Below are 57,671 nucleotides of genomic sequence, written 5' to 3'. Positions count from 1 at the left end.
CGCCGATCTCCTCGGCGATGGCGACCGCGGTCTCGAACCGCGTCGCACCCTCGAGGCGCTCCACCTGGTAATCCAGGGCACGGACCTGTTGCTCGACCTCCGTCGACAACGCGGCCTCGCCGCCCAGGAGGTACACGGTCTTGGAGGCCTCGTCCCCGAGCGCCCGCTCGATCTCGGCGGCCACCGGTTCGGCGAGCCCCTGGGGGGAGGTGATGAGCATCGGTGCCGCGCGGTCAACCGCGAGCGGCGTGCCCGCGAGCGCGTCGGCGAACACGTCGGCCCGCGCGAGCACGACCGCGCCGGCGGAGCCGTCCGCAGGGTACGAGTCCCGGGCGACCTCGATCGCCGTCTCAAGGCGGTCGCCCCCCGCCAGTCGTTCAGCCGCCGCAGGAGCCACCAGCCCGACCGCGATGGCCAGCGCCACGACGCTCGCAATGGCCCATCGGACCAGCATCGAGCCCGCGATCCTGCCCGTTCCCGCGGCCACCTCGCCCGCCGTTGCCGGAGGCATCGGCCCCCCTTCCGCTCGACGGCGGCCGAGTCCCGCAGGCGTGCGTGCCGCGCTGCCCGACCGTTGGCGTGTGCGAACAGCATAGAGGGCGGGGGACATCGACCGCGTCCCCACACGCCGCGCCGAATTAAGTAAAGGGTCTTTGACCTCTCGTAAACCGTGTTTTACATTACCCACGATGACTAGATCCTCGCCCGAAGCGCAGCAGAATGACGTGCGGCGCACCCGGCGCGCCCTCGAGCTCACCCAAGCAGTGCTCGCCGAGCAGGTCGGGGTGAGTCGCCAGACGATCATCGCGATCGAGAACGGGGGCTACGCGCCGTCGGTGTACCTCGCGCTCGCGCTGGCCGACGCGCTCGGCACGAGCGTCGAGGCGCTGTTCCGACCCGCCCGGCCCGCCACGCCCGAGCCGCCGCACGCAGGGAGCTTCCAGCCATGACCGATCACTCGCCCGATCCCGCCAACCCCACGGACCGGTTCGAGCGGTTCGCCGCCACCGTGGGCGACCTCGACAGCGACTTCTACGCCGAGGAGCGCCAACGCGACGTGTGGAACGAGGCCAGCGCGGTCGGGTTCCAGGTGCTGCTGTGGGGCGTCCCTCTCGTGGCCACGGTGCTGCTGTGGACCGTCCGCGCCTCGGCACTCGTGCCGGTGGCCGCCCTGCTGGTGCCGTGGGCGGTGGCCGTCGTGACGACGCTCACCTACGCCCGGCGGCGCGGCGTCGATCCTCGGCACGTCGAGTCGACCAGTGCCCAGCCCCTGCGGTTGAGCCTCTTCGCGCTCGTGGTCGCCGCCGCCGCGAGCGGGGTGACGGTCGCTGCGGCCCAGTTCGACGCACCCTCGACGATCGAGAGCTTTCTGCGAGGCGCCGCGCAGGGCGGCGCGTTCGGCCTCGGGGTCATCGCACTCGGCGCTCTCGTGATCGCCTTCCGCGAGCGGCGGCGCCGGACACGTGCAGCAGCGAGCCCGGAGCCCCCGGACGAGGACGCCCGAGACTGAGGGTCGGAGCTTACACAGCGTGATTCACGGTCGACGGGACGAGTGCAGCGAAAAGGGCAAACCCGTCGCGAGGCGGGGACGCAAAGCCACGGGACCCACGCGGTCAGCCGGGTTGCCGAAGGCAAGGACTGCAGATGAAGGCTCCCCGAGCCGCGACCGCCGAATCCTTCAGCCGCCTGCTCAAGGGCGTGCTCGGCCTTGGTCAACACCGACCCGGCGACCTCGTGGGCGTCGTCCGCACCCTGTTCTTCCGTTTCGCGGTGCTCAACATGGCCTTCGTCGTCACCATGCTGCTCGGCAGCGAGGCTCCCACCGCGCTCCGCCTGGCCGGGCTCGCGAGCATGCTCGTCGTCCTCGGCTGGTGGGTTCGAGGCCGACGGCGCGGCCGGATGCCGGTGTCGGGGCTCGCGATCGAAGCGCCGGCGCTCGCGGTGGTCGCCATCGGCACCGGCGACCCGGCGATGACCCTCGGCCTCATGTACGTCGCGCTGAACTTCCGGGCCATGTACGGGAGCACGCGCGCGGCAGCCGCGCTCGGGGTCAGCTATCTGCTCTCCCATCTCGTCGCGGTCGCCGTCGCCGAGGCCGCCGGCACGGCCGGGCCCGCCACGACGCTGCTCTCCCCGGTCGTGCTCACACAGGTCCCCGGCTTCGCCCTCACCGTCGTGGTGATGCGCGTCCTCGTCGCGATCGCCGACCGCCGCGACCGTGAGCAGCGCGCGCAGGAGATACTCACCGAGACCGGGGTCACCTTCACGGGAGCCCAACGTGCCGGCGACGTGCTCGAGGCGGCGCAGCGGGGAGCGGCGGCGCTCGCGAGCCGGGATCGCCCGCGTGGCGCCGCGGTCGCCCTGCACGAGGACCGGGGCCTGACCGTGCGCGCCGCGTCCGACCCCGCATTGGTCGGCCTCGTGCTGGACCCGACGGCCGGAGGGGCAAACACCGATCTGGGAGCCGCCAACGGTCCACGCCGAGTGGAAGCTGACGCGGTGAGGGTGCTCGGGCTGCCCTGGGATGCAGCCCTGGTAGCTCCCCTCTCCAACGGCTCGTCGGGCGGGATGCTGCTGGCCGAGACCGGGGATCAGGGACTGGAGGTCCCCCTCGCCTCCCTGGCGGCGCAGACCACGCTCGCCCTCGATCGGGTGCGGGCCACCGCGGGAGTGGCGGCGAGCGAGGCACTCTTCAGCTCGCTGGCGGCGCGTGCGAGCGACGTGTCCCGGGTGATCGCCGCGGACGCGACGATCCTCTACGAGAGTGAGGCCGTGCGCCACGTGCTCGGACACGAGCCCCAAGAGCTCGTGGGACGCTCGGGGTTCGAGCTCATCCACCCCGACGACCGGCCAAGGGCCGAACAGCTACTGCCCACGCTGTTCGAGAACCCCGACCGGCCGGTAACCACCCAGCTGCGGATGCGCCACGCGGACGGGTCCTGGCGACACGTCGAGGGCGCCCTGCGCAACCTGCTCGACGATCCGGCCGTGGGTGGGATCGTCATCAACTACCGGGACGTCACCGAGCGTCATCGGCTCGAGGAGCAGCTGCGTGAGCAGGCACTGCACGACGGGCTCACGGGGTTGCCCAACCGCAACCTGTTCACTGACCGGGTCGGCCATGCCCTGGCGCGGCAAGGCCGTGAAGGGGACCACGTCGGCTTGCTCTTCCTCGACGTGGACGACTTCAAGACGCTGAACGACGGGCTCGGCCACGCCGCCGGCGACGAGGTCCTGCGCACCGTGTCCCAACGGCTGCAGGCCACCGCCCGCGCCTCCGACACGTGCGCCCGACTCGGTGGGGACGAGTTCGCCGTCGTCGTCGACCCAGTCGCGGACGAGGTCGAGCTGCACCAGATCGGCCAGCGGACCCTCGACGCACTCAGCGAACCGGTGCGGCTGAACGGCACCGACGCGCCCGTCGGGGTGAGCGTCGGGGTGGTGCTCAGCCGCGGCCACGAGTCCGTCGACGAGTTCCTCGCCCACGCCGACCTCGCGATGTACCGCGCGAAGGACGCGGGCAAGGGCCGGGTGGAACCGTTCCACCTCGACTTCTCGACCACCGCGCAGCAGCGGCTGCAGCTGCGCACCGAGCTCGAGAGCGGGTCCCCCACCGGCGAGTTCCTCCCCTACTACCAGCCGATCGTGGAACTCCAGACCGGCCGGACGGTCGGCGCCGAGGTGCTCGTGCGTTGGGAACACCCGCACCAAGGAGTGCTCGAGGCCGAGCACTTCCTCCCGTTGGCCGAGAGCGCCCGCCTCATGACCTCGATCGGCCGCGAGGTGCTGTCCCGGGCGTGCGCGGAAAGCGCGGCTTGGCTCACGCCGGAGGGGTCACCCTCGACGTTGAGCCTGAACATCTCGGCCTCCGAGCTGCGTGCCCAGTACCTCGACGGGCTGCTCCAGACCCTGCTCCGAGACACCGGCCGTTGCCCGTCGGAGCTGCAGATCGAGCTCAACTCCTCGACGCGCCCCGACGACCTCACGGCTGCCCGACCCACGCTCCAGCGGCTCGCCTCGCTGGGGATGAAGCTGGTTGTGGACGACTTTCCCGCCGGCCCCAACGCCCTGCATGCGTTGCGGTACCTGCCGGTGTCGGGCGTGAAGCTCAGCCGTCAGGTCATCGACGACCTCGACGGGGAGCCGAGCGCCTCGCCGCTAGCGGCCGGTCTCCTGCGCCTCGCCGAGACGATGGGGTTGGAGGTCGTTGCCACCGGCGTCGAGCGCCCCACCCAGGCCGAGCGGCTGCGGCAGTTGGGGTGCCACCGAGCCCAGGGCTTCCACTTCGGCGAGCCGCAGCCGGCCGCCGCCCTGGCGGATCGGCTCACCACGCGCCCAACCGTCCCGTCAAGGCCGGCAGCGGGGCTGCTCCTGTCCCGGGTATCGTGAGGTTCACGTCCCTCGGCCGGGTCCGCGTGCGCGGTCGGGCCAACAGAACCGCGTCGTGACTTCCCGACGGTCGACGCGCCACGGACGAAGAGCCCGGCGAGCACAGGATCGAACAGGCGTGCTTGACTGGCGTCATGAACGACATCGTTCTGCTGCACGGGACGACGGCGGGGCAAGCGAGCTACGCGCCGTTCGCCGCCGCGCTCTCCAACCGAGGATGGACGGTCCACGGCGTCGACCTGCCGGTCGACCGTCCGGAGTGGCGCGCGGACGAGCACGCAGCGTTTCTGGCCGAGCACTTGGACGAGGTGGACCGGCCGGTCGTGCTGGGTCATTCGGGAGCTGGGCTGATCCTCGAGGCCGTCGGGCACGCACTCGACGCGGCCCACCTCGTGTGGCTGGCCGCCTACATTCCGGCCGATGGCATGAGCCTCGTCGACGAGGACCTCACCGCCGTCTTCAACGCCGACTGGCTTGGTGTCGATCCGACCTCCGATCCCGAAGCGGCTGCCTTCTTCCTCTACCACGACTGTGACGACGAGACCTTTCAGTGGGCGTTGCCCAGGCAACGCCTCTGGCATCCCGGGGCTGCCGCCGAAGTGGCCATGCATCGTGGCGAGGACGTTCGTGCTTCGACCGTGCTCGTCGCCAGCCAGGACCGCACGATCCGTCCCGACTGGCTGCGCCGCGCCGCTCGGGACCGCCTCGGTGTCGAACCGATCGAGGTCGACACTGGCCACTGCCCGCACGTGTCGTGCCCCGATGGACTCGCCGAGATCGTGAACTCAGCCATCGCCGGCCAGTAGCGTACGAACCGCGTGTTGGCGTGCGCCAGCAGCTCGTCGGCGGTCCGCGGCTGGTCGAGATGGCCAGCATCTCACCCGATGCGCGAAAGGAAGCCGACCGTGGCCGGCGTGTTCGTTGTCACCGACGACGGCGCCGGGTCACACGCGGATCGTGTCGAGCCCGGTAACCGTCACGTCGAAGTCGTCGTCCCGGGTGACCACCGGAACCTCCCAGGCGAGGGCCGTCGCGGCGATCCACGCGTCATTGACCGGCATCCGCTGGCCCGCGTCGCGCAGCTCCACCCGCAGCCTCGCCCACACGTCGGCCACCGCCCGATCAACAGTCAGCGGGTCGAGCCGTGATGCCTGTGCCAGCGTGGCCAGCCGCCGGTCGCGGGTTGCCACGTCGTGCGCCGCCAGTACCCCAGCACGCAACTCACCGATCGTGATCACCGATACGGCCAACTCCTCGGGAAGCCGCTCGACCTCCAGCGACCGGCCATGCTCGCGGGCGACGAACAGGCTGGTGTGTGCGAGCCCGCGGGTCACCACTCCAACTCGTCGGTCGTGTCCGGCGCCAGGTCGGTCAGATCCTCGGCCAGCGCAGGGTCAGCCTGACGCCCGAGCCACGCTACGAACTCCGAGCGGGACACCCACCGCGGCCGGTCGCCGAGAGGTCGCAGCTCGGCGACCGGCCGGCCGGCCACGGTGATCCGCACCTCCTCGCCCGCCTCGACTCGGGCGAGGAGCTCACGCGTCTGATTGCGCAGCTCGCGCGAGGCAACATCCACCATGCGACGATCGTAGCACAACGGCGACGGTGGGGGAACCAGCATCACTGCCCGACCCCGCGGTGATAACCACTCGGAAGCGTACCTACCGTCGCGGCGATGGCATCGCCGTCATCCCAGCGGCTCTGCTCGGGCCATGACCCGCCTCGCTCACCGCCGACCACGATCCGAGGTAGCGTCGCTGGGCGAGGATGCGATGGACACGGTGTCGCCGCACGTCACGCGGCCCGGCCGTACCACGGACCCCCACATCCCGAGGGTGACCTCCCCGTCATCGCGCCAGTCCCGCAACCGAGCGAGCGTGTCGAAGTCCGACACGCCGCGGGCAGGATCGACGGTGGTGACCGAGCAGCGCGGGATCGGCGCGTCGATCTCGATCACGGCCTCCCCGACGGCGATGTGCTCGCCCTGCCACGTCTCCTCCTCGCGGCCATCGACGCCGTCGATCTCGACGAGGATGCGGAACCGGTCGGCCCAGTGGACCTCGGGACCATCGCTGGCGACTCGGAAGGCCGCGAGCGTCGCACGAGAGACCAGCGACACCGGGGCAGCGTCGACCGCGGCGACCTCGTAGGCGGGCCGCACCAGCCGCACTGCCCGGCCGGCGACCTCGCTCAACGCATCGGCGAAGGAGCCGGCGACGATCCGGCCGGGCACGGGACGGCCGTAGAAGCTGGTCGTCACCTGCTCGGCGAGCGCCAGCGGACCGGTCACGACGTCGCCCTCGGGCAGCTCGAGGGTCAGCTCGTCTCCGTCGAGGCGGCTGTGCACCGTCGCGAGCGGGGGCGCCTGCTTGCCGTTGACCAACCGACCACGCTCGTCGATGAGATGGACGACACGGTCGCCGCGAGCCCCGCCGGCGGTCAGCTCGACGGCGTCGGGATGGGTGAGCGCGGTGCCCTTCACCGCGGCAGTGGAGAGCCGCGCGACGGCCGCCATCGTGTCTCCATTCGCTCGCACCCGATCCTCCTCTGCGAATCGTAGTGCTCAGCACGCGCGCGACCCTCCCGTCTGGGACGGGAACGGGGCTGCTCCCGTCCCGGGTATCGTGAGCTACGCGTCCCCTTCGGCCGGGCCCGCGTGCGCCGGTGGGCGGGCATGAGGGTTCTCCAAAGGAGGTCAGGCGTGGCCACCCATCCCGAGGCGACGGACCGCCGGGTGCGGTTCGACTTCGAGATCGACTTCACCAACGGCGGGGGCATCCAGGGCCAGGACTTCCGCCTCGACATCGACAGCGATGACATCAGCGACCGGGAGCTCGCCGAGCACATCGTCCGCGACCTGCGCCTGTTGATGGTCGGTGAGGTGCGCATCCTCAACAAGGAGATCCTGCGGGAGCGCCACAAGCGCAGCGCTCGTGCCGACCCTCGTGGCGAGGGCGCCGACGGACGGGCGCGCATCGACCTCAGCCATCCCATCGCGGACGGTACCGAGACCTACCCGGGGCTACCGACCCCGACCATCGGCGAGGTGCTGACCCGCGAACAGAGTCGCGATCGGTACGCACCGGGGACCGAGTTCCAGATCGGCTCGATCACGCTGTGCGGCAATACCGGCACCTACGTCGACAGCCCGTTCCACCGGTATGCCGACGGCACGGACTTGGCCGCGCTCCCGCTCGACGGTCTCGCCGACCTCGACGCGGTGCGCATCGATGTGACCGGCAGCACCGGCCGCGCCATCACCCGGGCGCACCTCCTGCCGTACGACGTCACCGACCGAGCGGTGCTGCTCCACACTGGCTGGGCCCGTCACTGGGGGACCGGCCACTACGCCGATGGAACCCATCCCTTCCTGACCGGAGGGGCAGCCGACCACCTCGTCGACCAGCGCGCTCGGCTCGTCGGAATCGACGCGCTCAACATCGACGACACCTCGGACGGCCAGCGCCCTGTGCACACCGCGCTGCTCGGCGCCGGCATCCCCGTCTGCGAGCACCTCACCAACCTCGAGCGGTTGCCCGTTGAGGGGTTCCGGTTCAGCGCCGTTCCGGCACCGATCCGCGGCATGGGGACCTTCCCCGTTCGCGCGTACGCCGTCCTTGGCTGAGCCTCGGCGCCCGGAGCGTCACGCCGAGGCTGTGGGGCGACGGCGACGTGCGGCCGACGGCGACCAGAGCGCGGTCAGGTGGCCCACGGGTCGTAGTCTCCGAACGTCCACACATTGCCCTCGATATCGCGGCAGGTGTACCGGCGACCGCCGTAGTCCTGGTCCTCGGGTGGCTGGACGATCTCGGCGCCGGCCTGCTGGGCACGCTCGGCGTGCGCATTGACGTCGTCGACCCGCACGTAGAAGCCGCCGGTGGGCGCCCCGGTCAGCCGCACCGTGCTGACGAAGTCGCCGTAGTCGCCGCCGTCGTCGTGGCTGCCGCACATCAGCATCCCGTCGCCGAAGGTCAGTTGCGCGTGGTCGATGCGGCCGCCTGCTCCTTCGACGACGAACTGGCGCTCGAAGCCGAAGGCCTCGACCAACCAATCGATCGCCTTCGGTGCGTCGTGGTAGCGCAGCGTCGGGATCACTGCCGAGGTCATGCTGCCTCCTCTCTGTCCGGCCGGGAACGTCGGGCGTTCCGGCTCGCTGCCGACGCTACGAACCGCCCTGCTTGGGGTCTTGGACGAATGCGACCTCCTCCGGGGAGGGATCGATCGTCACGCTCCCGCGGATCTCAGCCGGCGTGCGCCCGCCCATCGCGCGCACCTCGTTGGCGAGGTGCGCTTGGTCGTAGTAGCCGGCGAGGAGAGCCACCTCCGCCGGGCTGGGCCCGTCGGCCTGCTCGAGCAGCGCGAGGGCTCGACGGAACCGGACCAGCCGGGCGAAACGCTTGGGTGGCAGGCCCACGTGTTGGCGGAACCGCCGGGTGAGGTGGCGTCCGCTCCAGCCCAGCTCGGCCGCGAGCTCGCCGACAGGCACCGTCCCACCGTCCCGAGGTCGAGCCCGACGTCGTGCCGCGCGAGCACCCCGGCGACGGAGTGGTGGAGCTCGCCTGGCCCCAGGAGGTGACCCCGCGACTGCGGGCCGACGGCCTCGTCGCGCAGGGAGCTACCCGACCGCCTCTTCCCCGCCGAGGAGGGATGACCCGCGGGTTTGACGACGACATCCTCGGTGACCATCTCAACCGGCAAGGTCACGACCGCATCTGGTCAGTCACGGTCCTCACGAGCCGCCACGACTGGGCGTTGCCTCCTCCGCGACGACACGGCGAGCGACTCGCCAGCCGTATGCGCCCACCCCCAGGGCGCTCGCCATGAACGCGGCATAGAGCCACGCCTCGGCACCGTTCCAGGCGAGGGCGTCGGCGTACCGGCCGATCGCGACGAACTGGAGCGCTGCGAAGATCCAGTAGGTGTGCAGCAAGATCTCGACACGGCGCCAGTCGTTCTCGAGCGCCGCGTGCGCGGCGGCGGTACCGATGCCGGTCAACCAGGCGCCTACGGCCCGCCCGGTCAACGCCGTGAGATCCCACGGCCACCACGCATCCGAGGCCTCGGGGGCGACGAACAGCACGGCCCCGAGCCCAGCCTTCGCGCACCATCGCGCTGCAAATCACTTCGACAGAAGCGGCCTTATCGGGGAACTGGCCGGTCAGCAGGCTGAATAGCCCGCTTCCCGACGCCTTGCGGCCTATCGAGCACGTATTCTGAGAGCCCGCCTCACAGATCCGATGAGCTACATCAGCCGCTATCGGAAGGCTGGGTCAGGTGGAGGCAGAGCGCGGTTGTTCCCCGGCTGCTGCTGCAGGCGTGCTTGTGACCCTGCTCATGATTCTGGCCGGGTGGTCAGCGGTTCATGTGCAGGTCCTCGAGGTGCCGTAGCAGGGCCTCGGGGGGGATGTCTGCGCCCTTGCTGCGATTGCAGCGCGGATGCACCAACTGGATGTTCGCCTGCTCGTTGCCGCCGCCGTAGACGAACGGGACGATGTGATCGACCTCGTGCTCATCGAGTTCGAGTGTGCCGTCGCACAGCGCGCATCGGTCGTCCTGGTCCGCGAGCAGGTCGAGCACCACGTCCTCGAGCCAGGGCCGCCGGGTCGGCTTCTGGAGCGGCTGCATCTCGTCGGCTGCCTCATGGACCTCGAAGCCAAGCTTGGTTCTGCTGTCCACAGCCAAGTCCTGCGCTTCACGCAGCAGTTCGGACCGCCGGGGGGTACGGTCAACCATCCAGCGCCGCCAGTGCGTTCCGGCTGCGTCTGATGGTGGCGGAAGCGGTAACGGAGCTGCTTGACCCTCTCCCGGTAGTCCTCGGTCGTGGCCCATTCGATCAGCGACTCCAGCGTCTGCTCGTGGACGTCCAGCACGCCTTGGATTCGCAGCAGTTCGTCGCGGGTCATGTCCCTGTAGCCACTGAACTCGTCGAGCGCACTGTGGACCGTCTCGAGTGCGCCAAGCCGGACCTCGTGGCCGTCGAGTCGGTCTTCGTGGCGAGAAACCTGGTCGCGCAGCGCCGTAAGTTCCCTCTCGATCCCGTCCCACCGTTCCTTGTTCGATCCAAACACTATGCTCCCTCCCCTTCCGCTCGAATGTGCCGCATTTGAGCGGTGAACGTCGGTTCTCTAGGAAGACCAGATACCGCGCGTGTCGGCCCGCGAGCAGCCGACCAAAGGTCGAAGTCTCACCCGTGCGTTTGGGCATTTAGCCACAGGCCGAAGCCCATCGCTGCGTAGAAGAGGACAGCGTAGAATCCGGCCAGCATACCGCTGAAGAACGCAACTACGGGCCAGAGGACCGACACGACCGGAAAGCCGAGGGTCCCGGCGATGGCCCAGCCGAGGGAGTCAGTCGCGAGCATGGTGACGAGAAAATGGATGTAGGCCACGAGCCCGAGTGGGGCCATGATGATGCTACCCAAGGCCAGACCCCTCCGCCGATGGACTCCTGCTTCATGAGATCATCGACTGCCGTGCGATCAACCTGAAGTGTTGTCTGTGATCCGCGTTGCAGGGGATCGTGAGGCTGATCAAGGGCCTTTCGGGTGTACCGACCCTCGATCCACCGACCGCAAGGACGCACCCATCGACCGCGACGACGGCGATGGGGTCTGCCCCGAGTCGCTCGGTCGAGTTTGGTCATCGTTGTGCGCAGGTCGGGAGCATGCGGGGTCGGCCGGGCGCCGGGCTGGGGCTCAAAGGCCGCAGGCCCGTTCACGGGCCCGCCTTCGTGCCTGCCGGCGGCGCTCAAAAGCGGCGAACGATGCGCTCGCCTGACCGCGAGGGCAACTTAGGTTGCGTAGGACGCCGCAGGCAACTAAGGTTGCCACATGAGCACCATGGCAGTGGACGACCTCAGCCCGAACGACGGACTCCGTGCCGTCCAAGCCCTCCGCGTTCTTGCCGATGACCTCGAGGCCGAGCACGTCGCACGAGCCCTTGCCGAAGGCTGGCCCTGGGCTCGTGTTGCCGAAGCCCTCGACGTGACCCGACAAGCAGTACAGAAGAAGCACGGCCATCGGAACCGCCCTGTGGACTGACACGAGGAGACAGCCTTGTTCGAACGGTTCGCCCGAGAGACCCGAGAAGCGGTCCGCCGAGCTGCGGAGATCGCCGAAGGGGAGCATGCATCCGTCGTACAAGCCGAACATCTCCTCACAGCCATCGTCGACCCTGCCCGCGAACCCGTGGGACAGTCGCTGGTCGACGCCGGCATCACCTCCGAGGCGATTCGCTCCGCACGAGACCGCGAGTTTCAGTCCGCCCTCTCCGCCGTCGGCGTCGACACACATCGACCCCTCCCGTCGCCAACGTCCCGACTGCGACGTGGTCGAACCACCCGGTTCGCTCCGTCGGCAAAGCTCGCGCTGGAACGCACCCTCGGGCTCGCTTCCGCAGAAGGTGCTCGACGCATCTCCAACAGGCACCTCCTTACAGCCATCGTCAGCGCTGATACCGGCAGGACTCCACAGCTGCTCGAGGAGCTCGGCACTACAGCCGATGAAGTACTCGCTCGCGCCGGCTTCACCTCCTCGGCATGAGCACCGAAGTGCCGACAGCGACGCACGTGTCCAGCTAGTACGACCCAACCATCGAGTCGGCCCCAGAACCGCGACAGGGCCGAGCGAGTTCGGTCCAACCTCCCACGGACAGACCGGTGAGCTCAACCTATGGCGGGTTAGTCAGGACATCGATCGGACTCTCTCGCGATCACGGTCGGTGGCTGTCCAAAGCTGAGGGCCCGGAAGTGGGCGTGGCGGATGTCCCTCCCGAGGGTGATGCTCGCTTGCCGCGCGATCCTGAGCGCACAGCTTCGTCGCGCGAAAGCAAGCGCCACCAGAAGGTGGCGATGTCCGGGCCATAGTCCCCGTTCGGGCGGACCAGGGCGCGGCCGCGGAGGAGGAGCCCGCCACATGACCGCCGGTCGGCGAAAGCCGCCGAGGGCGCCGCGCCACCCGCGTCCTCGACGGCAGCAGCGACAACTTCACGGTGCCGATGCTCCTACTCGCCCAGGGCTTGGAGCGACTACTCAAACTGACCTACGTCGTCGCCACCATCCACCGGACCGGCGCCGCGCCCCAGCCCAGCGAACTGAAGCCTCGCTCGGGCATCTCCCACGACCTACACAAGGCGATCGACTACGTCGCCGCCATCAGCGAACCACACGCCTCACGACTGCTGGAGCAGCGCGACGAGCCGGTAACCCGCCTGCTGCTCAAGCTGCTCAGCGCCGCCGCGCTCCGCGATCGCTACCACTTCCTCGACCTTCTCACCGGAGACCAGCGACGCCACCCCGCTGACGACGACCCCAACCGCCGTTGGGAATCCGAACTCGAACGCGCCGTCATCGACGCCCGGCCCGAGGTCCGCGACGCGCTGTTAAGTGGCGACCCGCAGCGACGCGAACGCGCCCACCAGGCGGTCTCGGCCGACATCAGCATGCGCGTGGGAGAGCTCCTCGGCGCTGTGCACCACCTCTGGGCGAACCGCGACGTGGTCGGCGCGGACGCCACCAAGCACGCCACCACTATCCGCACCTACGGACACCTCGGTGCGCAGCAGCAACAGCTGTGGGCCCCCATCGCGCTCTGACCCGGCGCGCCGCCGTCGAACTCAAGCGGCCACAGCGTACTGCCCGCGCCCGACGCGCACGATCCGTTCCTGCTTGCGTAGGTAGTCCAGCGACGCGGTGAGCGTCTGCCGCGAGTCCTCGGCGCGGCCGGCGGCGACCAGCGCGCGGCCGATCTCGGTCGGCGACATCGGCGCGCCGGCATGGCGCAGCACCGCCACGATCGCGTCCACGCGCGACATGGCCGCGACGTCGGTGGCGACCTGCGCGCCCTCGCGCAACAAGCGGACCTCCTCGCGCAGCGCGGCCGCGCGCGCGAAGTGCAGCGACGCCTGCTCCATCTCGACGGCGATCTCGCGCTCGAGCTCGGTGATCCGGTCGGTGCGGCTCATGCCACCAGCATAGACAGACAAATGACAAACACAAATTTGTCTATACTCCGATCACGTCCGATCACGAGCGCGGTGAGTAGGCTGGTTGCGGTGCGTCGAGGGGTCGCCACGGTCCCCGGCACTCGCGCGGAGGTCCGCACCGAGCTTCGCGCGGAAGTCCCGCCCCCGTAGCTCAGGGGATAGAGCACCGGTTTCCTAACAATGCCGGACTATCCGCCATGCTAACCAGGGCGTTAACAACTTTTCGGCAGCCTCTTGCGGCAAGGTTATGTGCTGAATTGTGGATCCGTTCATGACGCCCTTGCCGAGCGCGAGCCGACGGGACGTTGGGCGGCCATTAGGGGCCGTACTCGGCAAGGGAAAGTGGGACACGAGCGATCGTGCGGGCTAGCAGCGCCGTGATGCTACTATTCCTGTAGCCGCCGAAGCAGAACTCCGTATCCGAGGCACCCGCGCGGTTCCGCTACCTGTGCCCGGACTACGGAGGTTCCCATGGCGTCCTCGAACTCACTTACGCCAGAACAGCGCGTTCTGCGCGCCCGCATGGCGGCCCACGCCCGCTGGGCCAAGGAGCGTGACCCCCGCGCGGCCACGCAGCCTGGCCGGGAGGCGTTCCTCGAGCGCTTCAGCGACGAGGTTGACCCTGATCGCGAGCTTCCCGAGGCCGAACGGATCCGCCGGGCCGAGCACGCCCGCGCCTCCTACATGGCGCGACTCTCCTTCGAGTCGAGCCGCAAGCGGAGCGAGCAGAAACGTGGCAAACGGGACGCGCGTCATCGCCGAGAAGAGACCCCAGTCGCCGAGGTTGCTCCTAGGCGTCAGCGTCGGCGCCCGCGATTCGTTCCGAACCCGGCGATGAAGAAGGCCCCGAGCACTTAGTCCTCGGGGCCTTCTAGCGATCACTGTAACTCCCCCTGCGTGAAGGAGATCAGCTGTGGCCGATCTTACCCGAAAGCGCGGTCGTAGGAGACCATCTCCTCGAAAGGGCCACCGTACCCCGTTCGCTAGTGCGTTTGAGGCCTATCAGGCGCGCGGCTGGTCGAACACGTTGCTTCTGCCGCCCAGGAAGAAGACACCGCCACCACGGGGCTTTACCGGGTGGGGCGGCAAGGCGGTCAGCGAGAAGCAAGCTCGGAGGTGGGCTCGGGAGCAGCCGAGCGGCAACATTGCCCTGCGTCCACCGCAGGGCGTCCTCGGCATCGATGTCGATAACTACGGCGACAAGCGTGGCGGCGCGACACTCGAGTTGTGGGAGCGAGAACTCGGCCCGCTCCCGCAGACCCTTGTTTCGACCTCCCGGCCATTGCCCTCGGGGATCCGTTGGTTCGGCGTTCCAGTGGGCCTGGGCTGGCAGGACGTGGGTGATGGCGTCGAGGTCATTCACGAAGGCCACCGGTACGCGGTTACCGCACCTTCCTGGAATCCCCTAAGTCGGACCCGATATCGGTGGGTGCACGAGGCCAGCGGGGAGACGATCCCGCTCGAGGGTCTACCTCGCCCCTCCGACCTCGCTCAGCTTCCGGTGGTCTGGATACGAGCGCTGTCTTGCGAGGCCGGCAGTCCGGCGGTCGTTGATGCTCACGCAGGTGAGGCGTGGCTTGGACTCCTTGACGACGAGCCCGTGTGCGCCAAGACCTGCCGGCTGACCGAGGATGCTTGTGAAGAACTGAGGGGCGGCGGCTCGCGGCACCACGCGATGCTTGTGGGGTCCGCTCGGCTGATTCGGGCGGCACAAGACGGGCATCGCGGCGTCCGATCGGCACTGAGGATCCTGCGCGACGCCTTCGAGCATGCCGCGCGCGACCGCCCCACTCTGGGCGAGTTCGATCGGGCCGTCCACGGCGCAATCGCCAAGTTCACCGACGGGCCCCCCGCAGCACGGTGTTGGTGTCCCACACCGCGCAAACAGAGAACCCGCAGCGAGATTCCCGACCGCCGAGACGGCAGCGCCGCAAGACGTCGAGGCGCACACCGACCTCGGGGAGTCCGGCCAACTGCTTCGAGGCGAGAACCCCTCGAACGAGACCGTTGATGGTGGGCAGTTCGTTGCACAGTGCTCCGACCACGAAGCACCCGAGCCGGCCAGGCAACTCGCAAGATCTGGCTCCCAAGACCCCCTTGGTTTGCTCCCGATGAGCACTTCCAGAGTGCCACGCCGACGCGTCCGCTTCGTCAATAACCCAGCTAAGCCCCCGACAACGCACGCACGGACTCCTCGCAAGCAGAAAGAAGCAAGTCCTAGCGATACCCCAACCCTATTCCACGGCCCTAGTAACACCCCCGGAACCACTTCACGAAGCGAACAAGCCGCCCGCGAAGTAGACCTCACCGCCCACGCCCGCGAACTCTTGGTTGACAAGGTCGAGTTGTCCTTTCCCATAAGAGAACCCAAGGCGTCGCAGTACTGGCGGCGCAGGAGAAGTACAACCGGTGGCCACGACTTCAGTTTGGGTGCCTTCAATCCTCGGCTAGGAGAGTTTGTGCACCCCTTCTACGAGAGGTTTTATGGAGTGCTCAGCTTCAACCCGAGGTGCGCGGTGTCTTCCCTATCCGAGGTGCTCCCGGATTTGTTGGCGGAGATCTGGGCGGTGGTAGAGCGGGAGCTTCGCCCCGTGTTGGACCTTGAGGAGGTTCAAGACCAGGGGTCAGTCACCCGAGTGGACATCGCTCGGGACTTCTCCATCGAGTCCAAGCCCGAGGTTCTCATCGAGGCCCTCAGGCGCGTACCTCGTCCCCGCGCGTCCATGTTGCGGGTGTTCAGCGAGACCGAGACCGGCGAAGCCTCCACCCTGTATGTGGGCACGAAGACGGCGGGCACGTTCCGCGTCTACGACTCGGGATTCCGGAGGTCGAAGACCCTGCGCGTCGAGCTTCAAGCCCGCAAGCGTGGCTGGCTCACTCGGTACGGGGGCATCAAAGCGCCGTGTGACCTCACCGCTGCCAAGGCCACAGACTTGTTCCTCAACCGGTGGGACCACGCGAGGATGGGAGCATGGCTATATAGCCCGCGCTCCTTCCTGGACGCTATCGCAAAGCTCGATCTCGACCCACGTACAGAGGACGCACTCATCGCAGACATGTACCGGCAGATCAACGGCCGCCAGCCCAGCCGAGCCTCGGCTACCCGCAAGAAGTATCGCGACCTTCTAGACCAAGTCGGAGGCGCTCCGGTACTGGACGGGCGAGGCGCTAGGCGACTCGATCTGGAGTCCGGGGTTGAAATCCAGAGCGCCAGGCCAAGAAGGAGACGTTAAGCGCGACTGAACCGGCTCGCGCTCAATCAGCACCGGCCCGTACACTCCGGCGTGGCAGGGAAGGCTGATCGAAGGTGGAACGAGCCGGGCCATGAGGAACGAGGCCATCCACATGCCACGCACTCCCGAGGAGGTGCGCCAGCTCGTCAGCGAGAAAGCCCAGGAGAGTGTGTGGCGCGACTTCAAGACCGAGATCGACACCAACACCAGCGCCAGGACTCTCGCGGCGATGGCGAACACGGCCGGGGGCGTGTTGATCTTCGGTCTCAGCGCCCCCCGCAACCTTGCCGAGACTATCACTCCAATCGATCTTGACGGTGCCGCCGAGAAGCTCGCCAACATCGCTCGCGATTCAGTCGATGAGCCGCTGGTACTTGTGGAGGCCGAGGAGGTCGCGATCCAAGACGACGGGAGGGGCGTACTCGTCGTGCGGGTGGAGAGCAGTGAGCGCCGTCCCCACCTCGTCGCCGGTCGCGGCTACCTACGCTCAGGCCCGTCGAACCGCCCGATGACCGTCCACGAACTCGGGACAGCCTTCGCTTCCCGTCCCGGTTTCGCAGCGGAGTTCTCCCTCAACACCAGCCGCCCCGCGCAGATCACCGCCGAAGTCGATCCGGACCGACGCTCCGAAACCAACAGCAAGGGACAGATCAAGCACAAGACCCACCCCAAGCTCGTCCTGCGCAACATCGGCGACACCACCGCCTACAACGTGAACATCGAAACCGGGGAGGGCGCACGCACGGTCGGAGGCTTCGAGCCCATCTCGGCGCTCGCGCCCCAGTCCTCGGTCAGGTTCCCGCTGGCTGGCGGTCTCGCGGGACACGGCCTGACATGGGACTTGACAGTGACGTGGGAAGATCAACACGGCGAGGCTCACCGCCAGCCGTGCACCCTCGGGCCCTGAGCCTCGCACCGCGACACCGGTCCACCGTCACACTAAGCCCGCCCCAGGCATCCTCCTCGCCGCTCGGCTCGATGCGCGTGAGGACCCCATAGCTGCCCCCGCAGCGTTCGGGCGATCCCCGCCGGCCGGCACCAGACCCGAAGAGCAAGAGCCCCGCGACTTGTTGACGGTCTCCACGGCTATCGGCCAGGAGGAGATGGGCGAGCTGGAGGATTGGTCCCGCTCCGCGTCAACTATCGGCCGTGGCCGACGTTGGACCTGCCGGTATGGATTGGTCTCGGTCCAATACCTACTTGCCACCCCAGGGTTCCGCCCCCGCTCAACATTGTTCCGCCCCTTTGCGAGTAACTATCGCAAGCGAATGAGGGTCTGGAACCCCGATCGTCTCGCCTCTTGCGGTCCTAAGACTCCTGGAAAGCAGTTGTTGCTGAGCAGTACATCCTGGGATGGCTTCATGTGCGTGAGCAGCTTCTCCCGCAGCCCACGGAGAGCCCTGGCTTGGTCTCACGCCCGCCCAAGACCGCTTCCCGACGTAGGGAACTGGCAATAGCCCCGTCGCGAACGACGGCCGGTCAGTCCGGGGCAGGCGCTTGTCGGGACGGTGAGTCCTGTTGCTTGGTTTCGGCCCGCTAGATGTCGCAGGTGGTGATCTCGCCGGTCACGAGGTTCTCGTAGAGCGCTCCATCATACGGCACCCAGTTCGGGTCGCTGTCGATCTCGCGCTGGCACTCTTCCATGTCCCGGATCGTTTGGGCGCACCACTCTTCGTCGTCGCTTTCGGGAAAGCCAAGCTGCTCGCAGGCAGTCAGGGTCGTGTCCGGAGCAGGCTCGGGTGCTGGCTCGGGCTCGGGGGTCGTGTCGGTTCGTGAGACCTCCTCGGCGACCCAGGCGGTGCCGTCGAAGTGCCAGTCGGTCACGACCTCGACCGCGTAGCCGTTCAGATGCGGCTGCTGTTCGTCGGGCGCGGGTTCCGAGGTGTGGATGCGCAGGCGATCGTCCTCGGCGTCGAAGTCCTCGACCACTCCGTCCCACTTGGTGTAGGTGAGAACTGGAGCCAGCAGTGCGGGTTCGCCCTGTTCGTCGTGGCTCCACACCTCGATGCGGAAGTCGAAGTCGTTGCCGAGGAAGCACTGGCTGGCGAACACCGCGTCGTCGATCCCGTCGCCGGTGACATCGCCGTAGACGACACTGTCCACCTCGACGGTGTAGGTCATGCCCGCGCCGGGCCCGTTGTCAGGGTCAGGGTTGTGCCAGTAGCGGCCCTCTTCCTCCGGTACGGGGGTGAGGCTCACTGTGGTCACGTTGCCCGACTCGGCGCAGTCGGTGCGCCACTGCTGCTCGGCCCAGGCGATCTCTCGCAGATCGACCGGTTCGTCGTCGGGCTCCTCGTCGCCTTCTTCGGGTTCGTCACGGGCGTCCGACTCGTCGGCCTTCGCCTCAGCCAGTTCTGCGGCCTCGGTGATGGCAAACACCGCGCGGGCACACCGGTCCTCGACCGCGTCGCGCAGCTCGTCCTCGTCAAGACCTCCACGGCGTTCGCGCGCCATCGACCGCTCGTACTCCTCGAACGCCAGCTCGTCGGACGGCTCGGCATCGATGGCCTCGCACATGCCCTCGGCCGCCGAGGCGACAGGATCATCGGCTGCACAGCCCACGAGCAACAACACGGAGCCAGCCAGGAGCAGCAGCCAGGACGCGTACCGCACTTCGGGTTCCAATCTCGACAGAGCTGCCGCAGAGAGAACCCCTCAGCGTGCGCTCAGTACCAGTGACGCCTCGATCTCGAATGCTCCCGCCTAAACGGAACCCGCCTCGATCGAGCCGCCCCGAGCCCCCATGGGTCGCCCCACCACTCGTAAGCAGAGTGTAGTGGCCCCGCGCCGATCTGGCTGGGACACGAGGTAGCCCTAGGGATCGCCGTCGGCGTAGGCAACGGCAGTGGTCCTACCGTCCGGCGGACAACGGCATCACCCACGCAAGGGGCTCGGCGGGTAGTACAGTGCTGGGGATCGGGGGCGTTCGCTTGGGGCGGTGGGCCCAGCATGGCGCTCTGCTGATCGATAGGCGGGAAGGTCTGCGCAAATGCGAACCTCGCGCCTTTGGTGCAGGGGCGGATGCGCCTGGCAGCGGGGGATCTATGACGTATCGAGGGGTAGCACCCGCGCTCTTGGGGATGGGTCTCATCATCGCCGTGATCACAGTGGGTCTTATCACGTTATCGGGCACGGCCATCGGAGACGAAGGGCCTGAGCGTTTACACGGGCCTGATCGGATTGCTACCGCCGTGGCCACCAGCCAGCTATGGGAGACCAGCGAGCACGTGGTCCTCGCGGTCTCCACCGACTTTCCCGATGCCCTTGCGGCGGGGGCGCTCACAGCGCACCTTGACGCCCCCCTTCTGCTCACTCCGGGGGACGAGCTGGACGGCAGGGTCACCGACGAGATAGACCGGCTGGGCGCTGAAACTGTGTGGATCGTCGGTGGGGATGCGGTGATCGGTGATCACGTGGCCGACGACCTCGATGCGATGGGTGTAGGGGCAACCCGGCTTTCGGGGAGAGACCGATACGCGACCGCTGTCGAGGTCGCGACGGAAGTGGCCGCGCCCGCGAACGCGGCAACGGTGGCGGTGGGCACCGACTTTCCCGACGCAGTCTCAGCGGGGACCCTGGCGGCCAGCCCCGACCGTCTACCTGTCTTGCTCGCGAGAAGTACTGGAGCACCCCAGGCAACCTTGGACACGTTAGAGGGTCCCCTTGCGGTGTCGCAGGTGTACGTCATGGGAGGCTCGGCAGTACTCGATGACACCATCGATGTTGAGGTTGCAGGCATCGGCGCCCAGCCGGAGCGGCTAGCAGGAACCGACCGTTATCAGACTTCTGCCTATGCGGCCTCCGAGGCACTTGACCGGCAAGACGGGACGGTGCCTGTCGTTATGGCCACCGGCGGCGCTTTCCCTGACGCGCTGTCGGGCACTGCTGTAGCCGCACGCCTGGGCGGGATCCTTCTGCTTACCCCAGGTCAGCAGGTCAGCGGCTACACCGAGGCGTTCTTGGTGGAACACGCGGAACGCGTCAGCGACGTCTATGTCCTGGGCGGGCAAGCCGCCATCAGTGACACGGTGGCCGCTCAACTGTATACGGCTGCTTCCACCGAGAGTGAGCCCGATCCAGACCCGGACCCCGAGCCAGACCCGGACCCCGAGCCAGACCCGGACCCCGAGCCAGACCCGGACCCCGAGCCAGACCCGGACCCCGAGCCAGACCCGAACCCCGATCCAGACCCGGACCCCGAGCCAGACCCGAGTCCTGTGCACATCAGCACGCCGGAGGACCTGGACGGGATACGTGACGACCTGGACGGCAGCTACGTCCTGGTCAACGACATTGACCTCGGTGCCGGGGTCTACGCCGAAGACGCGGGGTGGGACCCGATCGGCACGTTCGACGACGACCCCTTCACCGGCAGCTTGGATGGCCAGGGGTATGCGATCGATGGTCTGACAATCGACCGTTCTGGCGACGACGGTGTCGGGCTGTTCAGCGAAACCGGTATCGACGCAGCCATCGCAGACGTTCACCTCACCAACGTCAACGTGGCAGGCATGAACTGGGTCGGTGGCCTCGTGGGCAAGAACGGCGGGTCGATCAGCCACTCGGTCACGGACGGGACGGTGAGCGGGAACTCGAGAGTGGGTGGGCTCACGGGCCAAAACTTCCACCATGCGACCATCGACGAATCCACAACCGCTACGGAAGTGAGAGGGGACTTGAGTGTCGGCGGCCTCGTCGGCTACAACTCCGGGTACGTCACGGGCTCCGAAGCGCAAGGCGCGGCCACCGGGGGCAGCCAGGTGGGCGGGCTCATCGGCATCCACTTTCCCGGTCCCGACTCCGGACTCGTGAGCCACTCGTCAGCCCACGGAGAGGTCAGCGGGGATTCGACGATCGGCGGCCTCGTCGGATCCAACTTGGGAGAGATCGCAGAGTCCACCGCACAAGGCCACGTCACCGGAGAAGAAGCCCAAGTGGGCGGACTCGTCGGGCACAACGAGGGCGGTTCGATCGACACCGCTGTAGCGACGGGCGACGTCACCGGCCTGAACGACGTCGGTGGCCTCGTTGGTCTCAACAACGCCGCTGGAATCGTCAGCGGGGCCGTGGTCATCGATGGCACAGCCGAAGGAGGCGTGACCGGGACGGGGGCCCGGATTGGCGGTCTCGTGGGCTACAACTTTGAGGGACGCCTCGAAGGCTCGACCGCTAAGGGGGGCGTCGCTGGCGACGGCGACATCGTTGGCGCGCTCGTAGGCCAGAACAACGGGATGGTCATCTCATGTGCCCTAGAGGGCACGGCAAGCCAAGTTGACCCTGTCATCGGCGAACCGGAGATGACACTGGAGGACGCCAACTTCCAAGGGGGCCTCCACGACATCAATCAGGACGCATCCTAAGGGTGATTGTCAAGCAAAGAAGCGGGTCGAAGGCACCCGCAGGAACTACGTACTGAACGAGATGATTGGTGCTACTCGTCGGGAACGCCCTCGGCGAGGTTGCCTGGGTGAGGGAGCCAGCGCGGTGCGCGCGCGAATCCCGAGGGTACGCGGGTAGCCGCAGGGAGAACCTCCCGACGTGCAACTGGCACCAGCGACACTTCGATCTTCGAATGCTCCTGCTGCCAGTGGTTTGCGCGCCTCAATCAAACCGCCCCGAGCCCCATGGGTCGCCCCGCCACTCGTACACGCACTGTACTCCGACCCAGGGCGATCCGGGAGAGTGCAAGCGTGTCCGTGCGGCCCGCCGTCAGCACGATCAATACGCGCCGTTCAGCGGGCGAGGTGCCCCGCGAGGGCGTAGGTAGCGTCGGAGTCGAGGCTGTCGCGGGCGCGGTCGTACCGTCGCGTGGTGCGCGGGTCGGCGTGCCCAAGCAGATCTTGCACCCGGTGCAGCGGCACCCCGGCGTCCAGGGCGATGGTTGCGGCGCTGTGCCGCAGGCTGTGCGGAGTGATCCGATCTGCCCGAGCCCGAGGCAGAACCTCGCGAGCCAGCCTGCGCACCACGCGGGTGGCGTCGTGACGGTCCAGACGCGCCCCGTCCAGGTCACACAACACCGGCCCGGCTTCCCGGTCCCCGACGGTCTCGTGCACGGCCCCGGCCGCGCGAGGAGCCAGCGCGCGGGTCACGCGTTTGCCGCCCTTGCGCCTGATCGTGATGGTGCGGTGGCCTCGCTGCTCGCCGACGTCCTGGATGTCCAGCCCGCAGGCTTCGCCAACACGCAGCCCGTTCAATAGCAGCAGGCACGCCAGCGCGTGGTCGCGTGCGCTGGCGTCTTCGGCGGCGTCGAGCAGCGCGATCGCGTCTCGCGTGTCAAGGCCCTTGGTGTGGCTCGCGTCATCGATCTTGGGGCGTCGGACGTGCTCGACGGGGTTGCGCTCAAGGTGGCCCTCAATCACGCAGTAGCGGTAGTACGAGGACAAAGTCGCCAACCGGCGGGCAATGGTGGCGCGGCTGCGGCCCTGGCCCTCAAGCCATCGCGAGTAGATGTTCACATGCGCGCGCGTCGCTCCACCCAGAGGATCAACTTCGTGCGTGCGGCACCATGCCGACCAGTCGCGGAGGTCAGCCTGATAGGCATTGCGGGTTCGTTCGTTGGCGTAGCCGAGCAACCACGCGATGGCAACGTCTTGCGCGGTGACCCCGGTCCGCTCGGGAAGGCCATCACCAAGAACCTCAATGGTGCCGTGCGAAGGTATCCCGAGGCTACTGTCCATGGTTCCAAGTATAGCGCATAACAGTCATTATGCGCTAGCAGAGATGGATGCTGGCTTGGCTTTCAATCCTGCCCGGAAGAGGCTCTGGCTTCCATTCGGAGCCAGCCGGACCTGGAGCCCACGCGAACCGAGACGGTGAAAACCGTGTCATCCTTAATGATCATCGGGTCGTTACGTATGGCCGCCGCGACGGGAGCTTTATTGCCCAGCAAGTCGTCATGCTTCGACCCCCACCGTTAAGAAAGCTTGACCTAGAGGTGGGGGCCAGGTTGCACACGCGAAGATTCGGATCTTGCGATGGACAGGGAATTGTCCATGTGTGGGACGGAGAGGATTGATATGAGCGAGGCGCAAGGGAAGGAGCGCCGCCCATTGATCTGCGGACGGGAGGGGCAGGTCGTCCGCAAGGAGCTGGGTGTCCGGGGGGCCACCGCTTCCAGGGGTCCGGCCCATCGAGCCCGGCTCCTGCCCAGTGACTCTGCCGCCCATCCTGAGGCTGATGACGTCGCCACCGGAAGAGCGTCGGTATCCAGGCCGATCTATGAAGTGGAAGTGCTCCCCACGAAGCGTGGGAGCGGCAGCTGGTCAGTCGCCCAGGCATGCACGCGAGCGAGAAGCTCCCGATGTGCGTGGTCGACGACGCCTTGGCCTTCGGCGGCCAACTCCACGACCGCTTGACAAAGGGTCGCCTTCGACACGGGTTGCAGTCCGTTCGCGTCGCACCAGCTCGTCACAGAGGCGAGACGGCCCTTCGCGGCAATATCAGCGGTAGTGAACTCGACCTCCGCCCCCTGCCAGCGTCGAGCCTCACGACTTACCGCGTTCGCGAAAACGTGGGCTTCGATCAGATCCTCAAGCACGAGACCCTCGCCACCGAAGTCAGCGTAGGTTATCACAGCTTCGTCGGGCATAAACTCGACATTTCGAAGTCTGGACGCTCGCTTGACACCAGCATCATCCCCGTCCAGTAGGAACGCCACCTTCCCTGCCTCCGTTACCAGCTCAGCAAGCTCGTCCATCGGTACGTTCGAGGCTCCAGGTGCTACCTGAAACTGCAAGTTGCTCGCCCCTACCGCCTCTCGCAGCAAGGTTGGCAGCAGCAAACACTCGCTCGGCCCCTCCCCGATCAGCTGGTTACGCCCAGTGGTGAACGCGAGTGGCGCGAGGCCCATTGCGAGGAGTATCGGAGAGAATCCAACCCCCTGGGTCCAAAAGGAGTTGATGACCTTGCTGCGCTCGCCGTACTGCGGCATGACGGGGCGGATGCCGGTACCGAGGTCTGATGGTAGGCACCCTGCCGAGTGGGTCGTATAGATGACGGTGCTGGCAAGGTCCTGGGTTTCCAGGACATCGATGAGGCTTGCTTGGGCGTCGTAGCTGAGGTGGCTCTCTGCCTCATCGATCAGCAGCACGGGTCGCTGATCAGTCTGTTCAGCGTTGAGGAACGCCAGAAGTGCGATGAACCATCTCAGCCCGTCGCTGCGCTCATCGATCCACGAGAGGCCATCACCGTCGGGTGACCTAACCATGAGATGGAGGGTGGTGCCCTGCACATCGAGTTCGGGGACTACCTCCTCGCGAACCCACGCCTTGGAGAACGTCTCCTTCAAGATCCGATTGGCTGCCTGGACGAGGACCCGGACCCTCGGGACGTCGTCCTCCGACGCTGCAGCGTACACTTCTTCCAAGGGCAGCTCGCACAAATGGGCCAGGCTCGCGAGAGCCTTCTTTTGGCTAGGCTCGGACGTCAAGTCGTAAGCCTTGCGGAGATCACGTGCCTCATCATCGAACTGAGCGAAGCGTGGTCGCACCGAGTGAAGCCAACGACGAGCCCTTTCGGGAGGGCATCGAGCTTCGAAGTCAGCTAGGTCGCTGAGAAGCTGGACGGTTTCACGCAGCCATGGCGTAGACCCTCGTTCATCCGCCTCTTCCTCGCCGTCGCTCTCCTCGTCGATGTACTCCTTCACAAGTGAGGCGACGCTCCTCAGCTGTTCGATACCTTCATCTCCGAGGAATTCGTCTTCGCTCGCGAGTCGCTCGCGAACTTGCGCCCGCAATCGCTGCTGAGATCTCTGTTGTTTGTCGTTGCCCTTGATCGGCAAGAACTCCTCCGCGTGCTCCCAACGCTCGGCAACCCGTCGGCGGGGCATGAGATCGTGAGCCGGCGAGGGATCCAGTTCTACGACCAGAGTCCCTTCACCCCTCTTCTCGATGGTGCATCGTTTAATAGCCTGCGCACCGTCGATGCCATACATTTGGTCGTGGTCTGATTTCTCTACTTCGAAGGTTGCGGCGATTCGGGCGGCGAGGTGCTTCCCTCGGGTTCGGTCCCGTCGCGCGATTGGATCCTCATGGTTCAACTCCGCGAGAGCATCCAGGAAGGAACTCTTGCCGGCCTCGTTCGAACCGACGATGGCGATGAGCTTCTCGGAAAGGCGAACCGTGGACCGCTCAGCGATCCGTCGGTAACCTTCTACTGACACTGAGACTAGCCGCATCAGATTCCCCCTACGTTCGTTCGGCCGCCTGTCTGGCGGGCGAAGCAACCGGAGGTCATAGAGTCGAGAACGCGCGACAGGATGTAGGTGAGGCGGCGTGACGCCGCTTCACATACCCATGTCAGCCGTTGCCCCCATAAGGACCGTCTCCGTGAACCACTCGTCCGGCAGGTTGCGCTGCGAGGAGACGTGCCTACGGTGGCTCGCTCGGACATGCAACGGTTCATCGCTGTTCTGCAGGTGGGGCAGGACGATCGAGCGTGTTCATCACTACGAGCCGTTTCGGTCAGGGCGCTCAGCAGTACGCCGACCAGGTATCGGCCAGAGTGGTACTCATCGACGGCAACGAACTCGGAAGGCTCATGGTCGAGCACAGCGTCGGAGCTGAGACCCAAGACGCCTATTCGCTCAAGCGGGTCGACGAAGCCTTTTTCCAGGCGCAATAGTTTCCTCACGTGCCTCGGACCAATCAACTGTCGCCGTCACTGTCGTGGCTTCCGTTGCCCCAGCGAGTGGCGATGTAGCGTTGGCGCTCTTCGGCGGCGGTGATTTCGCGGGTGGCGTTGCCGATGCGGATGTAGAAGGCGGTCTTTTTCTCGTGTTGGCCCTGCTTGTCGATGGTCACGGTGGCGTCGACGGGGAAGGTTGCGGGGTGCACGTGGACGCGGGCGAGGTCGTGGCCGTTGATGGTGTGGATCTGGGTGGAGGTCTGCGCTGCGACGGTCTCGCCCATCGCTTGGACGAGGATGTTGGTCAGGTGCAACCGGAACAGGTCGCGGGGGTCCTTGCCGGGCTTGGCGAGACTGGCGTAGTCGGGGTCGAGGCCGGTGACGGTGCCGTCGTCGGCGACGCCGATGAGCAGGGTGCCGCCGTGGCGGCTGTTGGCGAACGCGGCGATGGTTTTCAGGGTGGCGGTCTCTAGGGGTTTGAAGACTTCGCCGGTGTCGGCGTGGGTGCGCAGGGTCGCCTTGTATTCGAGGTGGGCGGACTCTTGGTCTGAGCCGAGCAGCTCGGCGATGGGGCAGTGTTCTTGGTAGGCGACTTTGGCGCGGGCTTGAGCGAGGGTGGCATAGACTTTGTGGATCTCGGCTTGCAGGTCGGGGTCGTCGAGGTAGCCGAAGACGACTTTCTCGTTGCGGTCGAGCCGCCCGAGCAGCTTGTTCTGGTACAGGTCGGGGAACACGACCGAGAAGTTCTCTGGGGTGTTGTTGACGGCGGTGACCTGGAAGTCGGCATCGGCGACGAGGTCTTCGAGGGCGGCGTCGAATACGAGCCGGTCTTGCTCGGACCAGTCGGTGCCGTATTGGGCGTTGAGCCGGTGGATGATCTCCGACAGCGGCTCCGGGTCGGGCTCGGTGGTGCGTCCTTGCCCTGAGTAGATGGTGGAGACCTCGCCAGTGTCAACGTCGAGGGCGACCGACCCGGTGAAGCGTTGCTCGTGACGTAGGTGGGTCAGCTCGACTTCGTCGCCGAGGTCGACCGATTCGCCGGGCGCGGCTTTGATGAACTGGCCCAGGGCTTTGGTGTAGAGGTAGTCGCGCTCCAGGGTGGTGTCGGTGAACGAGACGATCTGGGACAGGAAGGCGTAGGTGCGCACGAACCGGCCGAGCGCGTCGCGGAACCGCTCCTGCTCGCTCTCTTCGAGGTCCCAGAACCGGTCGATCGCCGGGGTCAGGGCGGCATGCACGCGGTCGTGGTTGTCCTCTGGCGCGAGCAGGAACCCCGCGACGGCGGTGGCCTCGTCGGTGCGCAGCACCCCGAACTCGTCGAGTTGATGGCGGGTGTCGTACAGCAGGTTGGGGTCGCTGGGCGGGGCGACGGTCTCGCCGTAGTAGGGCTCGAACGCCTCGGCGATGTCGTCGGCGTCGTTGACGAAGTCGAGTACGAACGTGCCGTCCTTGTCGGGGTGGGTGCGGTTGAGCCGTGAGAGGGTCTGCACCGCCGCTAGCCCGGTTAGTGGCTTGTCCACGTACATCGCGTACAGCTTGGGTTGATCGAAGCCGGTCTGGAACTTCTCCGCCACGACCATGATCTGGTAGTCGTCGGTGTCGAACCGCGCGGCGGTCTCCGACTCCCCGAAGCCGTTGCACTGAGCTTCGGTGACCGGCTCGCCGCCGTTGGGGGTCACCGCCCCTGAGAACGCGACCAGCACCCCGAGATCATGGCCGTGCTCGTCGACATGGGCGCGCAGAGCCCAGAAGAACCGCACCGCGTGCGCGCGCGAGGAGCACACCACCATCGCCTTGGCCTGCCCGGCCACCTTGTGCGCGACATGCTCTTGGAAGTGGTCGACGACGATCGCGGCCTTCTGGGAGAGGTTGTGCTCATGCAAGGTCACGAACCGGGCGATGGCCTTGCGGGCCTTGGCGGTCTCATACGCCGGGTCCTCGCCGATGGCCTTCTCCAACCGCCAAAACGTCTGGTAGGTGGTGAAGTTGGCCAGCACGTCGTGGATGAACCCCTCCTCGATCGCCTGGCGCATCGAGTACAGATGAAACGGCTCATGCCGCCCCGTCGAGGGGTCGTAGCGGCCGAACAGCTCCAGGGTCTTGCCCTTCGGCGTGGCGGTGAACGCGAAGAAGCTCATATTCGACTGTCGCCCTCTGGCGGCGACCGCGTCGGCCAGCGCCTCCTCCACATCCCCCGGAGCCAGTTCCGCATCCTCACCGTCCCCGTCGGTTGAGCTGGCGGTGGGGGTGGCTGCGCCGAGCACCCGGCGGAGTTCCTTGGCGGCCTCCCCGGTCTGGGAGGAGTGCGCCTCGTCCACCAGCACTGCATACCGCCGGTCGGGCAGCCCCTCGACGTGGGTGAGCACGAACGGGAACTTCTGTAATGTCGTCACCACGATCCGCGCCCGCTCACCGGCCAACGCCTCCGCGAGCTGGGCGGAGGACTGCTCGATCCGCTCGACTACCCCGTGGGCGTGCTCGAACTGATAGATCGTCTCCTGAAGCTGGCGGTCGAGTACCACCCGGTCGGTGATCACCACCACCTTGTCGAACACCTTCGCGTCCCCGGCGTGCAAGGTCGACAGGCGATGCGCCAGCCACGCGATCGTGTTCGACTTCCCGGATCCGGCGGAGTGCTGCACCAGATAGTTGTGCCCGGCCCCTTCCTCGGCAGCGGCGTCCTCCAAGACCCGCACCGCCTCCCACTGATGAAACCGGGGAAAGATCACCGAAGCCGGTCTGCGCGACCCCTTGCCGGGCTTCTCGACGTGCACGAACCGGGAGAGTAGATCCAACCAGGCGTCGCGCTGCCACACCCGCTCCCACAGATATGACGACGCATGCCCCTCCGGGTTCGCCGGGTTGCCCGCCCCCCGCCCGTGACCCCGGTTGAACGGCAGAAACCGAGTCCGTGGCCCTGCCAGGCGTGTGGTCATCGCCACCCGCTGGGGGTCCACCGCGAAGTGCACCACCGCCCGAGCCAACGTTAGGTTCTTCGCATCTCGCTTGCGGTACTGAGCGATCGCTTCGTCCACCCCCTGCCCGGTCAGCGGGTTCTTCAACTCCGCCGTGGCGACCGGGATCCCGTTGACCAACAGGCCCAGGTCCACCGACTTGCTCGACCCAGGCTCATAGCCGAGCTGGCGGGTCACCGTCACGCGGTTCGCCTCATACCTGGCCACCAGGTCCGACGTCAGCCCATGCGCGGGGCGGAAGAACGCCAGTCGGAACGTCACCCCCTGATCCACCAGCCCCCCGCGCAGCACATCCACCACACCCCGCTTGTCCAGTTCGGCCCCCAAACGGGCTGAGAACCGATCCCGCGCCACCCCCGCCTCGCCCCCGTATCGCTTCACCAACTCCACCCACCGCTCAGCCTGGGTCTCCTCCACGAACCCGAACAAATCCACGAAGTCCAACCCCAGCCCGGCGTCGAAGTCCTGCCCGTCCTTGACCGCCCCATAGCCCCCGTGCGTGCCGAGCCGGCCGCAGATGAACCCCTCAAATGCGCTCTCATCCACCCCACTCACGCCGCCACCCCCGAACCCTCCAACTCCCCCGATACTGCCGAGGTGATCAGCGCCTGCCGGCGTTCACGGAGAAGACCCAACTGGCTTGATAGCTTGTCCAACACACGGTTGACAGCATCTAGAGATCGGTGAACGCGCCAGACCGCTTGACGTTGGATGTCGACCGGTGGGAGCGGTGCGTGCATATCACCCACCTGTGAGCGTGATAGCCGCAGCATGGTCGTGCCTCTCGCATTAAGTTCAGCCACACCCAGGTGTCTTGAGGTGGACAAATACATAACCAAGAACTCCGGATCCACCCATGAAGTGGGGCGCAAGATCACTACATCCACGGCGGTAATCATCCGCGTGCCGAGATCGGGAGCAACACAAGCTTGGCCTAGAGTGCCCGCCAGGCGGGAGATAAGGACATCGCCAGGGAACACCTCGGTGCACCGGAGCTCTTGGAACGTCGGCTCACTGATGAAGCGAAACCCTTGATCTTTGAATCTTCCTGGTCCAATGTTGCCCGTTTGAATAAGACGGATTCCATCATCCGTGATGTATGGAGTTTCGATCCAATCCCCATCCGTGTAGTAGGTGGCTATATGCTTCAACTTGATAACGGGCCACTCGTCCCGTCCGTCGTCCGCCACGCCACCCAACTGACGAGGAACCATTGACCGGTCCGTGATGGCTTGACTTCGAGCCGCTAGTGCACTGGCTAGTCTCTCCTTGGACGCGATTAGAGCGTCGATACGAGCGGTCTCGGCGTCGAGGAAGTCCGCGATCGCCCGCTGCTCGGCAAGCCGTGGACCGGGAAAAGTGACCGACCCAATGATCCCGCCATTGAGGTTGCGCAGACCGGTGGCGGTGGTACCCAACAATTGCAGTTCTGACGCGGCTTTCTTGGAGTTTAATAGGTACCATACGTACCGTGGGTCCGCCTGCCCACAGGGTCGCAGTCTCTGAACAAAGTTGGAAAAACAGGCTTCCAAAGCCTCCACATCGGACCCAACGATGGCCGTCTTTCCGAGGTGATCCGCCGACCCGCTGGACTTCACAACGACGAGGTCCCCTCTACTTAGTCGCTTGGCGATCTTTTCGCCTGGGTGAAGTGAACGCCGCGCGACATCATCGATGTTCCAGGAACCATCAAGGTTGATGTCTGTGGATCGGACCACGGCCGTATCGTCGGTCCCGACTGGGTCCTCTCCCCAAGTTCCGGAGTCATTTAGTTCCAGCCAGTACTTGAGGGGGCCGGGGTGCCAGTTCACTCCGTGACCTCGTTGAGGAGTTGCTGGATCTCGGCTTCGAGTTGTCTGATCTCGGTGTCGATCTCGTCGAGGGGCCGGGGTGGCTGGTATTTATAGAAGTGGCGGGTGAGGGGGATCTCGTAACCGATTTTGGTTTTGGTGTGGTCGATCCAGGCGTCGGGGACGTAGGGGCGGATCTCTGTTTCGAGGTGGTTGTCGATGGCGGTGCGGTGCTCGATGGTGTCCAGTCGGGCGGTGGGGTCGGCTTCGTAGCGGACCGGCCGCTGGGGGAGGGCGACGTTCTCTTGGTCGCGGAGTTCGGGGTCGGGTTCGGGGTCGCCTTTGCGGTTGGTGATGACCGGTGCGTGGGGGTCGCGGACGGCGAGGGCGTCCCACACCGCTTTGGTCTGCGGCTTGGTGAGCCCGGCGGCGGAGATCACCGGGGTGACGGCGGGTTCGAGGTCGGCGCGGTCGGTGGAGGTCAGGCCGGTGTGGTTGGCGAGCGCGCCTGCGAGGTCGTCGAGGATGTTGGGGTCGAGCTTGGCGAGCGGCTTGGCGGCCCGCAGGGCGGCCAGCGTGTGCTCGGTGACCTCCCAGCGCAGCCTGAGGGGTCGTTCGACGGTGATGCGCAGGAACCCGAGCGCTTCGTTGGGCAGGATCTTGGAGTGCTCGCCTTCTTCGAAGTCGCCGTAGATGCGGGTGATGTCGGCGATGTGGTCGGGGGAGAGTTCCTTGCGCTTCTCGCCGAGAGACTTGCGCATCTTGGTCCAGTAGTCGCGGGCGTCGATGAGCTGGACCTTGCCGCGCCGTTCGGGGCGTTTGCGGTTGGTGACCACCCAGAAGTAGGTGGAGATCCCGGTGTTGTAGAAGAGCTGGTCGGGCAGGGCGATGACGGCTTCGAGCCAGTCGCTTTCGATGATCCAGCGGCGGATCTCCGACTCGCCGGAGCCTGCGCTGCCCGTGAACAGCGGGGAGCCGTTGAACACGATCGCTAACCGGGAGCCGCCCTGCTCGGGGGGTTTCATCTTGGAGATCATGTGCTGCAAGAACAGGAAGCTGCCGTCGTTGATGCGCGGCAGCCCCGCCCCGAACCGGCCCGCGAACCCCTTCGACTCCGCCTCGTCCTTGATGGGCTTTTCGACCTTCTTCCACTCGACCCCGAACGGGGGGTTGGCGAGCATGTAATCGAAGGCCAGGCCACCGAAGGCGTCGTCGGAGAAGCTGTTGCCGAGCTGGATGCGGGAGGCGTCTTGGCCTTTGAGCATCATGTCCGAGCGGCAGATCGCGTAGGTCTCGGCGTTCAGTTCTTGTCCGTAGGCTTCCAGGTGCGCCTCGGGGTTGAGGTGGCGCAGGTGGTCCTCGGCGACCGACAGCATCCCCCCGGTTCCGCAGGCGGGGTCGAAGAGGGTGGACACGACGCCGGGGCGGGACAGGGCAGCGTCGTCCTCGCTGAAGAGCAGGTTGACCATCAGCCGGATGACCTCGCGGGGAGTGAAGTGCTCCCCGGCGGTTTCGTTGGACAGCTCGGAGAACCGGCGGATCAGCTCCTCGTACAGATAGCCCATCTCCAGGTTCGACACCCGCTCCGGGTGCAAGTCGATGTCGCAGAACCGTGACACCACCAGGTACAGCAGATCGGCGCGGTCGAGCCGGTCGATGTGGCCGGGCAGGTCGAACTTCTCCAGCACATCCTTGGCGGCCGGGGAGAACCCCAGCAGGTAGGCATGGAGCTGATCGGCGATGTTGGTCGGGTCGTCGAGGAGCTTGGGCAGGGTGAGCTTTGAGGTGTTGAAGAACCGCTCCCCGGCGGCCTGGCGCAGTAGCGGCTCGGTGTTCTCGACCTTCCCCGACAGTTGTTCGGCGCGTGCAAGGACTTGTTGCTTTGTGGGTTCCAGGACGCAGTCCAGACGGCGCAACACCACCATCGGCAGGATCACCCGCCCGTACTCGGACTGCTTGTAGTCGCCGCGCAGCAGGTCGGCGACCGACCAGATGAACGCTGCGTGGTTGTTGATGGTCTCGCTGTCTGCCAACTCTCCGCCCCTATGCGTGATGCGAGGGCCGCCCCCCGCCCCCGGAACGTTCACGCCCCATCCTCGCAAAGGTCCGTGACATGTGAAGAGGCAGGCCCTCCGGGCAAAGCGCGGTGCCCCAGAAGGCTCCGTCGCGGGTCCACCTGACGGTCCTGGGTGGCGTACACTGGCGTCAGCTCAAGAGAGGGCGGTCATCGGTACCTGGCTGGCCGCCCCGGCAACCCCAAACTCGCGTTCGGGTGCCCCAGGGGAAGAGCGGGCTTCGCACCATTCGGTGCGGGGCAAGGGCGAGATCACCCCTCGCTGCCGTTGGGTAGCGGGCGCGGGGTCTCCAGAGCCCGAGGAGGTCCCGGCGTGGGGTACTTCTCACCGGGCAATCACGTGCACTGGATCCAGGCCAAGCGGGCTATCGAGGACCGCGAGTCGTGGCGAGCGGTGTGGGTCTTCGAGGTCGGGGTGGACTTGTTGGTCGTCGGTGTCAACCCGTATGACCGCTTTGGACTGGCCTGCCTGTCGGACTGCATCCCTCTTCGGCTTCGCGAGCGGCTCGCGCTGACCGGCCGGCTGCCCGCCGAGCACACGCGGCGCTGGAGCTTGCTGGGCTACGGCAAGGCGCTCGTGTCGGTGCGCGGTCCCCTGCGCGCGGATGTCGGCGAGGACCTGCGGGCCACGGCGGTGGACTGGCACGCGCTTGACCAGTGGCGCGCGATCGCTGGCACCGGGTGCGACTCGCCGATCCGGCCCTGCGCCTGTCGTCCGGACATCGCCACGCGGCGACCCCCTGGGCCAGTCCACCCCTAGCCCTGCCCCTAGCTCACCCGCCAAGCGCTCACCCAACTGGAAAGGTATTTGTATGGACATCGGCACCCCACAGCAGCAGACCATCCGCAGGAGCGTGCTCACCACCATCGACCCGCCCGCGCTTGAACCGCTTCCGGAACACCCGCGCGACACCGCCGATGGGGAGGCGTCACAGCCCGCTGTGGAGGCACGGTGAGCGCCGAGCTTGCCACCCCGCGCGCGGGGGTCAAGTTCGCCAGCCTCGCAGTTGACCTCAAGGTCGGCGAGGGCCTGTTCGTGCCGTGGGGCCAGACCACGCCTTACCGCGCCGAGCAGCACGCGGTGTGCACCCTCCGGGGCCGCCACGCGGTGCCCGACCCCGAGTGCTCGTGTGGGTTCTACGCCACCGACACGCCCACCCAGCTCCTCGATCTACTGCGACCCTCGGTCTCCGCACTTGCGGGCATGGCACTGCTGGATGCCGAGTTCGGCGGCGTGGAACTGGCCGGACCCGACGGCATCCGGGCTGCTGAGCAGCGCGTGCTCGGCGCGGCCGTGCTGGCCTGGTGTCCGCTGTGCCCCCTCGACGAGGACCTGCCCGCCCCGCCCGCCGGCCTGTTCGCCGCCGACACCCGACTCCCGCGCGGGTTGCTCCAGGTCGTCGCGTTGTGCGAGGGCCATGCCGCGCTCAGCGCCGACGCGCGCGAGTTGTCGCTCGCTGACGTGTCCGGGCTGCTGCGCACCGAAGTCACCTGGGCAAGCCGCGCCGTTCACGAAGGGCTCTTGGGGCATATGGAACGCCGCTGGCTGACCCGGCCGCGTCGCGGTCCCGTCCTCGCTGACCGCGAAGTCCGCCACTTGAGGATGGGCCTGGTGGGGTTCGTCGCGATGTCCGCGCTGCGCCTCGACCCCGTACGCGGCGAGCTGTGGATTGACGCCACCGCCCCCGCCCCCCAACGCGCCTTGCGCGACGACGCGGTCGCGATCAAGAAACGCGTCGGCCCCGGCTACCAACTGCTCGTGCCCACCGATCGCACCGCCCACGTCGATCAACAACTCCACCACCACCAGCAGCAGCAGCAGGACGAGACGACTCCGCGATCACCACGAGAGCAACGGATCGAACGGGTCTGGGGACTTCGGCGTATGCCCCGCCTCGCCCGCACCCTCGGGGCCATCCCGGTGGGGGCGTGAGCCGCACCGGTTAGGATCCCCGGCGCACCCGAGACGGGAGCGAACTGGTGGACCTGCCCGACTTTCAGACGCTGATGCGCCCGGTCCTCGACGAGCACACCCATCACGACGAGGTGCGGCGCGCAGAACTACGCAACCGCCTGGCCGAGCGCTTCGACCTCTCCGACGAGCAACGCCACCTCATGTTGCCTAGCGGTCAGCTCCGCTACTTCGACAGTCGGGTCAACTGGGCGGTGACCTACCTCGTCAAGGCGGGCTGTCTCGAGCGCACCGGCCGTGGGGTGACCCGACTCACCGAGCGGGGCCAGCAAGTTCTCGGCGACAACCACGAGCGCATCGACCGCAGTGTGCTGCTCCAGTTCCCCGAGTTCGGCGAGTTCGTCGGCAGTACGAGCAAGGGCACCGACACCCCACCCGCGCCGTCCGGACCTGAGCACGCCCCCTCGACACCGAGCGAGACCGCGACGCCCGAAGAAGCGCTGCAAGCCGCCTGGGCCGAGCTGCAAGCCACCCTCGCCGACGACCTGCGTGAGCGGCTCACCCAAGTCGCCCCGGAGCAGTTCGAGCAGATCGTGGTGGACCTGCTGCTGGCCATGGGCTACGGGGGCTCGCGCACCGAAGCCGGGGAACGCCTGGGACGCGTGGCCGACGGCGGCATCGACGGCGTCATCCGCGAAGACCGCCTCGGCCTGGACGCCATCTACATCCAAGCCAAACGCTGGCAACCCCACCACGCCGTGGGCCGCCCCGACGTCCAAGCCTTCGTCGGCGCGCTCCAAGGCCGCCGCGCGAGCAAGGGCGTGTTCCTCACCACCGCGCGCTTCAGCGACGAAGCGCGCCGCTACGCCGCCGACATCGGCAACCACATCGTGCTGGTGGACGGCCAGCACCTCGCCCAACTCATGATCGAGCACCACGTCGGGGTCAGCACCCGCCACACCTACCCCGTCAAACGCATCGACGAGGACTTCTTCCTCGACCTCGAATAGTCCGAGGGCTCCGGACTTGCCCTCTCCGCTCGGGGTTAGAACTTGTCGCCGGGGCTGCGGTTGCGGTAGGCGTCCCGCGCCCGTTCGTCGGCAGCGGACGCGCCGTAGCGGGAGAGCATCTGCGGGGAACGCCAGCCCGCGAGGCGCATGAGGTCCTGCTCCTGTCCGCCGTTGGCCAGCCACTGGTGGGCGAAGGTGTGGCGAAACCGATGCGGGTTCAGGGGTTCGATGCCTGCCTCGGCGCACCGCCGCTTGAGCATCTGCGAGATCCCCGACGGGGTCATCGGACCTCGGTCCCCCAGCCACAGCCACGGCGTGTCGGCGGCCTTGTGCCGCGCGCGTGCGCGGAGGTAGCGATCCAGGGCCTGGGCGGTCTTGATCCCGAAGGGGGTGCTCCGCCCGCGTTTGCCTTTGCCGAGGACGTGGACCACGCGGTCGGTGAGGTCGAGATGGTCGAGTTCAAGGCCCGCGACTTCCCCGAGACGTGAGCCCGTGTCGTAGAAGAGGCGCAGGATCGCGGTGTCCCGACGTTCGGGGAACTGCTTGCCCTGGCAGGCCTTCAGCAAGGCCGCGAAGTGGTCATCGCTGACCACTGGGACGGGCTGCTCGGGCACGTGCGGGGCCTTGACCTTGGCCATGGGGCTGGCGTCGATCTCCTCCTCCTCCACCAGCCAGCGGAAGAACACGCCGAGACTCAGGTACCGTTGGCGTGCCGTCGCTGGCGAACGGTTGGAGAGCACGTGAGCGAGGAAGGCCTCGATGTCGGCCCGCCCCACCTCGGTGGCGTCGGGGTCGTCGAGGTACTCGGCGAGTTGGCGCACCGCGAGGCGGTAGGCCTCGATGGTCCGCTCGGAGCGGTTCGCGGCTCGCAGCGACAGCTCCCACGAGGAGAGGAGGCTGGTCAGGGCGCTTGCGCGGGCACTCATCTGAGCCTAGGTTATCCGCTCAGTGAGCGTTGTGCTAGCTCTCTGCGGACTGTTCCAGGGACGGAAGCCGCTCAACGGCGCGTAATCCGACGCCCCCGTAGCTCAGGGGATAGAGCACCGGTTTCCTAAACCGGGTGTCGCAGGTTCGAATCCTGCCGGGGGCACCGATCCACCACCGCGGCGCAGCCCCGATACCGCGGACCCGCGCCCCGTAACCCGGACGCGGAGAGCTTGCAAGGCGCACTCCTCGTCCGTTACAACACTGTTGCTGAAACCCCTTTCATCCATGGCGGCTCGAGCCGCGGTCCCAGCCGGATCCATCAGAGCCAGCCGGACGCTCGGAGCGTGAGCGCTCTCATGACGGCCAGCATCAGCGACGTCGCCACCCAGGCGGGCGTTTCGGTCGCCACGGTGAGCCGCGCCCTGCGGGGACTGCCGAACGTCGCGCCCTCCACCCGTGACCGGGTCCTCGACGCGGCGCGGGACCTCGACTACGTCGCCGACCCGAACGCGTCCCGGCTGGCCGCGGGCCGGACCCGCTCGGTGGGGATGGTCGTCCCGCTGTTCACGCAGTGGTTCTTCAGCCAGTGCGTCGCCGGGGCCGAGGGCGTCCTGGCCGCGGGAGGCTACGAGACACTGCTGTACAACATCGGCAGTCACGAGAGCCGGAGGCGCTTCCTCACCGAGTTGCCCTTCCGCAAGCGCGTGGACGGGATCGTGCTCGTGGACCTGCCCGTCTCCGAGGCGGAGATGGCGACCCTGTGCGAGGCCGGCGTGCCCATCGTCACCATCGGCCTGCGCACCGAGCAGGCGCCCTCGATCACGATCGACAACTACGGCGCCGCGTGCACCGCGACCCGCCACCTGGTGAACCTCGGTCACGAGCGGATCGGCATGATCTCGAACCTGCCCGACGACCCGAGGCACTTCCACGCCCCGGTCGACCGGCGCCGCGGGTACCAGGACGTACTCGCCGAGCACGATCTCGAGCTCCGCCCCGAGCTCGACGTCCCCGGCAACTTCTCGCTCGAAGGGGGCGCCGAGGCCATGGCGCAGCTGGTGGCGGTCGACCGCCCCCCGACGGCGGTGTTCGCGCAATCCGACGAGATGGCGATCGGGGCACTCAAGACGATCCACGACGCCGGACTCCGAGTGCCCGAGGACATCTCGATCCTGGGGTTCGACGACCACGACATGGCGGAGTTCGTCGGCCTCACCACGATCGCGCAGCCCGTCGTGCAACACGGCGAGCTGGCCGCGGAGCTCCTGCTGGAGCGCGCGGACCGACCCGACGCCGAGCCGACGCACGTGGAGGCGCCCACCAAACTCATCGTCCGCGACACCACGGCGCCTCGCCATCCGGCGCGACGCGACGGCCCCCACCGCCCGCGCCGTGCCCGACCCCTTGCGGGTCCACCGCGCGGCCTTCCATGATCTGTGGTCCACAATGTGGTCCGGCAACCACACGATCCCGGCAGCGCACAGCCAAGAGCCAACGACAGGGAGCGAGCACATGGCCACCGTCACCTTCGACGGCATCTGGAAGCGGTTCCCGGACGGCACGGAGGCCGTCAAGGAGCTGAACCTCAACATCGACGACGGCGAGTTCGTGATCCTCGTTGGCCCGTCGGGCTGCGGGAAGTCCACCGCGCTGCGGATGGTCGCCGGGCTCGAGGACATCAGCGAGGGCAAGATGCTCATCGGCGACCAGGTGGTCAACCACCTCACGCCGAAGGAGCGCGACATCGCGATGGTGTTCCAGAGCTACGCGCTCTACCCGCACATGTCCGTCGCCGAGAACATGGGGTTCGCGCTGAAGCTCGCCAAGATCCCCAAGGACGAGATCGAGCGGCGCGTGAACGAAGCCGCGGACATCCTCGGCCTCACCGAGTTCCTGCACCGCAAGCCGAAGGCCCTCTCCGGTGGGCAGCGCCAGCGGGTCGCGATGGGGCGCGCGATCGTCCGCAACCCGATGGCCTTCCTCATGGACGAGCCGCTGTCGAACCTCGACGCGAAGCTGCGCGTGCAGATGCGCGCCGAGATCGCGCAGCTGCAGCAGCGGCTCGGCGTCACGACGCTCTACGTCACCCACGACCAGGTCGAAGCCATGACGATGGGCGACCGGGTCGCGGTCCTCAAGCTCGGTGAGCTCCAGCAAGTGGACGCACCGCAGCAGCTCTACGACAACCCGCGCAACCTGTTCGTGGCCGGGTTCATCGGCTCCCCGTCGATGAACATCGCCGAGGGCCACCTCGAGCGAGGCGACGACGGCCCGCACGTGCAGGTCGGGTCGTTCAACATCCGTCTGCCCGACGCCGCGTTCGAGCGCTACCCGCGCCTCTCCGAGTACTTCGGTCACCGCCTCGCGGTGGGCATGCGGCCCGAGCACTTCATCCGCGAGGTCGACGAGCTGTCGGAGGACATGCGGTTCCGCGCCGAGGTCCGGCTCGTCGAGGCACTGGGCAGCGAGATGCTCATGCACTTCAAGACCGACTCGCGTCCCGTGATCAGCGAGGACATCAAGTCGGCGCTCGATGACGAGGACGCGTTCGCCGAGCTCGAGCGCACCGCTTCCGAGGGCCAGGACTTCACCGGCCGCTTCGACCCGAGCAATCCGCCCAAGCCGGGCGACACCGTCGAGCTGGGCTTCCGGGCCGACCAGATGCACTTCTTCGACTACGACTCGGGGCACGCCCTGCGTGAGGTGCGCGACTAGCGCATCGACGACGACCGTCGCGGGGTCACGGCCCCGCGACGGTCCTGCGGCACCGGCACCGAGGCAGGTGTCCGAGCCCGCAGGGCCATCGGGGCAACCGGCGATCCGGGCGTCGCGGTGGGGGACGCGTGACGCCCGAGGCCTCGACGAAACCGCTTTAGCCCTGACGGCCGTCCGGGTCGGCATTGGACACTTCTGACAAGTCGACCCCCGTATCGGTTTGGCCGTTGACGGGACTACGACCGCTGTGGTTGGCTGCAAGCGATTACAGCGGCGTGATCCGCCCGCGACGTGCGGACGCTCCGGAACGCGACGAGCACGCGGCTGTAACCGACGGCGAGGGGACGACGGTCGCCGGGCCCGCTGCGCGGCCCGGCCGGATGAGAGCGAGGGAACGATGGGGCGAAAGAGGACGATCATCCGCCTCGTGGGGCTCGTGGGCGCCTTGGCGTTGCTCGCCGCGGCATGCGGCGACCCGCCCGGGGAGGACCCCGACGACACCGAGGAGGCCGACGTCGAGGCCGATGATCCGCAGTTCACGTGGGCGGTGACCGGCGCGGACGCGGCGACGCACGAGGAGATCGCGGACCTGTGGAACGAGGAGAACCCCGACAACCAGGTGCAGTTGGAGTTGCTGCCTGCCGAGGCGGACGATCAGCGGGCGCAGATGTTCCAGGACCAGGTCACCGAGGAGGGCCGCTTCGACGTGCTGGGCCTGGACGTGATCTGGACCGGCGAGTTCGCCGACAACGACCTGATCGTGCCCTTGGAGGAGTACCGCGACGAGATCGAGGACGTGTCCATCCCCGGCGCGATCGAGTCCTCGGAGTGGCAGGGCGAGTTGTGGGCGATCCCCTACTCGACCAACTTCGGGTTCCTGTACTACCGCACCGACCTGGTCGACGAGCCGCCCGAGACGTGGGACGAGCTGTTCGACATGGTGCAACAGATCCAGGAAGAGGAGGACATCGGCGGCTACGCGGCCCAGGGCGACAGCTACGAGGGCTTTGTGGTCAACTACCTCGAGTTGTTCTGGGGCGCGGGCGGCGAGGTGTTCACCGAGGGCCAGGACGCCTCGGCGTTCCTGGAGGGCGACGCGGCCGAGACCGCCATCACCTGGCTGCAGGACGCCTTCGACGAGGAGGTCCTCGCGCCCGGGTTCAACACCGCGGTCGAGGACGACGCCCGCAACCTGTTCCAGGCCGGCGACGCGATCTTCATGCGCAACTGGCCCTACGCGGTGCCGCTGCTGGAAGGCCAGGAAGAAGACGACCCCAGCGAGGTCGAGGACGACTTCGACATCGCGCCCCTGCCCACCTTCGACGGTGAGGGCACCATGAGCACGCTGGGCGGGCTGAACAACGCCGTCTCAGCGCTGTCGGACAACCAGGACCAAGCCATCGAGTTCGTGCTCTGGCTGGCCACCAGCGACGAGGCGCAGAACATCCTCGCCGACATGCAGCCACCACCCACCATGGCCTCGATCTACGAGGAACGCGCCGACGACGAGCTCTACGGGCTACTCAACGAGATCCAAGAAGACGCCCGCGCCCGCCCACCGGTGCCCGGCTACAACTCGTTCTCGCTGGCGGCGCAGGACAACCTGCACCCGGTCTACACCGACGCCGGCGCCGACCCCACCGACGCCCTCCAAGCCGTCGACCAAGCCGCCGAAGAAGCCCTCGTCGAAGAGATCGACATCGAGGAGGAGGCCGAGGAGGCCGACGACCCCGACGACGAGGGCGAGGAGGGCGACGAGGACGACGAGGGCGACGACGAGAATGACGAGGACGGGTAGCCCACGATGGCCGCCACGTCGACGAGCGGTGCGGCAGGTCCCGACGCGGGGCCTGCCGCCTCGCCGGACGCCCCGCAGCAGGAGGGCCTGAGCGAACGGCAGCTCGCGAAGGTCTTCCTCGCACCCGCCATCGGCCTCATGCTCCTCCTCGGCTTGGGGCCGATTCTGTATGCACTGTTCGAGAGCCTGTTCACTCATCCCACGATCGTCGACCGGGGCGAGTTCGCCGGGATCGACGCGTACGTGGACCTGCTGACCGACGGGCGGTTCTGGGGCGCGGTCTGGACGACGCTCTCCTTCACGGCCGTCTCGGTCGCGATGGAGTTCGTCCTGGGCCTCGCGTTCGCGCTCCTCATGAACGCGGCGATCAAGGGCCGGGGCATCGTCCGCGCGACCATCCTGCTGCCCTGGGTGATCCCGACCGCGATCGCCGGGCAGATCTGGCTGTACCTGTTCCAGATCAACCCGGGCTACATCAACCAGTGGTTGGTGCTGGGGAACTTCGACTGGCTCGGCGGCGGGCAGAGCATGTTCTGGGCCGTCGTGCTCGCCGACGTCTGGAAGACCGCGCCGTTCGTGGGGCTGCTGCTGCTGGCGGGCCTGCAGACGATCCCGGGCGACCTCTACGAGGCGGCTCGGGTCGACGGGGCGACCTGGGCCCAGCGGTTCCGCAAGGTCACCCTCCCGCTGCTCAAGCCGGCGATCGTCGTGGCGCTGCTGTTCCGGTCGGTCGACGCCCTGCGGATGTTCGACCTCTCGGACATCATGACCGAGGGGCGCGTCGAGACCCTCTCGGTGCTCACACAGCGGCGGATCTTCACGGCCCCGGCCGCGGATGAGGCGAACGCGCTCAGCGCGCTGACGTTCGTGATCATCATGGGGCTCGGGCTGGTGTTCATCATGTGGCGTCGGCGCGACATCCTGGGGGAGGATCAGTGATGGCGGCCACCACCGAAACCGCGCCCCAGCCCACCTACACCAACCTCGGCGGCCGCGACCGCAAGGCGGCGTTCACGAACCTCGGCAAGGTCGCCGGGCTGGTCGTCCTCTTCGTCTGGTGCACCTTCCCCTTCGTCTGGATGGTGTCGACGAGCTTTCGGGGCTCCCAAGCGGGACGGGACACGAACATGTTCGCCGGCCCCTTCTCGACCGGCTCGTACGAGCGGGTGTTCGACGAGGGGTTCATGTGGAACCTCGGCAACTCGATCTTCGTCGCCGCGACCACCACCGTGGTGGCGATCGCGCTCGCCTCGCTCGCGGCCTACGCGATCGCCCGGCTACCGATCGCCTACAAGCTCGTCATCCTGTCCGGGACGCTCATCGCGACGGTGTTCCCGCCGGTGTCGCTGGTGCCGCCGCTCACCCTGATCTTCAACACGCTGGGGTGGCTGGGCACCTACCAGGCGATGATCATCCCGTACGTCTCGCTCACCCTGCCGCTGTCGATCTTCATCCTGACGACCTTCTTCGCGTCGATCCCCGGCGAGATGGAGGAGGCCGCGAAGGTCGACGGGGCCACGCCGTGGCAGGCGTTCCGCAAGGTGATCGTGCCGCTGGCGGCTCCCGGGGTGTTCGCCGCGGCCATCCTCGTGTTCGTCTACGCGGTGAACGAGTACCTCATCGCGCTCTCGCTCGTGTCGCAGAACCCCGCGCGCACGCCGGCGACCGTGGCGATCGCCACCCTGAGCCGCGAAGGCTTCGCGGACCCGATCGGGGAGATCGCCGCGGCCTGCACGATGGTGTCGATCCCGTTGATCATCGCGGCGCTGATTTTCCAGCGGCGCATCGTGGCCGGCCTGACGTCCGGCAGCGTGAAGGGCTGACCCGCCGGGCGGGCGATCCGAGGCGCACCGCCGCCGACGCCCAAGGGCGTCGGCGGTTCGCGTGGACGCGCCCGCTGGGCGAGACTGGGGGGCGGATCGCTCCTCGATGGATCCGCCCCCCGATGCGCCTCGGGACCGCCAGGGGCCCTCCCCCGACCCTGCCCGAGCACGAGCGCAGACAACGCCGTCGGAACGGAAAAGGACGCCCCCAGATGGCCGTGCACGCCTTGGTCGTCGGATCGCTCGTCATGGACCTGGCCTTCCGGGTGGCCCACCGCCCCGAAGCAGGCGACCTCGTCGTGGCGGACGAGTTCGGCGCGTTCCGGGGAGGTCGCGGCTACAACCAGGCCGTCGCCCTCGCCCGATTGGGTGCGGAGGTCACGATGATCGGCGCCGTCGGATCGGACGGGTACGGGGACGGCTTCCTGCAGGCCCTCGAACGCGAGGGCATCGATGCGGGCCGGGTGGTGCAGATGCGCGGCACGTCGACCGGGGTCGCCGTGCCGCTGATCACTCCCGACGGGCGGGCGGGGTTCGTCCAGTACCCGGGCGCCAACCGCTACCTCGCTCCCGCCCACTGTGCCGAGCTCCCCGACTGCGACGTGCTGCTGCTCCAGGGCGAGGTGAGCGCCGCGACATCGCTCTACGCGGCCCGGGTGATCCACGGCCGCGGGGGCACGGTGCTCCTGCGGCCCACCCCGGTCGACGGCATCGACCACGACCTGGTGAGCAACGCGACGATCGTCGCGCCGAACCAGCCCGAGGCCATCACGCTTCTCGAGCGTCTGGGCGCCGACGGGGGACTGCCCGCCCTCCAAGACCCGACGAGCGCCTCGCCGGAGGAGCTCGCGCGGGCCCTGGCCACGCCGGAGCGGGGTGCCGTCGTCACGGTCGGGGCCTACGACGCTGCGTGGGCCGCACCGACCGACGGAGAGGAGACCGCGGGCTTCGTCCACGGACCCGACGTCGCGACGGTCGACACCACCGCCGCCACCGCGAGCTTCAACGCGGCGTTGGCCATCGCTCTCGCGGAGGGTGCCGGCTACGAGGAGGCCGCCCACCTGGCCTGCGGCGCTGGCGCCTACGCGGCGACGGTCCGCGGCGCCGAGCCGAGCCTCCCCGGTCGAGCCGCGGTCGACAGCCTCCTCACCGAGCACGGGCGGGCGGGCTTCCCGCCCCCGTCGCGGTGAGCCTCACGGTCTTCGAGCTGTTCCGCGTCCCGAGCGCGCGAGTGGCCGCCGCGCTCGCCCGGATGGCCCGCGATCGGACGCGACTGCGCCGCACCCCGGGGCTCCTGTTCTGGAAGCTGCTCGGCACCGGCGACGGGCGGACGTTCGACGTCCGTGACGCCGACCCGCGGACCTGGGCGCTGCTGACCGTGTGGGCCGACGAGGCCCCGGCCCGCGCGTTCCGTGAGCACTCCCCCGTCGCGGCGGGTTGGCGCCGTCTCGCCGACGAGGCGTGGCGAGCCGAGCTCGAGCCCGTTGCGGCGCGCGGCCGGTGGTCGGGTCACGAGCCGTTCGGCGCCCCGGCCCCGCGGAGGGTGGAGGGGCCGGTGGCCGCGATCACCCGGGCACGCCTCGCGCCGAGGCGCATGCGCGTCTTCTGGCGCGCGGTCCCGCCGGTGACCGCCGCGCTGCACGCCGAACCCGGCCTGCGGCTCGCCGTCGGAATCGGCGAGGCCCCGGTCGGTCTGCAGGGGACGTTCAGCCTCTGGACGTCGGACACCGCCCTGCGCCGCTTCGCCTACCAGGAGCCCGCGCACGCCTCGGTGGTCGCCGAGACCCCCCGCATCGGCTGGTACCGCGAGGAGCTCTTCGCCCGCTTCCGGGTGCGGACGACCGCGGGCACCGCGTTCGGGCGCGACCCCCTCGACGACGCCCCTGCGTCCGGCTGACGAAGCGCCGGCCGTGACGCTCGCTTGCCCACCGCTCCCACGAGTTCGCCGGCGACCACCGCAGCTGAGAGCCCCGGATGCGGGACGGTCGGGCAGCTCGGCGGGCGGGCCGGGCCGCTCAGGCGAACGCGTTGAGCCCGGTCACCGCGCGGCCGAGCACGAGCGTGTGCACGTCCGCGGTGCCCTCGTAGGTGACCAGCGACTCCAGGTTGTTCGCGTGGCGCATGACCGGGTACTCGAGGGTGATCCCGTTGCCGCCGAGCACCTGCCGGGCCGTGCGCGCCACCTCGAGCGCGTCGTTGACGTTGTGCAGCTTGCCGAAGCTCACCTGCTCGGGCCGCAGCGTGCCCTCGTCCTTGCGACGACCCAGGTGCAGGGCGACCAACTGCGAACGCTGGACGCGCTGCAGCATGTCGACGAGCTTGCCCTGCTGCAGCTGGAACCCGCCGATCTGGCGGCCGAACTGCTCGCGCGTCGTCGCGTACTCGAGCGCGCTCTCGTAGCAGGCGCGTGCCGCCCCTGCGGCGCCGAACACGATCCCCAGGCGCGCCTCGTTGAGGCAGCGCAACGGGCCTGCGAGCCCTTCGGCTGCCGGCAGCTGAGCGCCCGCGGGGACCCGCACACCGTCGAGGACGAGCTCGCTCGTGACCGACGCGCGCAGGCTCAGCTTCTGGTGGATCGGGTTCGCGGTGAACCCGGAGGCGTCGGTCGGGACCAGGAACCCGCGGATCCCCGTGGGATCCCCGATCTCGTCGGTTTGGGCCCAGACCACCGCGACGTCGGCGATCCCGCCGTTGGTGATCCACATCTTCGACCCGTCGAGGACCCAGTCGTCGCCGTCGCGGCGCGCGGTGGTCCGCATCCCCGCCGGATCGCTCCCCGCGTCCGCCTCGGTGAGGCCGAAGCAGCCGATGGCCTCGCCCGCGGCCATGGCCGGCAACCATGCCTGCTTCTGCTCCTCGGTGCCGTAGCGGTGGATGGCGTACATCACGAGCGAACCCTGCACCGACGCGAAGCTGCGCACCGACGAGTCGCCGGCCTCGAGCTCCTGGCAGGCGAGGCCATACGCGGTCGCGGACGTCCCCGCACACCCGTAGCCCTCGAGGTGCATGCCGAGCAGCCCGAGCGAGCCGAGCTCCTTGGCGAGCTCGACCGGGAAGTGCGCCTCCTCGAACCAGCGACCGATGTCGGGCAGCACGCGGTCGGCGACAAAGCGGCGCACGCTGTCGCGCATCATGCGCTCGGTCTCGTCCAGCAACGAGTCGAGGCCGAGCAGGTCGTACGGGTCGGGTTCACGGGCCATGGCTGGCTCCTTCGCACGTAGCGCCGCTGGGCTTCGGCGCGTCGGTCCGTCGTCACCGGCACGGGCGCTCGCCTGCCGGACCCGCTGCGGCGACAGCGAGAGGGTACGGACAGTATCCCGCGTCCGAGGGCATCCGCGAGCTCATCCGAACCGTGCGCGTCACCGATGGTCGAGCGACAGGGCGGCGGCCGCGACCATCCCGCGCAGCAGGGACTGCTCGCCGCCGGGGGGCGCGATCAGCTGGAGGCCGACCGGCACGCCGTCGGCGTCCGTGCCGGCGGGCACCGACGCCGCAGGCGCACCCGCGAGGTTCCACGGGTTCGTGAGCCGCGTCAGCGTCGGGGTGGTGTCCTCGGCGACCCCGTCGATCTCGACGGTGGCCTGGCCCACCTCCGGCACGCGACACGGCAGCGTCGGCGTGCACAGGACGTCCACGCGCTCGGCCGCGGCACGCAGTTCGGCGCGCAGCCGCTGACCGACCCGGTGGGCGCGGGCCACCGAGGTGGCGGCGAGGTCGTGCCCGAGCTCCAGCCGAGGACGGACGTCCTCGGGAGCGGCGGACCAGTCCCCGTTCGCGTGCACCGCCGCGGCCTCCGCGCAGAGGACCCGCCCGTTCGCCGCGTGCGCCTCCTCGAGCGCCGGCAGATCCACCGGCACGAGGGACGCTCCCGCGGCACCGAAGGCGGCGAGCCGCGCCTCCCAGATCTCGCGGACCTCCGGGTCCAGGCGCTCGCGGCGCGTGGCCGTCGGCACCCCCACCACGAGCGATTCGGGATCGGCGGCGGGTGGCTCGGCCGGTGGTGCGGGCAGCGTGGGCTCGCTCGCCGGATCGCCGGAACTGCCGTCCCACAGGTGACCGGCGACACGGTTCCCGTCGCGCCCGGCCAACACGGCCAGCGCCGCTGCCGCCGTCGGGACGTCGCGCGCGAGCGGGCCGACCGTGTCGAGGCTCCAGGCGAGATCCTGCACACCGGTCAGCGGCACGAGCCCGCGCGTCGTCTTCACCCCGACCACGCCACAGCAGGCGGCGGGGATCCGCACACTGCCCCCGGTGTCGGTCCCGAGGGCGATGTCGACCAGGCCGGCGGCCAGCGCGGCGGCCGAGCCGGACGAGGAACCGCCGGTGATGCGGCCGGGCGCGGCGAGATTGGTGACACCGTGCCCGATGACGCCGAACGCGAGGGCGTGCGAGGCCACCCGCGCGACGATCGGCGCCCCGGCGCGAGCGAGCCGCGCGACCGCCTCCGCGTCCTCGGGCTGGGGCTCGGTGTCCACCAGCCGACCGGCCCGGTCCGGGGGCAGGCCGCAGTAGCGGGGATGGCCGGCCACGGCGAACAGGTCCTTGACCCCCACCGGGGTGTCCGCCAACGGCCCGGGCCCCCCGTCACGGTCCTCGACCACCGCGACGACCGCGCCGAGGTCGTCCTCGGCGCAGCGGGCACGCGCGGCACGGGCTCGGGCACTCACCATGGGGCAGCCTAGCCCCGCTCCCGCCCCCGGGTCGATCCGGGCCGCGATCTAGACTGGTGAGCCATGAACCGCGATCGTGAGGTTCTTCGCCCGAACGGCCGGCCGCGTCGGGACGCGCGCCGTCGTGCGTGACGTCGTGGTCGTCGGCGCCGGCCACAACGCGCTCGTCGCCGCGTGCTACCTCGCCCGCGACGGCCTCGACGTCGAGGTGATCGAGTCCCGCGACGTCGTCGGAGGGGCGGTCTCCACCGTCGAGCGCTTCCCCGGCTACCACATGGACGTGGGCTCGAGCGCGCACATCATGGTGCGCCACACCGGGATCGACACCGACCTGCGACTCGACGAGTGCGGACTCGAGTACCAGGACCTCGACCCGTGGGGGTTCGCGCCGTTCGGCGACGACGCCCTGACGTTCTGGGGCGACCTCGGCCGCACGTGCGACAACATCGCCCGGATGTGCGGCGACCGCGACGCCGAGGCGTACCGCGCGTTCGTCGAGGACTGGGGCGACCGCAACGAGCGCGTGTTCGCCGCCTTCCAGGAGCCGCCGACCGCCCGGCACCTCGGCCGCCACCTGTGGGGGATCGGCCGGTCGACCGGCCTCGGGGGGCTCGACCTCTCCCGGCAGTTCCTCGCCCCCGGCGATCACCTGCTCGACTCGACGTTCGTCGACGAGCGGCTGAAGACCGCGCTCGCGTGGATGGGCGCGCAGTCGGGGCCGCCGACCCACGAGGTCGGGACGGCGGATCTGATCGGCTGGAGCGCACTTCTGCACCGCCGGCCCCCGGGCCACCCGCGCGGGGGATCGGGCATGTTATCCGTCGCACTCGCCGAGCGCCTGCGCCGTCTCGGCGGAACGGTCCGCCTCGGCGACGGCGCCACGGCGATCGAGGTGCGTGGCGGCCGCGCCGACGCCGTACGCACCGGGACGGACGATCGGATACCCACCCGCGCGGTGCTCGCGGGCTGTCACGTGCTCACCACGCTCGACCTGCTCGGCGACGCCGTACCCGCCGCCGAGCAGGAACGCCTCACCAGGGGGATGCGGGTCGGCAACGGGATCGGGATGATCGTGCGGCTCGCCACGCGCGACCTCCCCCGCTACCCGGGCGGGCCGGGCGATGGGGGCGAGCACCGGGCGCTGCAGCTGCTCGCCCCGGACCGCGCGTCCCTGCGCCGCGCGTACGGGGAGTTCACGTCCGGGCACCCGCCCACCGACCCCCCAGCGCTCGCGATGACGTTCAGCGCCTTCGACGACACGCTCGCGCCCCCCGGCCGGCACAACGTGAGCGTGTGGGGCCAGTGGCACCCCTACGAGCTCGCCGGCGGCCAGTCGTGGGACGCGATCGGACAGCGGGAGGGCGAGAAGCTCGTCGCCGCCGTCGACCGGGCCGCACCGGGCTTCGCCGGGGAGGTCGAGGCCATGCACGTACAGACGCCCCTCGACCTCGAGCGGGAGCTCGGGCTGTGGCGCGGGCAGGTCATGCACCTGGAGATGGGGCTCGACCAGATGTTCACGTGGCGCCCGGCGCCCCAGCTCGCGCAGTACCGCGGTCCCGTCGACGGCCTCTACCTGACCGGCGCCTCCACCCACCCCGGTGGTGGCGTGTTCGGGGCGAGCGGCCGATCGGCGGCGCGTGCGGTGCTCCGCGACCGGCGACCGCGCCGGTGGGATCCCCGGCGGTGGGGACCCCGGTGACCGGCACGTACCCGGGGCCGCGGGGCGCCGAGCGGGGCCGGCGGGCACTGCCACCCCGCGGGGCGCGAGCCGCACCGATCGTGCTGGGCGCGGCGGTGGTGCTGTTGCAGATCGCCTATCCGCTCCTCCCGGCCGGCGGGGCGCGCGATGCGCTGACGGTCGTGACCGTCGTGGTGTTCGCGGCCGTTGCGGTCACCCACGCGTGGGCGTGGCGCGGCGGGCGCTTCGCCGTGGGGCTCGTCGCGATCGCGGGCGGGATCGGGCTGATGGCCGAGCTCGTGGGGGTCGCGACCGGGTTCCCGTTCGGGGCGTACGAGTACGCGGGGCGGCTGGGCCCGAGCGTCGGAGGGGTCCCGCTCGTGATCCCGCTCGCGTGGACGATGATGGCGTATCCGGCCTACTGCGTGGCACGGCGACTCGTGGGCCAGCGTCCGACGCTCGGGGTGCCGCTCGCCGCGTGGGCGCTCACCGCCTGGGACCTGTACCTCGACCCGCAGATGGTCGCCGAGGGGCACTGGCGCTGGACCGGCGACGCACCGGCCCTGCTCGGGATCCCGCTGTCGAACTACGCGGGATGGCTGCTCGTCTCGGCGCTGATCACGGCGGGTCTCTGGGCGCTCGGGCAGCGGGGACGCCCCCGGGACGGCGCCCACACCGACCAGGTCCTCACGCCCGCCGACCACGTCCTCACGCCCGCCGACGGCGTCCCGTACGCGCTCTACCTGTGGGTCTGGGCCTCCTCGCTCCTGGCCCACGGCGTGTTCTTCGGGCTCCCGGGTTCGGCGATGATCGGGGGGATCGGGATGGGGGTCGTCGCGGTACCGCTGGCGGTGTCGCTCACCCGCGAGCATCGCTCCGCGGCGCCACGGTCCGATCACGGGAGGTGAGCCGCGCGATGAGCCCTGCCCGAACGCTGGTGGGGGCCGCTGCGGCCGGCGCCGCCGCCGTCGCGGTGCACACCGCCATCAACGCGCGGCTGCTGCGCGATCCCGTTGCCGACCCGCCCGCCGACCCGGGGACACCGGAACGGCCACCGGCGGGCCCACCGACCGCCCCCCGGGTGAGCGTCCTGGTCCCCGCGCGCGACGAGGCCGAGCGCCTCGGCCCGTGCGTGCGCGCGATCCTCGCGAGCCGCGAGGTCACGTTCGAACTGCTCGTGCTCGACGACGACTCGTCCGACGGCACCGCCGAGGCCGCACGCGCGGCCGGTGGCACCGACGGGCGGCTGCGAGTGCTGCGGGGCCGCCCGTTGCCGCCCGGTTGGCTCGGCAAGCCCCACGCGTGCGCACAGCTCGCCTCCGCTGCCCGCGGCGAGGTGCTGGTGTTCTGCGACGCGGACGTGGAGTTGGCGCCCGACGGGCTCGCGGCGACCGTCGCGGCGGTGGACAGCACGCCGCTCGACCTCGTCTGCCCCTACCCGCGACAGCTCGCGACCGGGCCCGGCCCGAGGCTCGTGCAACCGCTGCTGCAGTGGTCGTGGCTGGCCTTCCTGCCCCTGCGGGCCGCCGAGCGCTGGCCTCGCCCGTCCCTCGTCGCCGCGAACGGGCAGCTCGCCGCCACCACCCGCACGGCGTACGAGCGGGCGGGCGGCCACGCGGCGGTGCGCGCCGCGGTGCTCGAGGACATCGAACTCGGCCGTGCCTACACGCGCGCCGGGCTGCGGGCCGGTGTCGTCGACGGGACCCGGGTCGCGTGGTGCCGGATGTACCGCTCCTGGGCGGAGCTGCGCGACGGGTACACGAAGAGCCTGTGGGCGGCGTTCGGGTCACCGGGCGCCGCGGGCGCGGTGGTCGGCGCGCTGCTGTGGCTGTTCGTCCTGCCGCCGGCCGCCGCGGCCTGGGGGTTGCGCCGTGGACGCTACGACCTCGTGTGGCGCGGCCTCGCGGGCTACCTCGCCGGCGTCGCGGGACGGAGCGTCAGCGCGCGGCGCACCGGCGGCCACGTCGTCGACACGGCCGCGCACCCGCTGTCGATCGTCGTGCTCGCGTGGCTGGTCGCGCGCTCGCTCGCGGGTCGGCGGGCCGGCACCCTCACGTGGCGCGACCGGCCGGTCGTCGCCGACGAGGGGTCGGCCTGATGGCGCGCGTGGTCGTGGTGGGCGCGGGGGTGGGGGGCCTCGCGGCCGCGGGCCGACTGGCCGCCGCCGGCCACCGCGTGACCGTCTGCGAGCAGCACCACGAGGTCGGGGGCAAGCTCGGGGTCGCCGAGCGCGAGGGCTTCCGGTTCGACACGGGCCCGTCGCTGCTGACGTTGCCCCACCTGCTGGACGAGGCGCTGCGAGCCACCGGGGCGGGACTCGACGACGTGCTGGAGCGCGAGCCCGTGGAGCCGATCGCGCGCTACCGCTACCCGGACGGCACGGTCCTGGACACCAGCGCCGACCCCCTGCGCACGGCCGCTGCGCTCGAGGAGGCCCTCACCCCCGGCGCGAGCGCGCGCTGGCAACGGATCCTGACCCGCGGCGAGCGGATCTGGCAGGCGGTCGAGGGTCCCGTGCTGCGACGACCCCTGGACGGGCCGGGTGCCGCGCTGCGCCTCGGCCGTCAGCTGCGGGACCTCCCCGCGATCGCGCCGCATCGCACGCTACGGCGGCTGGGTCAGCAGGAGCTCGGCGATCCGCGGCTCGTGATGCTCCTCGACCGCTACGCGACCTACTCGGGCAGCGACCCGCGCCGGGCTCCCGCCACCCTGGCGACCGTGCCCTACGCCGAGCAGGCGTTCGGGGCCTGGTACATCCGCGGGGGCCTGGGCCGCATCGCGGGGGCGCTGCGCGACGGCGCCGAGGCGGCGGGGGCCATCGTGCGCACCGGCGCGGACGTCACCGCGATCGAGGTCGACCACACCGGCCGCGCCCGAGGGGTGCGGCTCGCCGACGGGGAGCGGGTCCCGGCCGACGTCGTCGTCGCGAACACCGACGCCGCCCACCTCTACCGGGACCTGCTACCTGCCGGGGTCACCGGTCGGACGCGTGCCCGGCTCGCGCGCGTCGAGCCGTCCCTGTCCGGCTTCACGCTGCTGCTCGGGGTACGAGGTACCACCCCTGGCCTCGCGCACCACAACGTGCTGTTCCCCGCCGACTACGACGCGGAGTTCGACGCGATCTTCGGCCCCTGGCCGCGCCCGGTCCGGGATCCGACCCTCTACGTGGTCCGCACCGACGACCCGGCGGTGGCTCCCGCGGGGCACGAGGCCTGGTTCGTGCTCGTCAACGCGCCGCGCCAGGGTGCGGTCGACTGGGCCGAGCCCGCGCGCGTCGACCGCTATGCGGAGCACGTCCTCGACCGTTTGGCCGCCCACGGGTTCGACGTCCGATCGCGCCTGGTCTTCTGCGAGGCGCGGTCGCCGTTGGAGCTGGCACGACGCACCCGCGCCGACGGCGGCGCGATCTACGGGACGAGCTCGAACGGACCGCGCGCAGCGTTCCTGCGGCCGTCGAACCGCTCCCCCGTGCCCGGCCTCTTCCTCGTCGGCGGGTCCTCGCACCCGGGGGGAGGCCTCCCCCTGGTGCTGCTGTCCTCGGGCATCGTCGCCGACCTCGTCGGCCCCGCGTAGCGTCGCATCGGCCGGGCGGGCCGGTGCGCCAGGACCGCCCGCCCGAAGCGGATCCCCAGCCGCCCGCCCTAGGCGGGTCCCCAGCCGCCCGCCCTAGGCGGATCCCCAGCCGCCCGCCCTAGGCGGGTCCCCAGCCGCCCGCCCCGGGGGTCTCGACGCGCACACGGTCGCCGGCGTGCAGCGTCCAGGTGCCCTTGGCCGGCAGCTGTTCCTCCGAGCCGTCGGCGCGCACGATCGTGTTGCGGCCCGGCGCCCCGTCGTCACCGCCGGCAAGGCCCCAGGGACCGCGGGCCCGGCGCTCGGTCTGCAGTGTGAGCGTCGCGTCGGTGGTGACCTCGACCTCGCGGACCAGACCCTCGCCGCCCGGGTGGGCACCCACCCCGCCCGAGCCCTGGCGCAGCTCGTAGCACCGGACCCGCAGCGGGTAGGCCAGCTCCATCGCCTCGGCCGGCGTGTTCTTGGTGTTCGTCATCCCGGTGTGCACCCCGTGCATCCCCGCGCGGAAGGGGGTCCCGCCCTCACCCCCGCCGAGGGTCTCGTAGTAGCTGAACCCCGGACTCGCGGCCCCGAGGAGGAGGTTGTTCATCGTGCCCTGGCTCGCGGCGGGAACCCCGTCGGCAACCGCCTGCGCGAACGCGCCGAGCAGGACGTCGACGATGCGCTGGCTCGTCTCGACGTTGCCGGCGGCGACCGGCGCGGGAAAGGCCGCGTCGACCACCGACCCGGCGGGCGTGCGCACCTCGAGCGCGTCGTAGCAGCCGTCGTTCGGCGGCGCGTCGGGATCGGTGAGCATGCGGAACACGAAGTAGGCGCTCGACAGGGTGACGGCCCGCACGGCGTTGATCGGCGCGGCGACCTGTAGCGCGCTGCCGGCGAAGTCCGCGGTGACCCGATCGCCGGCGACCGTCACCTCGACGCGGATCGGCACCTCTCCGGGTCCGACCTCACCCTCCCCGGACTCGCTGGTGCCGGCCTCACCCTCCGGGGCGGCCCGGGACTCGCTGGTGCCGGCCTCACCCTCCGGGGCGGCCCGGGACTCGCTGGTGCGCGTGAGCGGTGGCGCGTCGACCTCGAGCACGTCGGTGAAGGTGTAGGTCCCGTCGGGGATCTCCCGCACCGCGGCACGCACGCGCCGGTCGGAGTAGGCGCGGACCTCGGCCATCGCGCGCGCGAGGCCGCGCGAGCCCCGGGCGGCGGCGAGCTCCCGCAGTCGCCGCGCCCCGACGTGATTCGCCGCGAGCTGGGCCCGCAGGTCGCCGCGGCGTTCGGCGGGGGTGCGGCTGTTCGCGGCGATGAGCTCGAGCACGTCGTCGCGCATGCCGGCGGCGTCCCCGATGCGCACGGGCGGCACGCGCACCCCCTCCATCGCGACGTCGACCGCATCGGCCGGCATGGAGCCGGGGGCGGCGCCGCCCACATCCGCGTGGTGGGCGCGGTTGGCGACGTAGCCGAGCAGGTGCCCGCCCGCGGCGTCGGTGTCGTCTCCCACGGCGGCCACGACGGTGAGGTCGGGCAGGTGCGTGCCGCCGCGGTACGGGTCGTTGAGCGCGACCTGGTCGCCGGGAGCCAGCGGGCCGAACGCGTCCAGTGCCGCGGCCACCGAGGCGGGCATCGACCCGAGGTGCACCGGGATGTGCTCGGCCTGCGCCACCATGCGGCCGTCGGGGTCGAACACGGCGGCGGAGCAATCGACGCGCTCCTTGATGTTCGGCGAGTAGGCCGCGCGGCGCAGCGCGGCCCCCATCTCCTCGGCGACGCCCGCGAGGGCGTGGCGGACGACCTCGAGCTCCACGGCGTCCATCCCCGGTCCGTCGGTCATGTCCGTCGCCTCGTCCGTCGGTGCGGTCAGAATCGATGCCTCGCCCGGTGGGCGGTCACCAGCGCACGATCAGGTTGCCGGCCCGATCGACCGTCGCGTGCTCGTCGGGCGCGAGCAATGTCGTCGTGTCGGGCTGCTCGATCAGCGCGGGCCCATTGACCGTGTCGCCCGCTCGGAGCGCGGCGCGATCGAGCACCCTGGCCTCCGCCTGCTGCCCGGCGACCCCGACGGTGCGGGAGCGGTCCGGCCGTGCGGGGCCCTGGTCCCAGCCCGCCGGGAGCTCGTCGAGCGCTGGCGCCGCCTCGACGACCACGCGAGCGGTTACGATCGTGACCGGCTCGTCTGGCGTCGCGTAACCGTACTGGGCCTCGTGGGCGGCGTGGAACCGCGCAGCGACATCGTCCCCGCGTTCGAGCTCGAGGCGCAGCTCGTGCGACTGCCCCGCATACCGGCAGTCGGCCACACGCCGGGCGGTAGGTGCAGCGCCGGGACGCTGACGGGCGAGCTCCGCCCGCCCCTCGGCCTCCAACTCGTCCCAGACCGCGTCGAGGTCCGCGTGCGCGTCGGCCATGACCGTGCGCAGCGCCTCGTACCGCAGCGGCGCGAGCAGCAGGCCGAGCGCGGACAGCACCCCCGGCGCCGGGGGATCACCACCGCCGCGCACCCCAGCTCCCGCGCGAGGGCGCTCGCATGCAGCGGCCCGGCACCCCCGTAGGCGACGAGCACGAGGCCCGCGGGGTCGACCCCGCGCTCGGTCGACACGCGACGCAGCGCGCGCACCATGGTCGCGCGCACGACCTCCAGCACCCCGTGGGCGTCGGCCTCGTCCGGCAGAGTGGCGAGGGCGGCCTCGGCGGCGTCACGATCGAGCGTGAGGCCACCCCCCAGTTCCCGTTCCGGGTCCAGGTGACCGAGGGCAGAGTGCGCGTCGGTCACGGTCGGCTCGGTGCCGCCGTGGCCGTAGCAGGCCGGACCCGGCCGCGCACCCGCCGAGCGTGGACCGACCTGCAGCGCACCGCCACGGTCGATGGAGGCGATCGAGCCACCCCCGGCACCGACCGTGTGGATCGCGACCGCCGGGGTGCGGAACGGCAGCCCGGCGATCGCTGCCTCCGTCGCGATCTCGGGCCGTCCCCCGCGGATGAGGCAGACGTCGGTCGATGTCCCCCCCATGTCGAACGCGACCGCCTCGGCGAAGCCGGAGGCCCGCGCGACCTCCCCCGCGGCCACGACCCCGGCTGCGGGCCCAGAGAGCAGTGTGTGGACCGGCGCGTCGGCGCAGAAGTCGAGCCCGGCGGTCCCGCCTCCGGAGGTCATCACGGTGATCGCGGCCCCGGGCAAGCGGTCGGTGAGGCCGCCCAGGTAACGGCGCATCACCGGCGCGACCGCGGCGTTCAGAACGCAGGTCGAGGCCCGCTCGTACTCCCGGAACTCCGGCAGCAGCGCGCTCGAGGTGGTGATCGGCACGTCGAGCCGGCCCGCCAGCGCAGCGGCGAGTCGGCGCTCGTGCTCGGGGCCGGCGTAGGCGAACAACAGGCTGACCGCGACCGCCTCGGGATCCAGCGCGGCGGCCGCGTCGGCGACGCGCGCGACCTCGGCGTCGGTGAGCGATTCCGTGGCACTGCCGTCCGGCGCGGTGCGCTCGCGCACCGTGACGACGTGCTCCGCCAGGTGCGCCGGGCGCACCACCCGCAAGTCGTACAGGGACGGCCGGTCCTGCCGGGCGATCGCGAGCACGTCGGCGAACCCTTCGGTGGTGACGAGGACGGTGCGCGCCGTGGTGCGCTCGAGCACCGCGTTCGTCGCGGTGGTCGTCCCGTGCGCGACCGACGCGAGCTCGTCCTCGGAGCCCCGGGAGGCCGCGGTCCGCAAACCGACGACGACGCCCTCGCCCTGATCGCGCGGCGTCGTGGGGACCTTCACGGCGCGGGGCCGGTCGGCCAGCAGCACGACGTCGGTGAACGTGCCGCCGACGTCGACCCCCGCGACCTCGCGGTCCCGCGTCGGCGGCGGGTCGGCGGCAGTGCTGGGCACCGGTGCACTCCCTCTCGTGCGCGTTCGTGTGGGCCGTGTCGTGTGGGCCGTGTCGTGTGGGCCGTGTCGTGTGGGCCGTGTCGTGCGGGCCGTTGTCGTGCGGGCCGTGCGTCGTTCGAGTCGCTCGCGTCGGCTGGGTCACAACGTCGGCCGGGCCCGGCGACGCGCCGCATCCTCGCGCACCCGCGCGCCCCTGCGCGAGCCACTCGCACACCCGCCGCGCGAGCCCGCTCAGCGCACCCGCCGCGCGAACCCGCTCAACGCACCCGCCGCGCGAACCCGCTCATCGCACGCGCCCATGGACCGCCACGAGCAAATGGACCAGGCCGGCGAGCAGCAGCACCGACAACACGGCGACGCTCGCAGTAGCCAGCGAGGCCGCCGCGGCGGGGGCCACGCCCGCCGCGAGCAGGCCGAGGGCCGCGAGAATCACCCGGGTCGCGCGCTCGCCGACGGTGATCGTGCCGATCTCCCCCGCGCCAGCGTTCGACGCGCGCGCCCGCAGGTAGTCCAGCAGCAGCGCGATGACCGCCGATGCGGCGGCGAGCTCCAGGGGAGCGCCCAGCCGCCACAGCGCAGCCACGAACAGCACGTCCGTGACGCGGTCGATCAGCGAGTCGAGCACGTACCCCCAGCGGGTCGCGCG

At 69.4% G+C, this 57,671-nt stretch carries 50 protein-coding genes, 1 tRNA gene, 2 pseudogenes and 2 riboswitches (2 of these 55 only partly in view); of the genes and pseudogenes, 29 read left to right on the top strand and 24 right to left on the bottom strand.

Annotated features, from left to right (window positions below; all coding sequences use genetic code 11):
- Positions 1 to 511, bottom strand: partial view of a cell wall-binding repeat-containing protein gene (locus ER308_RS16740; protein ID WP_165492188.1) — the 5' portion only. 1,052 nt of this gene lie to the left of the window's left edge; the window shows 511 of its 1,563 coding nt (coding positions 1–511); it begins with the start codon at positions 509 to 511; its stop codon lies beyond the left edge, outside the window.
- A gap of 178 nt (positions 512 to 689) precedes the next feature.
- Between ER308_RS16740 and ER308_RS16735 the strand changes: the two genes are divergently transcribed.
- The 4 genes from ER308_RS16735 (at position 690) to ER308_RS16720 (ending at position 5,195) form a co-directional block, all read left to right on the top strand.
- A complete protein-coding gene (locus tag ER308_RS16735) occupies positions 690 to 950 on the top strand; it encodes a helix-turn-helix transcriptional regulator (RefSeq protein WP_131156050.1) in 261 nt (86 codons plus the stop codon).
- Complete coding sequence (locus ER308_RS16730; protein ID WP_131156049.1) at positions 947 to 1,510, top strand: hypothetical protein; 564 nt, start codon at positions 947 to 949, stop codon at positions 1,508 to 1,510. Before ER308_RS16735 ends, ER308_RS16730 begins: the two co-directional genes overlap by 4 nt.
- Positions 1,511 to 1,555: 45 nt before the next feature.
- Positions 1,556 to 1,630, top strand: a riboswitch (cyclic di-GMP riboswitch).
- A 14-nt stretch (positions 1,631 to 1,644) separates the two neighbouring features.
- Positions 1,645 to 4,389, top strand: coding sequence for a putative bifunctional diguanylate cyclase/phosphodiesterase (locus ER308_RS16725; protein ID WP_131156048.1), 2,745 nt, complete (start codon positions 1,645 to 1,647; stop codon positions 4,387 to 4,389).
- Positions 4,390 to 4,523: 134 nt separating this feature from the next.
- Complete coding sequence (locus ER308_RS16720) at positions 4,524 to 5,195, top strand: alpha/beta fold hydrolase (protein ID WP_131156047.1); 672 nt, start codon at positions 4,524 to 4,526, stop codon at positions 5,193 to 5,195.
- Between the two features lie 138 nt (positions 5,196 to 5,333).
- Here ER308_RS16720 and ER308_RS16715 read toward each other — a convergent pair whose 3' ends face one another.
- The 3 genes from ER308_RS16715 to ER308_RS16705 all read right to left on the bottom strand — a co-directional run bounded on the left by ER308_RS16715 (position 5,334) and on the right by ER308_RS16705 (position 6,925).
- Complete coding sequence (locus tag ER308_RS16715; protein ID WP_205745683.1) at positions 5,334 to 5,723, bottom strand: type II toxin-antitoxin system VapC family toxin; 390 nt, start codon at positions 5,721 to 5,723, stop codon at positions 5,334 to 5,336.
- Positions 5,720 to 5,968, bottom strand: coding sequence for a type II toxin-antitoxin system Phd/YefM family antitoxin (locus tag ER308_RS16710; RefSeq protein ID WP_131156045.1), 249 nt, complete (start codon positions 5,966 to 5,968; stop codon positions 5,720 to 5,722). The genes ER308_RS16715 and ER308_RS16710 overlap by 4 nt, the downstream gene beginning before the upstream one ends.
- 147 nt (positions 5,969 to 6,115) lie before the next feature.
- Entirely contained in the window at positions 6,116 to 6,925 is an 810-nt protein-coding gene (locus ER308_RS16705) for an MOSC domain-containing protein (protein WP_131156044.1), read from the bottom strand.
- 165 nt (positions 6,926 to 7,090) lie between these two features.
- On the opposite strand from ER308_RS16705, the gene ER308_RS16700 reads away from it, so the two are divergent.
- Complete coding sequence (locus tag ER308_RS16700; protein ID WP_205745682.1) at positions 7,091 to 8,014, top strand: cyclase family protein; 924 nt, start codon at positions 7,091 to 7,093, stop codon at positions 8,012 to 8,014.
- A gap of 74 nt (positions 8,015 to 8,088) precedes the next feature.
- Here ER308_RS16700 and ER308_RS16695 read toward each other — a convergent pair whose 3' ends face one another.
- From ER308_RS16695 to ER308_RS16675, 5 genes are all read right to left on the bottom strand, one after another.
- Positions 8,089 to 8,496 (bottom strand): VOC family protein, encoded by a 408-nt coding sequence (locus ER308_RS16695; protein ID WP_131156042.1) that lies wholly within the window; start codon positions 8,494 to 8,496, stop codon positions 8,089 to 8,091.
- Between the two features lie 55 nt (positions 8,497 to 8,551).
- Positions 8,552 to 8,875 (bottom strand): helix-turn-helix domain-containing protein, encoded by a 324-nt coding sequence (locus ER308_RS16690; RefSeq protein ID WP_131156041.1) that lies wholly within the window; start codon positions 8,873 to 8,875, stop codon positions 8,552 to 8,554.
- 243 nt (positions 8,876 to 9,118) lie between these two features.
- Entirely contained in the window at positions 9,119 to 9,469 is a 351-nt protein-coding gene (locus ER308_RS16685) for a hypothetical protein (protein ID WP_131156040.1), read from the bottom strand.
- Between the two features lie 272 nt (positions 9,470 to 9,741).
- Positions 9,742 to 10,065: an HNH endonuclease gene (locus tag ER308_RS21785; RefSeq protein ID WP_165492187.1), complete on the bottom strand. Its 324-nt coding sequence runs from the start codon at positions 10,063 to 10,065 to the stop codon at positions 9,742 to 9,744.
- Between the two features lie 508 nt (positions 10,066 to 10,573).
- Entirely contained in the window at positions 10,574 to 10,810 is a 237-nt protein-coding gene (locus ER308_RS16675) for a hypothetical protein (RefSeq protein WP_131156038.1), read from the bottom strand.
- 408 nt (positions 10,811 to 11,218) lie between these two features.
- Between ER308_RS16675 and ER308_RS16670 the strand changes: the two genes are divergently transcribed.
- From ER308_RS16670 to ER308_RS16660, 3 genes are all read left to right on the top strand, one after another.
- Positions 11,219 to 11,428 carry a helix-turn-helix domain-containing protein gene (locus tag ER308_RS16670; RefSeq protein ID WP_131156037.1) on the top strand — a complete coding sequence of 70 codons (210 nt, stop codon included), beginning with the start codon at positions 11,219 to 11,221 and terminating at the stop codon, positions 11,426 to 11,428.
- A 15-nt stretch (positions 11,429 to 11,443) separates the two neighbouring features.
- On the top strand, positions 11,444 to 11,929 hold the full coding sequence (locus tag ER308_RS16665) for a Clp protease N-terminal domain-containing protein (RefSeq protein WP_131156036.1): 486 nt from the start codon (positions 11,444 to 11,446) through the stop codon (positions 11,927 to 11,929).
- Positions 11,930 to 12,377: 448 nt separating this feature from the next.
- Positions 12,378 to 12,980, top strand: coding sequence for a hypothetical protein (locus ER308_RS16660; protein ID WP_131156035.1), 603 nt, complete (start codon positions 12,378 to 12,380; stop codon positions 12,978 to 12,980).
- Positions 12,981 to 13,001: 21 nt separating this feature from the next.
- Here ER308_RS16660 and ER308_RS16655 read toward each other — a convergent pair whose 3' ends face one another.
- Both ER308_RS16655 and ER308_RS21780 read right to left on the bottom strand, forming a co-directional pair.
- Positions 13,002 to 13,349, bottom strand: a complete 348-nt coding sequence (locus ER308_RS16655) for a hypothetical protein (protein WP_131156034.1) — start codon at positions 13,347 to 13,349, stop codon at positions 13,002 to 13,004.
- A 507-nt stretch (positions 13,350 to 13,856) separates the two neighbouring features.
- Positions 13,857 to 14,039, bottom strand: a complete 183-nt coding sequence (locus tag ER308_RS21780; protein ID WP_205745681.1) for a hypothetical protein — start codon at positions 14,037 to 14,039, stop codon at positions 13,857 to 13,859.
- Positions 14,040 to 14,283: 244 nt separating this feature from the next.
- Between ER308_RS21780 and ER308_RS23300 the strand changes: the two genes are divergently transcribed.
- From ER308_RS23300 to ER308_RS16635, 3 genes are all read left to right on the top strand, one after another.
- On the top strand, positions 14,284 to 15,381 hold the full coding sequence (locus ER308_RS23300; RefSeq protein ID WP_131156033.1) for a bifunctional DNA primase/polymerase: 1,098 nt from the start codon (positions 14,284 to 14,286) through the stop codon (positions 15,379 to 15,381).
- Between the two features lie 448 nt (positions 15,382 to 15,829).
- A complete protein-coding gene (locus tag ER308_RS16640; protein ID WP_131156032.1) occupies positions 15,830 to 16,603 on the top strand; it encodes a hypothetical protein in 774 nt (257 codons plus the stop codon).
- Between the two features lie 91 nt (positions 16,604 to 16,694).
- Positions 16,695 to 17,510, top strand: a complete 816-nt coding sequence (locus ER308_RS16635) for an AlbA family DNA-binding domain-containing protein (RefSeq protein WP_131156031.1) — start codon at positions 16,695 to 16,697, stop codon at positions 17,508 to 17,510.
- A 629-nt stretch (positions 17,511 to 18,139) separates the two neighbouring features.
- Here the strand turns inward: ER308_RS16635 and ER308_RS16630 are convergent.
- Positions 18,140 to 19,216: a hypothetical protein gene (locus tag ER308_RS16630; RefSeq protein WP_131156030.1), complete on the bottom strand. Its 1,077-nt coding sequence runs from the start codon at positions 19,214 to 19,216 to the stop codon at positions 18,140 to 18,142.
- Positions 19,217 to 19,683: 467 nt separating this feature from the next.
- Here ER308_RS16630 and ER308_RS16625 point away from each other — a divergent pair, with 467 nt between their 5' ends.
- A complete protein-coding gene (locus tag ER308_RS16625; protein WP_165492185.1) occupies positions 19,684 to 21,963 on the top strand; it encodes a cell wall-binding repeat-containing protein in 2,280 nt (759 codons plus the stop codon).
- Between the two features lie 372 nt (positions 21,964 to 22,335).
- On the opposite strand, the gene ER308_RS16620 is transcribed toward ER308_RS16625, so the two are convergent.
- Positions 22,336 to 23,175: a tyrosine-type recombinase/integrase gene (locus ER308_RS16620; RefSeq protein ID WP_205745680.1), complete on the bottom strand. Its 840-nt coding sequence runs from the start codon at positions 23,173 to 23,175 to the stop codon at positions 22,336 to 22,338.
- Positions 23,176 to 23,819: 644 nt separating this feature from the next.
- A complete protein-coding gene (locus ER308_RS16615) occupies positions 23,820 to 25,778 on the bottom strand; it encodes an AAA family ATPase (RefSeq protein ID WP_131156027.1) in 1,959 nt (652 codons plus the stop codon).
- 251 nt (positions 25,779 to 26,029) lie between these two features.
- Between ER308_RS16615 and ER308_RS16610 the strand changes: the two are divergent.
- Positions 26,030 to 26,224, top strand: a pseudogene (locus ER308_RS16610) (restriction endonuclease); the annotation flags it as partial.
- Between the two features lie 23 nt (positions 26,225 to 26,247).
- Here ER308_RS16610 and ER308_RS16605 read toward each other — a convergent pair.
- The 3 genes from ER308_RS16605 to ER308_RS16595 all read right to left on the bottom strand — a co-directional run bounded on the left by ER308_RS16605 (position 26,248) and on the right by ER308_RS16595 (position 33,025).
- Positions 26,248 to 29,757 carry an RNA-binding domain-containing protein gene (locus tag ER308_RS16605; RefSeq protein WP_131156025.1) on the bottom strand — a complete coding sequence of 1,170 codons (3,510 nt, stop codon included), beginning with the start codon at positions 29,755 to 29,757 and terminating at the stop codon, positions 26,248 to 26,250.
- Positions 29,754 to 30,920 carry a restriction endonuclease subunit S domain-containing protein gene (locus tag ER308_RS16600; protein ID WP_205745679.1) on the bottom strand — a complete coding sequence of 389 codons (1,167 nt, stop codon included), beginning with the start codon at positions 30,918 to 30,920 and terminating at the stop codon, positions 29,754 to 29,756. The genes ER308_RS16605 and ER308_RS16600 overlap by 4 nt, the downstream gene beginning before the upstream one ends.
- A gap of 89 nt (positions 30,921 to 31,009) precedes the next feature.
- A complete protein-coding gene (locus tag ER308_RS16595; protein ID WP_205745678.1) occupies positions 31,010 to 33,025 on the bottom strand; it encodes a type I restriction-modification system subunit M in 2,016 nt (671 codons plus the stop codon).
- A gap of 175 nt (positions 33,026 to 33,200) precedes the next feature.
- Positions 33,201 to 33,319: riboswitch (SAM riboswitch) on the top strand.
- A 60-nt stretch (positions 33,320 to 33,379) separates the two neighbouring features.
- On the opposite strand from ER308_RS16595, the gene ER308_RS16590 reads away from it, so the two are divergent.
- From ER308_RS16590 to ER308_RS16580, 4 genes are read left to right on the top strand one after another with little or no spacing between them, the layout of a single operon-like run.
- Complete coding sequence (locus ER308_RS16590) at positions 33,380 to 33,826, top strand: hypothetical protein (RefSeq protein WP_131156023.1); 447 nt, start codon at positions 33,380 to 33,382, stop codon at positions 33,824 to 33,826.
- A gap of 52 nt (positions 33,827 to 33,878) precedes the next feature.
- Positions 33,879 to 34,022 carry a hypothetical protein gene (locus tag ER308_RS21775; RefSeq protein WP_165492183.1) on the top strand — a complete coding sequence of 48 codons (144 nt, stop codon included), beginning with the start codon at positions 33,879 to 33,881 and terminating at the stop codon, positions 34,020 to 34,022.
- Positions 34,019 to 34,999, top strand: a complete 981-nt coding sequence (locus ER308_RS16585; RefSeq protein ID WP_131156022.1) for a hypothetical protein — start codon at positions 34,019 to 34,021, stop codon at positions 34,997 to 34,999. Before ER308_RS21775 ends, ER308_RS16585 begins: the two co-directional genes overlap by 4 nt.
- A 47-nt stretch (positions 35,000 to 35,046) precedes the next feature.
- A complete protein-coding gene (locus tag ER308_RS16580; protein ID WP_131156021.1) occupies positions 35,047 to 35,988 on the top strand; it encodes a restriction endonuclease in 942 nt (313 codons plus the stop codon).
- A 35-nt stretch (positions 35,989 to 36,023) separates the two neighbouring features.
- Here the strand turns inward: ER308_RS16580 and ER308_RS16575 are convergent, their stop codons facing one another.
- On the bottom strand, positions 36,024 to 36,914 hold the full coding sequence (locus tag ER308_RS16575) for a tyrosine-type recombinase/integrase (protein ID WP_131156020.1): 891 nt from the start codon (positions 36,912 to 36,914) through the stop codon (positions 36,024 to 36,026).
- Positions 36,915 to 37,005: 91 nt separating this feature from the next.
- Between ER308_RS16575 and ER308_RS16570 the strand changes: the two genes are divergently transcribed.
- The 8 genes from ER308_RS16570 to ER308_RS16535 all read left to right on the top strand — a co-directional run bounded on the left by ER308_RS16570 (position 37,006) and on the right by ER308_RS16535 (position 45,148).
- A tRNA-Arg gene (locus tag ER308_RS16570) sits at positions 37,006 to 37,078 on the top strand.
- Positions 37,079 to 37,259: 181 nt separating this feature from the next.
- Positions 37,260 to 38,348 carry a LacI family DNA-binding transcriptional regulator gene (locus ER308_RS16565; RefSeq protein ID WP_205745677.1) on the top strand — a complete coding sequence of 363 codons (1,089 nt, stop codon included), beginning with the start codon at positions 37,260 to 37,262 and terminating at the stop codon, positions 38,346 to 38,348.
- A gap of 79 nt (positions 38,349 to 38,427) precedes the next feature.
- Positions 38,428 to 39,630 carry an ABC transporter ATP-binding protein gene (locus ER308_RS16560; RefSeq protein WP_131156019.1) on the top strand — a complete coding sequence of 401 codons (1,203 nt, stop codon included), beginning with the start codon at positions 38,428 to 38,430 and terminating at the stop codon, positions 39,628 to 39,630.
- Positions 39,631 to 40,027: 397 nt separating this feature from the next.
- A complete protein-coding gene (locus ER308_RS16555; RefSeq protein ID WP_131156018.1) occupies positions 40,028 to 41,428 on the top strand; it encodes an ABC transporter substrate-binding protein in 1,401 nt (466 codons plus the stop codon).
- A gap of 6 nt (positions 41,429 to 41,434) precedes the next feature.
- Complete coding sequence (locus tag ER308_RS16550; protein WP_131156017.1) at positions 41,435 to 42,367, top strand: carbohydrate ABC transporter permease; 933 nt, start codon at positions 41,435 to 41,437, stop codon at positions 42,365 to 42,367.
- Positions 42,367 to 43,251 (top strand): carbohydrate ABC transporter permease, encoded by an 885-nt coding sequence (locus ER308_RS16545; RefSeq protein ID WP_131156016.1) that lies wholly within the window; start codon positions 42,367 to 42,369, stop codon positions 43,249 to 43,251. Before ER308_RS16550 ends, ER308_RS16545 begins: the two co-directional genes overlap by 1 nt.
- 212 nt (positions 43,252 to 43,463) lie before the next feature.
- Entirely contained in the window at positions 43,464 to 44,441 is a 978-nt protein-coding gene (locus tag ER308_RS16540) for a PfkB family carbohydrate kinase (RefSeq protein WP_165492182.1), read from the top strand.
- Complete coding sequence (locus tag ER308_RS16535) at positions 44,438 to 45,148, top strand: monooxygenase (RefSeq protein WP_131156014.1); 711 nt, start codon at positions 44,438 to 44,440, stop codon at positions 45,146 to 45,148. Before ER308_RS16540 ends, ER308_RS16535 begins: the two co-directional genes overlap by 4 nt.
- Before the next feature lie 118 nt (positions 45,149 to 45,266).
- Here the strand turns inward: ER308_RS16535 and ER308_RS16530 are convergent, their stop codons facing one another.
- Complete coding sequence (locus ER308_RS16530) at positions 45,267 to 46,451, bottom strand: acyl-CoA dehydrogenase family protein (protein ID WP_131156013.1); 1,185 nt, start codon at positions 46,449 to 46,451, stop codon at positions 45,267 to 45,269.
- Positions 46,452 to 46,610: 159 nt separating this feature from the next.
- Positions 46,611 to 47,918: an amidase gene (locus ER308_RS16525; protein WP_165492181.1), complete on the bottom strand. Its 1,308-nt coding sequence runs from the start codon at positions 47,916 to 47,918 to the stop codon at positions 46,611 to 46,613.
- A gap of 79 nt (positions 47,919 to 47,997) precedes the next feature.
- On the opposite strand from ER308_RS16525, the gene ER308_RS16520 reads away from it, so the two are divergent.
- The 4 genes from ER308_RS16520 to ER308_RS16505 are packed head-to-tail and all read left to right on the top strand — an operon-like array spanning position 47,998 to position 53,172.
- Entirely contained in the window at positions 47,998 to 49,620 is a 1,623-nt protein-coding gene (locus tag ER308_RS16520; RefSeq protein WP_205745676.1) for a phytoene desaturase family protein, read from the top strand.
- Positions 49,617 to 50,507, top strand: coding sequence for a carotenoid biosynthesis protein (locus ER308_RS16515; protein WP_205745675.1), 891 nt, complete (start codon positions 49,617 to 49,619; stop codon positions 50,505 to 50,507). Before ER308_RS16520 ends, ER308_RS16515 begins: the two co-directional genes overlap by 4 nt.
- Before the next feature lie 8 nt (positions 50,508 to 50,515).
- Complete coding sequence (locus tag ER308_RS16510) at positions 50,516 to 51,697, top strand: glycosyltransferase family 2 protein (RefSeq protein ID WP_131156011.1); 1,182 nt, start codon at positions 50,516 to 50,518, stop codon at positions 51,695 to 51,697.
- Entirely contained in the window at positions 51,697 to 53,172 is a 1,476-nt protein-coding gene (locus tag ER308_RS16505) for a phytoene desaturase family protein (protein ID WP_131156010.1), read from the top strand. The genes ER308_RS16510 and ER308_RS16505 overlap by 1 nt, the downstream gene beginning before the upstream one ends.
- A gap of 118 nt (positions 53,173 to 53,290) precedes the next feature.
- On the opposite strand, the gene ER308_RS16500 is transcribed toward ER308_RS16505, so the two are convergent.
- From ER308_RS16500 to ER308_RS16490, 4 genes and pseudogenes are all read right to left on the bottom strand, one after another.
- The gene (locus ER308_RS16500; RefSeq protein WP_131156009.1) at positions 53,291 to 54,991 is read right to left on the bottom strand and encodes a hydantoinase B/oxoprolinase family protein; all 1,701 of its coding nucleotides are present in this window, start codon (positions 54,989 to 54,991) and stop codon (positions 53,291 to 53,293) included.
- 55 nt (positions 54,992 to 55,046) lie between these two features.
- Positions 55,047 to 55,562 carry a hydantoinase/oxoprolinase family protein gene (locus ER308_RS22585; RefSeq protein ID WP_240731833.1) on the bottom strand — a complete coding sequence of 172 codons (516 nt, stop codon included), beginning with the start codon at positions 55,560 to 55,562 and terminating at the stop codon, positions 55,047 to 55,049.
- A 122-nt stretch (positions 55,563 to 55,684) separates the two neighbouring features.
- Positions 55,685 to 56,914, bottom strand: a pseudogene (locus tag ER308_RS16495) (hydantoinase/oxoprolinase family protein); the annotation flags it as partial.
- Between the two features lie 394 nt (positions 56,915 to 57,308).
- Positions 57,309 to 57,671: the end of a CDP-alcohol phosphatidyltransferase family protein gene (locus ER308_RS16490; protein WP_205745672.1), read on the bottom strand. 381 nt of this gene lie beyond the right edge of the window; 363 of the gene's 744 nt are visible here — the last part of the coding sequence; its start codon lies beyond the right edge, outside the window; it ends in the stop codon at positions 57,309 to 57,311.

The sequence above is a fragment of the Egibacter rhizosphaerae genome (assembly GCF_004322855.1).
GTDB classification, from domain to species: domain Bacteria; phylum Actinomycetota; class Nitriliruptoria; order Euzebyales; family Egibacteraceae; genus Egibacter; species Egibacter rhizosphaerae.
This window is presented reverse-complemented; position numbering and strand designations above follow the sequence as displayed.

Bases quoted from the DNA above. Each gene is read 5' to 3' on its own strand.
- ER308_RS16735 (WP_131156050.1), top strand. From the start codon at position 690: ATGACTAGATCCTCGCCCGAAGCGCAGCAGAATGACGTGCGGCGCACC.
- ER308_RS16730 (WP_131156049.1), top strand. From the start codon at position 947: ATGACCGATCACTCGCCCGATCCCGCCAACCCCACGGACCGGTTCGAG.
- ER308_RS16725 (WP_131156048.1), top strand. From the start codon at position 1,645: ATGAAGGCTCCCCGAGCCGCGACCGCCGAATCCTTCAGCCGCCTGCTC.
- ER308_RS16720 (WP_131156047.1), top strand. From the start codon at position 4,524: ATGAACGACATCGTTCTGCTGCACGGGACGACGGCGGGGCAAGCGAGC.
- ER308_RS16710 (WP_131156045.1), bottom strand. From the start codon at position 5,968: ATGGTGGATGTTGCCTCGCGCGAGCTGCGCAATCAGACGCGTGAGCTC.
- ER308_RS16695 (WP_131156042.1), bottom strand. From the start codon at position 8,496: ATGACCTCGGCAGTGATCCCGACGCTGCGCTACCACGACGCACCGAAG.
- ER308_RS16670 (WP_131156037.1), top strand. From the start codon at position 11,219: ATGAGCACCATGGCAGTGGACGACCTCAGCCCGAACGACGGACTCCGT.
- ER308_RS16655 (WP_131156034.1), bottom strand. From the start codon at position 13,349: ATGAGCCGCACCGACCGGATCACCGAGCTCGAGCGCGAGATCGCCGTC.
- ER308_RS16635 (WP_131156031.1), top strand. From the start codon at position 16,695: ATGAGGAACGAGGCCATCCACATGCCACGCACTCCCGAGGAGGTGCGC.
- ER308_RS16625 (WP_165492185.1), top strand. From the start codon at position 19,684: ATGGGTCTCATCATCGCCGTGATCACAGTGGGTCTTATCACGTTATCG.
- ER308_RS16615 (WP_131156027.1), bottom strand. From the start codon at position 25,778: ATGCGGCTAGTCTCAGTGTCAGTAGAAGGTTACCGACGGATCGCTGAG.
- ER308_RS21775 (WP_165492183.1), top strand. From the start codon at position 33,879: ATGGACATCGGCACCCCACAGCAGCAGACCATCCGCAGGAGCGTGCTC.
- ER308_RS16575 (WP_131156020.1), bottom strand. From the start codon at position 36,914: ATGAGTGCCCGCGCAAGCGCCCTGACCAGCCTCCTCTCCTCGTGGGAG.
- ER308_RS16560 (WP_131156019.1), top strand. From the start codon at position 38,428: ATGGCCACCGTCACCTTCGACGGCATCTGGAAGCGGTTCCCGGACGGC.
- ER308_RS16555 (WP_131156018.1), top strand. From the start codon at position 40,028: ATGGGGCGAAAGAGGACGATCATCCGCCTCGTGGGGCTCGTGGGCGCC.
- ER308_RS16550 (WP_131156017.1), top strand. From the start codon at position 41,435: ATGGCCGCCACGTCGACGAGCGGTGCGGCAGGTCCCGACGCGGGGCCT.
- ER308_RS16545 (WP_131156016.1), top strand. From the start codon at position 42,367: ATGGCGGCCACCACCGAAACCGCGCCCCAGCCCACCTACACCAACCTC.
- ER308_RS16540 (WP_165492182.1), top strand. From the start codon at position 43,464: ATGGCCGTGCACGCCTTGGTCGTCGGATCGCTCGTCATGGACCTGGCC.
- ER308_RS16530 (WP_131156013.1), bottom strand. From the start codon at position 46,451: ATGGCCCGTGAACCCGACCCGTACGACCTGCTCGGCCTCGACTCGTTG.
- ER308_RS16510 (WP_131156011.1), top strand. From the start codon at position 50,516: ATGAGCCCTGCCCGAACGCTGGTGGGGGCCGCTGCGGCCGGCGCCGCC.
- ER308_RS16505 (WP_131156010.1), top strand. From the start codon at position 51,697: ATGGCGCGCGTGGTCGTGGTGGGCGCGGGGGTGGGGGGCCTCGCGGCC.
- ER308_RS16500 (WP_131156009.1), bottom strand. From the start codon at position 54,991: ATGACCGACGGACCGGGGATGGACGCCGTGGAGCTCGAGGTCGTCCGC.
- ER308_RS22585 (WP_240731833.1), bottom strand. From the start codon at position 55,562: ATGGCCGACGCGCACGCGGACCTCGACGCGGTCTGGGACGAGTTGGAG.